This is a genomic window from Frankia sp. CeD (genome assembly GCF_000732115.1).
Taxonomy (GTDB): domain Bacteria; phylum Actinomycetota; class Actinomycetes; order Frankiales; family Frankiaceae; genus Frankia; species Frankia casuarinae.
Map to the genome: position 1 here is coordinate 12,725 of NZ_JPGU01000011.1, position 41,765 is coordinate 54,489.

General features: G+C 71.3%; 34 protein-coding genes and 3 pseudogenes (1 of these 37 cut by a window edge). 17 read left to right on the forward strand and 20 right to left on the reverse strand.

The window, feature by feature from the left end; all coding sequences use genetic code 11:
• A pseudogene (locus CED_RS09045) lies at positions 1 to 710 on the reverse strand (saccharopine dehydrogenase NADP-binding domain-containing protein) (it extends 457 nt beyond the left edge of the window).
• Between the two features lie 108 nt (positions 711 to 818).
• Between CED_RS09045 and CED_RS09050 the strand changes: the two are divergent.
• Positions 819 to 4,229 (forward strand): pyruvate carboxylase, encoded by a 3,411-nt coding sequence (locus CED_RS09050; protein WP_035909830.1) that lies wholly within the window; start codon positions 819 to 821, stop codon positions 4,227 to 4,229.
• Here the strand turns inward: CED_RS09050 and CED_RS09055 are convergent.
• The 4 genes from CED_RS09055 to CED_RS09070 form a co-directional block, all read right to left on the reverse strand.
• Entirely contained in the window at positions 4,213 to 5,595 is a 1,383-nt protein-coding gene (locus tag CED_RS09055; protein WP_011434783.1) for a bifunctional glycosyltransferase family 2/GtrA family protein, read from the reverse strand. The two genes, CED_RS09050 and CED_RS09055, sit on opposite strands and share 17 nt — an antisense overlap.
• Before the next feature lie 365 nt (positions 5,596 to 5,960).
• On the reverse strand, positions 5,961 to 8,351 hold the full coding sequence (locus tag CED_RS09060) for a glycosyltransferase family 39 protein (RefSeq protein ID WP_035909832.1): 2,391 nt from the start codon (positions 8,349 to 8,351) through the stop codon (positions 5,961 to 5,963).
• 41 nt (positions 8,352 to 8,392) lie between these two features.
• Positions 8,393 to 10,111, reverse strand: a complete 1,719-nt coding sequence (locus CED_RS09065) for a cell wall metabolism sensor histidine kinase WalK (protein ID WP_051868735.1) — start codon at positions 10,109 to 10,111, stop codon at positions 8,393 to 8,395.
• The gene (locus CED_RS09070; protein ID WP_023840873.1) at positions 10,108 to 10,863 is read right to left on the reverse strand and encodes a response regulator transcription factor; all 756 of its coding nucleotides are present in this window, start codon (positions 10,861 to 10,863) and stop codon (positions 10,108 to 10,110) included. The genes CED_RS09065 and CED_RS09070 overlap by 4 nt, the downstream gene beginning before the upstream one ends.
• A 120-nt stretch (positions 10,864 to 10,983) precedes the next feature.
• Here CED_RS09070 and CED_RS24675 point away from each other — a divergent pair, with 120 nt between their 5' ends.
• Positions 10,984 to 11,178 carry a hypothetical protein gene (locus tag CED_RS24675; protein WP_139140053.1) on the forward strand — a complete coding sequence of 65 codons (195 nt, stop codon included), beginning with the start codon at positions 10,984 to 10,986 and terminating at the stop codon, positions 11,176 to 11,178.
• 73 nt (positions 11,179 to 11,251) lie between these two features.
• Positions 11,252 to 11,779 (forward strand): hypothetical protein, encoded by a 528-nt coding sequence (locus tag CED_RS09080; protein WP_235186976.1) that lies wholly within the window; start codon positions 11,252 to 11,254, stop codon positions 11,777 to 11,779.
• 76 nt (positions 11,780 to 11,855) lie between these two features.
• Here CED_RS09080 and CED_RS09085 read toward each other — a convergent pair whose 3' ends face one another.
• The 4 genes from CED_RS09085 to CED_RS09100 all read right to left on the reverse strand — a co-directional run bounded on the left by CED_RS09085 (position 11,856) and on the right by CED_RS09100 (position 17,229).
• Positions 11,856 to 14,186 (reverse strand): Hsp70 family protein, encoded by a 2,331-nt coding sequence (locus tag CED_RS09085; protein WP_035909836.1) that lies wholly within the window; start codon positions 14,184 to 14,186, stop codon positions 11,856 to 11,858.
• Positions 14,187 to 14,562: 376 nt separating this feature from the next.
• Positions 14,563 to 15,168, reverse strand: coding sequence for a hypothetical protein (locus CED_RS09090; RefSeq protein ID WP_011434788.1), 606 nt, complete (start codon positions 15,166 to 15,168; stop codon positions 14,563 to 14,565).
• A 70-nt stretch (positions 15,169 to 15,238) separates the two neighbouring features.
• Complete coding sequence (locus CED_RS09095; RefSeq protein ID WP_035909838.1) at positions 15,239 to 16,045, reverse strand: response regulator transcription factor; 807 nt, start codon at positions 16,043 to 16,045, stop codon at positions 15,239 to 15,241.
• Entirely contained in the window at positions 16,042 to 17,229 is a 1,188-nt protein-coding gene (locus CED_RS09100; RefSeq protein ID WP_235186977.1) for a sensor histidine kinase, read from the reverse strand. The genes CED_RS09095 and CED_RS09100 overlap by 4 nt, the downstream gene beginning before the upstream one ends.
• 427 nt (positions 17,230 to 17,656) lie before the next feature.
• Here CED_RS09100 and CED_RS09105 point away from each other — a divergent pair, with 427 nt between their 5' ends.
• The gene (locus CED_RS09105; protein ID WP_011434791.1) at positions 17,657 to 17,905 is read left to right on the forward strand and encodes a DUF6158 family protein; all 249 of its coding nucleotides are present in this window, start codon (positions 17,657 to 17,659) and stop codon (positions 17,903 to 17,905) included.
• A 36-nt stretch (positions 17,906 to 17,941) separates the two neighbouring features.
• On the opposite strand, the gene CED_RS09110 is transcribed toward CED_RS09105, so the two are convergent.
• Positions 17,942 to 19,909: a substrate-binding domain-containing protein gene (locus CED_RS09110; protein WP_035909840.1), complete on the reverse strand. Its 1,968-nt coding sequence runs from the start codon at positions 19,907 to 19,909 to the stop codon at positions 17,942 to 17,944.
• A gap of 290 nt (positions 19,910 to 20,199) precedes the next feature.
• Positions 20,200 to 20,928 carry an NTP transferase domain-containing protein gene (locus CED_RS09115; protein ID WP_084680750.1) on the reverse strand — a complete coding sequence of 243 codons (729 nt, stop codon included), beginning with the start codon at positions 20,926 to 20,928 and terminating at the stop codon, positions 20,200 to 20,202.
• Positions 20,929 to 21,053: 125 nt separating this feature from the next.
• On the opposite strand from CED_RS09115, the pseudogene CED_RS22420 reads away from it, so the two are divergent.
• Positions 21,054 to 21,257: pseudogene (locus CED_RS22420) on the forward strand (zinc ribbon domain-containing protein); the annotation flags it as partial.
• Positions 21,258 to 21,366: 109 nt separating this feature from the next.
• Here the strand turns inward: CED_RS22420 and CED_RS09120 are convergent.
• A complete protein-coding gene (locus CED_RS09120; RefSeq protein ID WP_049761037.1) occupies positions 21,367 to 21,828 on the reverse strand; it encodes a MarR family winged helix-turn-helix transcriptional regulator in 462 nt (153 codons plus the stop codon).
• A gap of 427 nt (positions 21,829 to 22,255) precedes the next feature.
• Between CED_RS09120 and CED_RS09125 the strand changes: the two genes are divergently transcribed.
• Positions 22,256 to 23,311, forward strand: a complete 1,056-nt coding sequence (locus CED_RS09125) for a nucleotidyltransferase (RefSeq protein WP_035909843.1) — start codon at positions 22,256 to 22,258, stop codon at positions 23,309 to 23,311.
• Positions 23,308 to 24,183 carry a metallophosphoesterase gene (locus tag CED_RS09130; protein ID WP_011434797.1) on the forward strand — a complete coding sequence of 292 codons (876 nt, stop codon included), beginning with the start codon at positions 23,308 to 23,310 and terminating at the stop codon, positions 24,181 to 24,183. The genes CED_RS09125 and CED_RS09130 overlap by 4 nt, the downstream gene beginning before the upstream one ends.
• A gap of 14 nt (positions 24,184 to 24,197) precedes the next feature.
• Here the strand turns inward: CED_RS09130 and CED_RS09135 are convergent, their stop codons facing one another.
• The gene (locus CED_RS09135; protein WP_235186978.1) at positions 24,198 to 25,073 is read right to left on the reverse strand and encodes a Rieske (2Fe-2S) protein; all 876 of its coding nucleotides are present in this window, start codon (positions 25,071 to 25,073) and stop codon (positions 24,198 to 24,200) included.
• A 147-nt stretch (positions 25,074 to 25,220) separates the two neighbouring features.
• Here CED_RS09135 and CED_RS09140 point away from each other — a divergent pair, with 147 nt between their 5' ends.
• From CED_RS09140 to CED_RS22425, 3 genes are all read left to right on the forward strand, one after another.
• Positions 25,221 to 25,649 (forward strand): DUF2795 domain-containing protein, encoded by a 429-nt coding sequence (locus CED_RS09140; RefSeq protein ID WP_011434799.1) that lies wholly within the window; start codon positions 25,221 to 25,223, stop codon positions 25,647 to 25,649.
• Positions 25,650 to 25,730: 81 nt separating this feature from the next.
• On the forward strand, positions 25,731 to 25,997 hold the full coding sequence (locus CED_RS09145) for a hypothetical protein (protein ID WP_011434800.1): 267 nt from the start codon (positions 25,731 to 25,733) through the stop codon (positions 25,995 to 25,997).
• Between the two features lie 9 nt (positions 25,998 to 26,006).
• Positions 26,007 to 26,258 (forward strand): hypothetical protein, encoded by a 252-nt coding sequence (locus tag CED_RS22425; protein WP_011434801.1) that lies wholly within the window; start codon positions 26,007 to 26,009, stop codon positions 26,256 to 26,258.
• Between the two features lie 27 nt (positions 26,259 to 26,285).
• On the opposite strand, the gene CED_RS22430 is transcribed toward CED_RS22425, so the two are convergent.
• Positions 26,286 to 26,516 carry a zinc ribbon domain-containing protein gene (locus tag CED_RS22430; RefSeq protein WP_011434802.1) on the reverse strand — a complete coding sequence of 77 codons (231 nt, stop codon included), beginning with the start codon at positions 26,514 to 26,516 and terminating at the stop codon, positions 26,286 to 26,288.
• 94 nt (positions 26,517 to 26,610) lie between these two features.
• Here CED_RS22430 and CED_RS09155 point away from each other — a divergent pair, with 94 nt between their 5' ends.
• Positions 26,611 to 27,642 carry an asparaginase gene (locus tag CED_RS09155; RefSeq protein WP_035909847.1) on the forward strand — a complete coding sequence of 344 codons (1,032 nt, stop codon included), beginning with the start codon at positions 26,611 to 26,613 and terminating at the stop codon, positions 27,640 to 27,642.
• On the opposite strand, the gene CED_RS09160 is transcribed toward CED_RS09155, so the two are convergent.
• Entirely contained in the window at positions 27,631 to 28,203 is a 573-nt protein-coding gene (locus tag CED_RS09160; RefSeq protein ID WP_108913710.1) for a J domain-containing protein, read from the reverse strand. The genes CED_RS09155 and CED_RS09160 overlap by 12 nt on opposite strands.
• Before the next feature lie 270 nt (positions 28,204 to 28,473).
• Here CED_RS09160 and CED_RS09165 point away from each other — a divergent pair, with 270 nt between their 5' ends.
• The 6 genes from CED_RS09165 to CED_RS09190 all read left to right on the forward strand — a co-directional run bounded on the left by CED_RS09165 (position 28,474) and on the right by CED_RS09190 (position 35,390).
• Positions 28,474 to 29,865, forward strand: a complete 1,392-nt coding sequence (locus CED_RS09165) for a CoA transferase (protein ID WP_035909850.1) — start codon at positions 28,474 to 28,476, stop codon at positions 29,863 to 29,865.
• 206 nt (positions 29,866 to 30,071) lie between these two features.
• Complete coding sequence (locus tag CED_RS09170; protein ID WP_051868736.1) at positions 30,072 to 31,241, forward strand: branched-chain amino acid ABC transporter substrate-binding protein; 1,170 nt, start codon at positions 30,072 to 30,074, stop codon at positions 31,239 to 31,241.
• Positions 31,242 to 31,313: 72 nt separating this feature from the next.
• On the forward strand, positions 31,314 to 32,246 hold the full coding sequence (locus CED_RS09175) for a branched-chain amino acid ABC transporter permease (protein WP_011434807.1): 933 nt from the start codon (positions 31,314 to 31,316) through the stop codon (positions 32,244 to 32,246).
• Positions 32,243 to 33,655, forward strand: coding sequence for a branched-chain amino acid ABC transporter permease (locus CED_RS09180; protein ID WP_035909851.1), 1,413 nt, complete (start codon positions 32,243 to 32,245; stop codon positions 33,653 to 33,655). The genes CED_RS09175 and CED_RS09180 overlap by 4 nt, the downstream gene beginning before the upstream one ends.
• A complete protein-coding gene (locus tag CED_RS09185; protein WP_011434809.1) occupies positions 33,652 to 34,662 on the forward strand; it encodes an ABC transporter ATP-binding protein in 1,011 nt (336 codons plus the stop codon). Before CED_RS09180 ends, CED_RS09185 begins: the two co-directional genes overlap by 4 nt.
• Positions 34,662 to 35,390, forward strand: a complete 729-nt coding sequence (locus CED_RS09190; RefSeq protein ID WP_011434810.1) for an ABC transporter ATP-binding protein — start codon at positions 34,662 to 34,664, stop codon at positions 35,388 to 35,390. Before CED_RS09185 ends, CED_RS09190 begins: the two co-directional genes overlap by 1 nt.
• A 69-nt stretch (positions 35,391 to 35,459) precedes the next feature.
• Here CED_RS09190 and CED_RS09195 read toward each other — a convergent pair whose 3' ends face one another.
• The 5 genes and pseudogenes from CED_RS09195 to CED_RS25195 all read right to left on the reverse strand — a co-directional run.
• Positions 35,460 to 36,812, reverse strand: coding sequence for a D-arabinono-1,4-lactone oxidase (locus CED_RS09195; RefSeq protein WP_035909915.1), 1,353 nt, complete (start codon positions 36,810 to 36,812; stop codon positions 35,460 to 35,462).
• Positions 36,813 to 36,983: 171 nt separating this feature from the next.
• Entirely contained in the window at positions 36,984 to 38,132 is a 1,149-nt protein-coding gene (locus CED_RS09200; RefSeq protein ID WP_235186979.1) for an acyltransferase, read from the reverse strand.
• A 287-nt stretch (positions 38,133 to 38,419) separates the two neighbouring features.
• Positions 38,420 to 39,262, reverse strand: a complete 843-nt coding sequence (locus tag CED_RS09205) for an SDR family oxidoreductase (RefSeq protein WP_235186980.1) — start codon at positions 39,260 to 39,262, stop codon at positions 38,420 to 38,422.
• A 265-nt stretch (positions 39,263 to 39,527) separates the two neighbouring features.
• Positions 39,528 to 39,614: pseudogene (locus CED_RS26125) on the reverse strand (VapC toxin family PIN domain ribonuclease); the annotation flags it as partial.
• 188 nt (positions 39,615 to 39,802) lie between these two features.
• On the reverse strand, positions 39,803 to 41,765 hold a 1,963-nt coding region (locus tag CED_RS25195; RefSeq protein ID WP_235186981.1), incomplete at its 5' end, for an HAD-IC family P-type ATPase.

Sequence of the window (41,765 nt, forward strand, 5' to 3'; positions counted from 1 at the left end):
CACANCNCCGCNGGGTGNCCCCGCCTGCCGCCCGACCCGCCGGTGACCTTGCCGGACGACCGGAAGGACCGCACCTCGCGGGCGAGCGGGCGCTCGACCAGGACGCCGCCGCGCAGCACGATGACGGGCTCGGTCAGCGCGGCCAGCAGGGTCGCCCGCGTTCCGCTGCTCATCCCGAGAGCGCCCATGACGAGGTAGCCGACGTCGAGGCGGCGGGCTTCGCCGCCGGCCGCCTGCAGGGCCAGTGCTCCGGCGAGGTTGCCGGGGACGAAGTCGAAGCCGGCGCCGGGGATCAACGCCGCCCCGGACGCCGCCGCTCGCGGGCCGACCTCGGTGAAGACGTGCCGCAGGAANGCGCCCTCCCCGGAACAGTCCAGGTAGTGCGCGCCGACCGCGGCCGCCGCCGCCACGACCGGTCGCCCGAACCGGCGGAACGGGCCCACCGTGGAGACGAGCACGTCCCCGGTGCCGAGCCCGAGCAGGCGGGCCAGCGACGCGCCGTCGGCCGCGTCAACCACGTCGGCCGCGTCAACCACGTCGGCCGCGTCAGCCACGGTGGTCTCCAGGCCGTCGTAGGCGGCGGCGAGGGCACGGACCCTGGTCTCCGTGCGGCCGGCGAGGACAGGTCGGTGCCCGGCAGCCACGAGTTCCGCGGTCACCAGCCGGCCGGTGTAACCGGTCGCGCCGAACACTACGATACGGGCCGTCATGGGTCCCGACGTTATGCCCATCTGTCGAAGGTGGCCCTTGAGACGTTACTTTGGCACGTAGGGGCCTGCACACCCCACAATGATGCGCACCCGTCCGAGGAGGCGCGTGTGCGTAAGGTACTGGTTGCAAATCGTAGCGAGATCGCCGTCCGTGTTTTCCGAGCCGCTCAGGAACTGGGCCTGCGCANGGTGGCGGTCTACACGCCCGAAGACGTTTCCGCGCTGCACCGGACAAAGGCGTCCGAGGCCTACGAGATCGGTGGCCCCGGGCACCCGGTGCGCGGATACCTGGACATCGATGCCCTGCTCACCGTGGCCAAGCAGGCGGAGGCCGACGCGCTGCACCCCGGCTACGGCTTCCTGTCGGAGTCGGCGGTGCTCGCCGATGCGTGCGCCACCGCCGGCGTCACCTTCGTCGGACCGCCCCCGGCGGTCCTGCGGCTGACCGGAGACAAGGTCGCCGCCCGGGACGCCGCGCTGGCCGCCGGGCTGCCGGTGCTGCGCGCCTCGGTGCCGCTGCCGGAGGGCGCCGGGGCGCTCGCCGCCGCCGAGGAGGTCGGCTTCCCGCTGTTCGTCAAGGCCTCCGCCGGTGGTGGGGGGCGCGGCCTGCGGCGGGTGGAACGCCCCGCCGACCTCGCCGACGCGGTGGCGAGCGCGTCCCGGGAGGCCGCCGCCGCCTTCGGGGACGGCACGATCTTCCTGGAGCAGGCGGTGGACCGGCCGCGCCACATCGAGGTCCAGATCCTGGCCGACGCCTACGGCAACATCATCCATCTGTACGAGCGGGACTGCTCGGTGCAGCGCCGGCACCAGAAGGTCGTGGAGATCGCCCCGGCGCCGCAGCTCGACGAGGCGGTCCGGGCGAGCATCTGCGCCGACGCGGTGCGGTTCGCCCGGCATGTCGGCTATGTCAATGCGGGCACGGTCGAGTTTCTTCTCGGCGCCGACGACCGGTACACGTTCATGGAGATGAATCCCCGGATCCAGGTCGAGCACACGGTCACCGAGGAGGTCACCGGGGTTGATCTGGTCGCGGCGCAGCTGCGGATCGCTGATGGGGAGAGCCTGGCCGGCCTCAACCTCACCCAGGAGCAGATCGTCCTGCGCAGCACCGCCATCCAGTGCCGGGTCACCACCGAGGATCCCTCGGATGGCTTCCGGCCCGACATCGGGACGATCAGCTTCTACCAGTCACCCGGCGGTCCGGGGGTGCGCCTCGACGGCGCCACGTACCCGGGGGCCGAAGTCAGCCCGTACTTCGACTCGTTGCTGGTGAAGCTGACGACCCGGGGTAACACGCTGGAGAAGGCGGCGCGGCGCGCCCGGCGGGCGCTGAACGAGTTCCGGGTCCGCGGGGTGCGCACGAACATCGACTTCCTGGTGCGGCTCCTCGCTGACCCCGGCTTCCTCGCCGGCGGGGTGAGCACGTCGTTCATCGATGAACGGCCGGAGCTGCTCGCTCCCGGCAAGGGGGCGGACCCGACCAGCCGGCTGCTGGCTCGCCTCGCCGAGAGCACGGTGAACGGATTCCCGCGCCCGGCGGTCGCCCTGACCGACCCCCGGGAGTTGCTGCCGCCCGCGCCCGCGCAGGTGGCGGCGTCCGGCGGCACGGCGTCCGGCGGCACGCAGCCGCCGGCGGGATCCCGGCAGCTGCTGACGGAGCTCGGGCCGGCGGGCTGGGCGGCGTGGCTGCGCGCCCAGGAGGCGCTGGCCGTCACCGACACCACCCTGCGTGACGCCCACCAGTCGCTGCTGGCCACGAGGCTGCGCAGCTTCGACATCCTGGCGGCCGCCCCGTCGTACGCCGCGCTGACGCCGAACCTGCTGAGCCTGGAGGCCTGGGGCGGGGCGACCTACGATGTCGCGCTGCGCTTTCTCGCGGAGGATCCGTGGGAGCGGCTCGCCNCGCNGCGCCNGGCCGCGCCGAACATCTGCCTGCAGATGCTGCTGCGGGGGCGCAACGCGGTCGGGTACACCCCCTACCCGGACGACGTCGTCCGGGCGTTCGTCGCCGAGGCCGCGGCGACCGGCGTCGACATCTTCCGGATCTTCGATGCGCTGAACGACATCGAGCAGATGCGCCCGGCGATCGAGGCGGTGCTCGGTACCGGGGCGATCGCCGAAGGGACGCTCTGCTACACCGGTGACCTCTCCGACCCGGCGGAGCGGATCTACACCCTCGACTACTACCTGCGCCTCGCCGAAGAGCTCGTCGAGACGGGTGTGCATGTGCTTGCCGTGAAGGACATGGCGGGACTGCTGCGCCCGGCGGCGGCGGCCACGCTGGTGACGGCCCTGCGGGAGCGTTTCGACCGGCCCGTCCACCTGCATACCCACGACACCGCGGGCGGCCAGCTCGCCACCCNGCTCGCGGCGTCCGCGGCCGGGGTGGACGCGGTGGACGCCGCCGCCGCGCCGATGTCCGGCGGCACCAGCCAGGTCAACATGTCCGCGCTGGTGGCGGCGACCGACCACACTCCCCGGGCGACCGGCATCGCGCTGTCCGCGCTGTCCGCGATGGAGCCGTACTGGGAGGCTGTGCGCGACCTCTACGCCCCGTTCGAGGCGGGGCTGCGGGCCCCGACCGGGGCCGTGTACCGGCACGAGATTCCCGGCNGCCAGCTGACGAACCTGCGTCAGCAGGCGATCGCGCTGGGNCTGGGGGNCCGGTGGGCCGAGGTCACCGAGTGCTACGCGATCGCCAACGAGCTGCTCGGCAAGCCCATCAAGGTGACGCCGACCAGCAAGGTCGTCGGTGACCTGGCTCTGTTCATCGCCGGCGGATCCGTCGACGTGGACCGGTTGCGTGCGCATCCCGAGGAGTTCGACCTGCCGGCCAGCGTGCTCGGCTATCTCGCGGGTGAACTCGGCACGCCGCCGGCAGGCTTCGCCGAACCGTTCCGGGAACGGGCGCTGGCCGGGCGCCGTCCGTCGCCGCCGTCCGTCGACCTCGACGCGGCGGACGCCGACGAGCTCTCCTTCCCGGGGGCCCGGCGGGTGGCCCTGTCCAGGCTGCTCTTCCCCGGCCCGTGGAAGGACTATCTGCGGGCGGTGGACGCCTACGGGGACTCCTCCGTGGTCCCGACCGACGGCTTTTTGTACGGGCTGCGGCCTGGCGTTCCGCTCACCGTCACCCTGGAGCCCGGGGTAGAGATCATCGTGGAGCTGGAGACGCTCTCCGAACCGGACGACTCCGCGATGCGCACCCTGTACCTGCGGGTCAACGGCCAGCCCCGGCCGGTGCGGGTCCGGGACGCGTCCATCACGGCCACCACCACGGCGGCCCGTCGGGCGGACGCCGCCGATCCGAACCAGGTGGGCGCCGGGCTGCCGGGCATCGTCACGTTCAGCGTCGCGGTGGGCGACACGGTGACGAAGGGCCAGCGGCTGGCGGTGGTGGAGGCGATGAAGATGGAGGCCGCGGTGACCAGCCCGGTGGGCGGGACCGTCGTGGAGCTCGTCCGCTCCAGCGGCGACTCCGTCGAGGTCGGCGACCTGCTGCTTACTCTGCGTTCCTGATCTCGCCGGTCGGGGCCCGCCTCCGCGGGGGTGTCGTGGCCGGGGGCATCCCGGCCACGTTCCTCGCCTCCCGGTCCGGGCGGAAAACCCAGGCGCGTAGCAGAAGGAACCGGATGACCGTGGAGGCCAGGTTCGCCAGCACCAGCACGGAGAGTTCGAGGCCGCGGCCGGGGTTCGTGCTCGCCGCGTGCAGGAGCGCGAGCGAACCGCTGGTCAGGCCGAGGCCGACGGCGAACACCACCAGGCCCTGCAGATGGTGGCGACCGGCGCGCCGCGGACCGGTGAGACCGAAGGTCAGCCGCCGGTTCGCCGCGGTGTTCGCGACCGCCGTGAGAAGCAGCGACAGCAGGTTCGCGATCTGCGCCCCGGTGACTGTCCGCAGCAGGACGAAGAGCACCAGATAGGACAGCGTGCTGGCGACCCCGATCGCGGCGAATCGCAGGAGCTGACCGGCGAGTCCCTTCGGTACCCCCGGGACCTCGACGACCTTGCCCTCCTCGGCGTGGCCGGCGGTGAGCGGACCTCGGCCGAACTCCTGGTGCAGCTTGGCGAGCGGCAGCTTTCCGCTGCCGAACGCCCGCAAGAGGCGGACCACACCCTTCAGGTCGGCGATGGCCGTGGCGAGGACGTCGACGCGGCTGTCCGGATCATCGATCCAGTCGACCGGGACCTCGTGGATGCGCATCCCGGCCCGTTCGGCCAGGACGAGCAGTTCGGTGTCGAAGAACCAGCCGCTATCCTCCACCAGGGGTAGCAGGCCCGCCGCGGCGTCGGCGCGGATCGCCTTGAAGCCGCACTGCGCGTCGGAGAACCGGGCCGCCAGGGTCCTGCGGAGGATCAGGTTGTAGCAGCGGGAGATCACCTCCCGGCGCGGTCCCCGCACGACCCGGGAGGCGGGGGAGAGCCGGGTGCCGATAGCGAGATCCGAGTGGCCGCTGATGAGCGGAGCCACCAGGGGCAGCAGCGCGGCGAGGTCGGTCGACAGGTCGACGTCCATGTAGGCGAGGACCGGTGCGGGCGAGAGGCCCCAGGCCGCCCGCAGTGCCCGGCCGCGGCCCTTGGCCTCGAGGTGGATCGCGGCGACCTCGGGGAGCTCCTTCTCCAACGCCTGGGCGATGGCCAGGGTGCCGTCGGTGCTGGCGTTGTCGGCGATCGTGATCTGAAAGGGGTACGGGAACGTCCCGGTCAGGTGGGCGTACAGCCGTCGGACGCAGGGGGCGAGGTCGTTCTCCTCGTTGTACACGGGGATGACGACGTCCAGCACCGGGCGCGGACGGCCGCCGTCCGGCCCGAGCCACCCGGGCTGATGATGTTGAACGGGAATGCTCTCTCCGGTGCTCCCGGTCGTCTCGAAGGTCCCGGTCATCACGGTCATCCCGGAGATCACGGTCGTCCCGGAGGTCTCGGTCGTCCCGGAGATCACGGTCGTCGAGGAAGGCATCCGTGTCATCGTCATGCTCTCCACCCTCGGTTCGGGAGCTGTGCCGCTCGTGTGCCGATGCTGTGCGCCTGCTGTGAGCGCCGGCCGGGCTGAGGACCGTCTCGGTGGTTGTGGTTGTGGTGCGGAGCGGATTGGAACCATAACTGTGAGGCATCGCGTCGGTGAGGCATCGCGCCAACGCGGTGACGCCCACCAGGAGGATCGCGACGGCGATCGCGGCATCCTGGTGGGCGTCGCGTTCACCCGTGGCCCACGGGCTGGACGCCCGTCCGCGTCAGGCCACCGCAGCGTCAGGCAGTGACGCCGGTGCCCGTCGTGGAGCCGGTGGTGGCGCCGGTCNTCGGTGCGGTCAGGTCGTAGAGGGTCACGCCGTCNACCGTCTTCGAGGTGAAGTTCTCCGTCACCCAGCTGGAGATCTCCCGTGAGGACGAGCTACCGCCGTTGGCCTGACCGAAGCCGCCGCCGCCGCCGATGAAGTAGTGGATCTTTCCTTCGGCGACGTACTGCTTGAACTGCGCCAGGGTGGGCGAGGGGTCGCTCCCGTTGAACCCGCCGACCGGCATGACCGGGTCCTGGGTCGCGAGCTGGTATCCGGCCGCGCTGTTCGAACCGACCGCGGCGGCGACCCAGGTGTAGGAGTCCGCGTTCTGCCTGAGCAGCTTCACGATCGTGTTGCTGGGAGTGACGGCGCTGAGTAGACCGCCTGGGCCACCGCCCCGGCTCTCCCGCCCGCCGAGGATCCCGTTCCCCGGCGTGGTGGTTCCGGTCCCGGCACCACCACCGGCCTGGCCGGGCATGCCGCCCTGGCCGCCGGGCATCTGCTGCCCACCGCCGGGGAAGGCCCTGCCGGGGAAGATTCCACCACCCTGTGGGCCGCCCTGTGCCCCGCGGCCCATCCCCCGCGGCGGGAAGCCCCGCTGACGGCCGGCCTGCAGGCCGCCCTGGCCCATGCGGAAGAAGCGGCCNCCNCCCGGCCCGCCGAAGCCGGCGCCGGCGGGACCCGCCGCCGGGATCGAGCCGGTGTGCGGGGTCGCCGCGGTGGCGATGGCATACGAGCCGGGTCCGAGGAGCCCGGCGACCAGCGCCACGGTGGCGACACCGAGCGCGGCCCGCCGCGGCAGTCGGATGGCCGCGAGGAACCCGAGCGCCGCGATGATCCCGGCGACGAGCACGGCGTACCGGATCCATGGATGCCACTGGGGGGTGCGGTTCAACAGGGTGTAGCACCAGGCGGCGGTGGCGGCCATCGTGGCAGCCGAGACCACGGCGGCGGCGGGATGCCGGCGATGACGCCAGAGCAGCGCGCAGCCCATCCCCACCAGGGCACCGACCGCCGGGGCGAGCGCCACCGTGTAGTAGGCGTGGAAGATGCCCTTCATCTGGCTGAAGACGATGCCGGTGACGAGCAGCCAGCCGCCCCAGAGAAGGAAGGCGGCGCGGGCGCGGTTCGTCCGCGGGGCGCGCCGGGTGATCCACAGGCCGGCGACGAGCAGGATCAGTGCCGTCGGGAGCAGCCAGGAGATCTGACCGCCGACTTCCGAGCCGAACATGCGGGTCCAACCGGCCTGGCCCCACATGCCGCCCCCGCGGCCGCCCGGACCCCCGGGGCCGAAGATGACCGTGCCGCCGCCGGGAGCGGCGCCTGCCGCGCCGTTCCCGATGGATTCCGGCAGGCCGCCCATCCGGCCGCCCCGGCCACCGCCAACGCTGCCGGTCTCGTTGCCGGTAAGTCGGCCGAGTCCGTTGTAGCCGAGGGTGAGCTCCAGCAGGCTGTTGTGCTGTGAACCCCCGATGTAGGGGCGGGAGGACGCCGGAACGAGCTCCACGATCGCGATGAAGAGGCCGGCGGGGATCAGCAGTCCGAGCCCCGCGGCCAGGGNCTGCCGGACGCGCCGCCAGAACGAGGTCGGCGCGGTCACCAGGTACACCAGCGCGAAGACGGGGACGACGAGCAGTGCCTGCAGCAGCTTCGTCAGGAAGGCGAAGCTGACCAGGACCCCGGCGAACACCAGCCAGCGGGTGCTCGCCTGCTCGATCGCCCGCAACGTCGCGTAGGCCGCGGCGACCAGGAGCAGCACGAGCAGGGCGTCCGGGTTGTTGAACCGGAACATCAGGGCCGCGACCGGGGTCAGGGCCAGCACCGCGCCGGCGAGCAGGCCCGCACCGGCGGAGAACTGCCGCCGCACGGTCTGGTAAAGCAGGCCGACGGTGGCGACACCCATCAGCGCCTGGGGCACGAGGATGCTCCAGGCGCTGAGGCCGAAGATCCGGACGGACAGCGCCATGACCCACAGGGAGGCCGGCGGCTTGTCGACCGTGATTGAGTTGGCGGCGTCCGAGGAACCGTAGAAGAACGCCTTCCAGCTCACCGAGCCGGCCTGGACCGCGGCCGAGTAGAACGCGTTCGCCCACCCCGACGCGCCGAGGCCCCACAGGTAGAGCACACCCGTGCCCACCAGCAGGGTGACCAGTGCAGGTCGGACCCAGCGGGCGTCCTCGGCGGATACGTCTTCGGCGGATACGAGGCCACCGGAGCCGCCGACCGGGAGCCCGGTCTCGGTGGGGGCGTCGGGGGAGGGCACGTGGTGGGGCTGGTCCCTGGTCCACGGCATGCGCCGCCGATGTCCAGGGGCCCGACCGCCTCCGGAGAGGGGCACCGGGTCGGTGAGTATGGGCGACATGGGGATCACTGTCGACCGCGGACCTTTCGGCTTCTTGTGATCTACCTGTGCGCAGGCTGTGAAGCTCGGTCGGGGTGCGTCGGGCCGGTCAGGCGGNCAGGCTCGGACGGGACCGTCTCCGAGGGGGGGAGGCATCGGGGCAGCTCGACCATGAAGGCGGTGCGTCCCGGCTCGCTCGTGGCCCGCACGTGCCCGTGATGTGCCTCGACGACGGCGGCGACGATGGCGAGCCCCAGCCCGGTGCTACCGGCGGCGCGGGACCGCGAGCTGTCGCCGCGCGCGAAGCGTTGGAAGACCTCGGGGAGCAGATCCGGAGGGATGCCCGGGCCGTCGTCCACGACCGCGAGGATCGCCGTGGGGCCGCTCACGGTCAGGCTCGCCGTGACCTGGGTGCCAGGCGGCGTGTGGGTGCGGGCGTTGGCCAGCAGGTTCGCGAGAACCTGGTGCAGGCGGGCCGGGNCCCCGGNGACCGTGACCGGCTCCTCGGGCAGGTCGAGAGCGAAGCGGTGGCCCGGGGCAGCCACGTGCGCGTCGTTGACCGCGTTGACGATCAGCCGGGAGACGTCCACCGGTTCCCGGACCAGGTCCCGACCGGAGTCGAGCCGGGCGAGCAGCAGCAGGTCGGAGACCAGCGCCGTCATCCGCGCGCTTTCGGACTCGACCCGGCTCATCGCGTAGGTGACGTCCGCGGGGACGTGCTCGCGGGTCCGGCGGGTCAGCTCGGCGTACCCGCTGATCGCCGCGAGCGGAGTGCGCAGTTCGTGGCTGACGTCGGCGAGGAACTGGCGCATCCGCATCTCGCTCGCGTGGCGGGCGGCCAGCGCGGCACCGATGTGGCCGAGCATCCGGTTGAGCGCCGCCCCGACCTGGCCGACCTCTGTGCGCGGGTCGGTGTCTACCTGCGGCACCCGCACCGACAGGGCCACCTCNCCCCGGTCGAGGGGTAGCTCGGCGACCCGGGAGGCCGTCGCTGCGACCCGCCGCAGCGGTCGCAGCGTGACGCGGACGATCGCCGTGCCGGCGATCGCGGCGGCCGCGACCCCCACCAGCGCCACCACCCCAGCGATCATTGTCATCCTGGTGAGGGTCGCGTTCACCTGTTTCATCGGCAGCCCGGTGACGACGATCATATCGTCATGGGTGGTCCTCGCGAGGAGCCGATAGTCACCCTGATCGCCGAACGCCCGGGTATACGGCCGCAGGTAGGCGGGAATGCCCGCGACGACGGCGGTCTCGGCGGTGGTCAGCTCCTTCCCCTCGCCGGCGGTATCGATGAAGGCCCCGTAGGTTCCATCCTCGCCCACGACGGCTCCCAGCGTTCCCGGATCGACCGGTCCACGGAAGAACCGGCGGACCCGCAGCTGCTGCGGGCTGAGGCTGGACGGCTGGTCGGCGGCAGCGGAGTCGGCGGCAGCGGTGGCAGCGGAGTCGGTGGCAGCGGAGTCGGTGGCAGCGGAGTCGGCGGCAGCGGTGGCAGCGGAGTCGGCGGCGGCCGGGGCCGGGAGGGCCGGCAGGGCCGGGAAGGACGGGAGGTTCTGGAGAAAGGTGGGTTCCGGCCGGTCCCATCGCCCGCTGGCCTCCCGCAGCCGCCTGTCGAGCTGGTCGACGAGGACTCCTCGCAGCGCGACGGCGGTGACGAACACGATCACCAGCGAGACGGTCGCCAGCAGGAGCATCAGTAGGGCGAGCAGCCGGGTGCGCAGTGACCAGCGCGAGGGCGCGACCGGCACGATCCGGACCCGGTGAGCCGGGGAGCTCATGCCGGGCCCGGCGAGGTGCCCCTCGATGACGGGGTGGCGGAGGTCCTCGGTGCCAGCGCCGGATCGGCCGGCCGCAGGACGTACCCGGCCCCGCGCATCGTGTGGATCATCGGGGGGCGGCCGGCGTCGATCTTCTTGCGCAGGTACGAGACGTAGAGCTCGACGACGTTCGCCTGGCCGCCGAAGTCGTAGTTCCAGACCCGGTCGAGGATCTGGGCCTTGCTGAGCACCCGGCGTGGGTTGCGCATGAAGAAGCGCAGCAGCTCGAACTCGGTGGCGGTGAGGTGCACCGGCTGGCCGGCGCGCTGCACCTCCCGGCTCTCCTCGTCCATCGTGAGATCGCCGACGACGAGCCGGGCGCCCTGCAACGCCTCGGTGGTGCGCGCGGCGCGGCGCATCAGTCCGCGCAGCCGCGCGACGAGCTCCTCGAGACTGAACGGCTTCGTGACGTAGTCGTCGCCGCCGGCGGTGAGCCCCGCCACCCGGTCCTCGACGGCGTCCCGGGCGGTCAGAAACAGCACCGGTACGTCCGGGCTCTCCGCCCGCAGGCGCCGAAGCACCTCCAAGCCGTCCATGTCGGGCAGCATGATATCGAGAACCACCGCGTCCGGCCGGAAGTCGCGGGCGAGCCGCAGCGCTCCGCGACCATCCGCGGCGCTGCGCACTTCCCACCCCTCGTAGCGCAGCGCCATCGACAGCAGCTCCGCCAGTGTTGTCTCGTCGTCCACCACGAGGACCCGCACCGGTTGCATGGTGTCAGCTTCGCCTCCTTGGCTGGCTGTTACCTGAGGTCTTGCTGTGAGCCTGCTGTGAATGCCGGGTCTGTGAATGCCCGGCGGGGCCGCGGAATCGTAGGCGTGCCACTCGCCGCGATGTCCATCGACGAGACGACCGGGACCCCCTCGAATGGCAGCCTCTCCCGGGGTGGCGGGCCCGACGGCTTGGATGGGATGGACACCACGCTCGATCAAGTATTGCACCACATTTTGCCAAGATTTTATCTTGGTGAGACCAATGAGGGCGAGAGTAGTGAGGGATGGGTGAATCTCAACGAGATCACGATGTGATCTGTCGTCGGGTTGACCGTCGGAGTATCCCCCTTCAGGGGGTTCACCTGCGCAAACTGGGTAGGTGCACAGCATGGCTCGCCACAGTCGTCCTCGGTCCGCCGTCCGCGGTAACCGTCCCCGTATCGTGCGCCGGGTGGTACTGCCCACCGCAACTCTGGTCACCGCGGGAGTCGTGACCGTGGGTACGGCGTTTGCCTGTTCCAGGTCGTCCTCAGTGGCGTCGGTTCCCGGGGAAACCAGCCGCGTCGTCGCTGCCGTGGCTCGCGGCGCCGGCACCTTCCCGCCGTNGGCCGGGGATGCGGACGCGATTGCCGAGGCGGTCCGGACGAGCTCGTTCACCNCGAATGTTCCGCCGCAGAACTACGAGGTCACCGGAACCACCCTGGCCGCCAGCGACCCGAGCTGGGCACTGACCGAGCTGCGCCCGACCGTGGCCGATCTCGACCGGGCCGAGGGTGTACTGCATCACACGGGCTCCGGGTGGGAACTGGTCCAGCTCGGTACCTACGAGGTCGGGTGTGGCGTCGCGCCCGAGGCGGTGCTGGACGACCTCGGCCTGCAGTGCCCGCCACGGGACGGCGCGGTCTTTCCGACCTGATCTCCGGGAGTTCCGGGATCTCCGGGAGTTCCGGGATCTCCGGGCGGCGGCTGTGCCTGCCGGGACGGCCGGAGCGTCAGGGGGTGTAGATGATGTCCCAGAGCCGAGCGGTCATGTCGGTACTGGTGGTGGCGAGCAGGAGGCCGTAGGGGGCGAACGCGCAGCTCATCACCGTGCTGCTGTGCCCGGTGAGGGTGGCGATCGCGGACCCGGTCGCGACGTCCCACAGTTGCGCGGTGTCGTCGGTGCTCGCCGTCGCCAGCAGGTGGCCGTCCGGGGAGAAGGCGNAGCTCTGCGCCGAACCCGGCAGAGTGAGCACGGTGGTGCCGCTGGAGGCGTCGGTGAGCCGGGTGCCCTCGTTGCCGCTCGTCGCGAGCAGCCGGCCGTCGGGGGAGAAGGCGCATCCGCCGGCGAAGTTCGTGTGCCCCGGCAGGCTCATGATGATCTCGCCAACCGTGACGTCCCACAGCAGGGTGGACTCCGCGCCGGCGGTGACCAGCAGCCGGCCGTCGGGGGAGAAGGCGCAGCCGTAGACCGAGCCGCGATGGCCGTTGAGGGTGGCAAGGTTTTTCCCGGTCGACGAACCCCACAGCCGGACGGTGCGGTCGGTACTGGTCGTGGCGAGCAGGCTGCCGTCCGGGGAGAAGGCGCAGCCGTACACGGGTCCCCGGTGCCCGGTCAGGGTCACCGTCTGGCGGGCGGCGTCAACGTCCCAGATGCGGGCCGTCTTGTCGCTGCCGGTGGTGGCGAGCAGCTTGCCGTCCGAGGAAAAGGCGCAGCCGTGCACGACCAGGCTCTTGCGTCCGCTGAGTGTGACCGACGTTCGGCCGGTGGCGACGTCCCACAGCCGGGTGCCGTCCTTGCTGGTGGTGGCGAGCAGCTTGCCGTCCGGGGAGAAGGCCGCCGAGGTGACGTCGCGTTCGTGTCCCTTGAGGGTGGCCCGCGCGGTGACCTCGACGTGGTGGGACGGGCGGCTGCTGCGCTCGAAGCCGCGCAGGTCCGCCGGCACCGCCGACCCCATCGGCACCGGCCCGGACGGAAGTGTGGTCGCCAACCAGTCGGCGTCGCGGACCGGAGTGCCGGGTGCCGCGTGGGTGTGGATGAGGCTACCCGGCGCCTCGGCGGCCAGGTCGAACAGGGAACCGTCGGTGAGGCGGACCCGCGCCAGCACGGCGCTCGCGTCGAAGCGCTCCCCGGGCTCGACGAGCCAGCGCACCATCGTCGCCCGCCCGCCGGGGATGTCCCAGCGAGCCGGTTGCAGGACCGGATTCGGGCGCGCCGCGGTGGTCCGGCGGGTGGAGACCGAGCTTGCCCAGGCGGCGGCGCCGAGCACCACGGCGAGCTCGGGATCGGCGGGGAGGTAGATCTGCTGCCCCGGCCAGTCGGTGCCGACCCCGAGCCGACCTTCGAGGATGTCGGTGACGACCGGGATCCGGGAGCTGCCACCGACGAGGAGCACCCCACTCAGCTTGTCCGGTCCGTAACCGGAGGACTTCAGCAAGTGCTGGCAGCAGGCCATCGTGCGGGCCAGGATGGGGGAGGCGAGCTGGGCGAACCGGTCACGCTGCATGCTGACCAGCAGGCCGGCCGGGCTGAAAACATCCTCCACCACGGCGATGTCGGAGAGTTGATGTTTCACTGCCCGGGCGAAGTCGAGCAGCTCGTGGCGGGTCCGGTTGGCCGTGGTCTGGAACGTCTCGCCGATCCCGGGCGGATTCAGTAGCGGTTCCAGCCCCGGCCCGTACAACCCCAGGATCTCGTCGAACAGAATCTGGTCGAGTTCGCGGCCGCCGCAGTCGTGCAGAGCCGAGTGGGAGAGCATCTCGTGCCGGCCGTCCTCACCGACCGCGACCAGCGCCCCCTCGAACGTCCCGCCGCCCAGGTCGTACACGAGCATGAGCGAGCCGGGCTCGGGCGCGACGCCGACCACCGGCGACCAGGCCGCCGCGACCGGCTCGGCGAGCAGGTCCACGTCGACGAACCCGGCGGCCTCCGCTGCGGCGATCATCGTCCGGCGCAGCGGGCCGGCGGGATCGTAGCTCGCCGGTATCGTGACGACGGCCCGCGACAGCGCCGCACCACCGAGCTGCTGTTCGGCCTCGGCCTTCAGCGCGGACAGCACCGCGGTCACCAGCACGTGCGCCGGATAGCTGCGGCCGTCGAGTGACACGGCGCTGTCCCGGGCCAGATCGCGCTTGACCTCGCCGCGGTACGCCGCGGGCCAGATCCGCTTGCGCCGCTCGGCGAGCGTGCCGACGATCAGGCTGCCGCCATCCACGAAGACCGACGCGGGCCAGCTCGCCGAGCCGCTCGCGGGCTCCTTCACCGGTTCGATGCGACCGTCGACGGCCAAGGCGGCCGAGGCACTGCAGGTGCCGTAGTCGATGGCGAGGATCGGCTCGCCCACAGCACCCCCTGTCCACGTTTCCAGTGGGCAGATCGTAGCGATGTCGACAAAGCCACCAGCGACACCCTCATCAGTGGGGCGAACGCCGGGACCGAATGTTTGTGACCGGTTGCCCCCCGTGGCGGCTTTCACCGGTGCGGACAGCGGCGGCCGGCGCTTGCCGGTATGAACAGGCGGACTGCCGACCTTCCCCGACGACCGACAGTCCGCGGAATCACGCCGGTGCGCCCCCGATTCGGCACCAAGCCATCTCGCTCCCCCCGACGATCCGGCCCGAACCCGTCGCACCGGCGCGGTCCCTACCCTCGATCCTGGTAGTTCCGATGGGCCGACACCATCCCTCAATCATCGGGGGAAAGCGGATGATCCCCGGCCGTTACCGATCCGTCCGGGTAATCCATCGGCTGGGGCGCCAGGGCGCGCGACGCAGGTCGCCCATGGCTGCCGCCAGCCCGGCTACCTGCTCGGCGGCCTGCTTGCCGAGATCAACGGCCACGGTGCGCGGTAGCGAGGACCCCTCGCCCGGGATCGTGCGCAGCCGGGCGACCACCGGTCCGAGCCGGATGATCTGAAGGTAGCCCGCGAGCGAATCGCCGGTGACGAGATGCAGGTGGGCGGACCCGGCCGTGCCGTCCGTGACGGGCCTGGCCCGGGCGACCAGGCGTCGGGTGAGTGCGGCGGCCCGCCGGTTGTTGCGCAGCAGCCACCGCGAGTCGTCCAGCCGGTACAGATCCGCGTCCGGGGTACCCAGCCAGATCGCGTGCCCACGGTGCACCGCCTGGATCTCACGGCCGTCCGCCTCGGGATTCGTGCCGTCACCGGGGATCGGTTGGTCAGCCGGATGGGCCGTCGCGACGTCGGGAGATCTGATCCGCCACATGCCGACGGGGAGCGCCTCCGGTCCCAGGAACGACCCGCGGAAGGCCGCCCAGAGACGACAGGACCGCGGATGACCCTCATCCTCGCCGCCTCCCCCGCCCATCCTGACGAGGGTGTGACCGAAGCCGGCGCAGGGCAATCCCTCGAAATCAAGGGGCCTCAATCGAGGGGGCTCAGCCGAATCCGAGCTCGCGGGCCCAGAGGGCGGCCGCGGTGCTGGGCGGGATCGTCGCCGGGGCGTCGGGATGGCTCGCCACGTACTTCGCCTTCGCCGTGCGCAGATAGTCGGCGACGACACTGGCCTTGACGTTCATCGCCCGCGCCGCTTCCCGGTGGGACATACCCCGGCAACCGACGAGGACCATCACCTCGGCCTCCCGCGGGGAGGGCCGGTGCAGGCGGCGCCGTCGGCGGGCGGCGTCGAAGATTCGATCGAGCAGGTCGTGCACGGCGGCGGCGGTCATTCCCCACTCGCCGCGCAGCTCGTCAATGAGGTCGCCCTGGGCGAGTCCGCGCAGCAGGTTCCGTTCCCCGGGGCCGATCTCGCCCCGGGACAGCGGTCGCCGGTGCGCATCCTCCAGCAGAAACCCGGCGAGGCGGGCGGNGACGTGGAAGCTACCCCCNGCGACGGCGGTCACCGCCGCCACGAACTGCTGGGCCGGGGCGGTCTTCTCGACGAAGCCGCGAGCCTGCGCGGCGACCGCGTCGAGGACCTCGTCCGGTGTCGCAACCCCGGAGGTCGCCAGCACCCGAAGACCGCGTCGATGCAGGTCGGCCACGGCGGCGGCCCCGGACACCCCGGGCAGGTGCAGGTCGCACACCACGATCCCGGGCGTGGTGTCCCGGTCGAAGGTCTCCAGGCTCGGGGCCGGCGCCAGCACGGAGAACCCCGCGCCGGCGAACCTGGCGGCCAGCGATTCGGTGGCGATCGGATGATCGTCGATGATCGCCACCGAGACCGGCCGGCGATCGACGCTCATCGGCCGGTCCCGGGCGCGCCGGCTCCGGTCGGCTCGGCGGCGGGCCAGCGGAAGGTCACCTTCGTCCCATCGCCCGGCCAGGCGGTCACCAGGGTCTCCCCGCCATACCGGCGCAGGGCGGAATAGCTTCCGGTCATGCCCCCGCCCGCTCGGACGGAGCCGGGATCGAACCCCACGCCCCTGTCCCGGACGACCACCAGCACCGAATCCGCGTCGCCCTCGACGAAGAGGTGGACCTCGTCGGTGCTGGCGGAGTGTCGGACCACGTTGCGCAGGGCCTCCCTCGTCGCGGCCACCAGTGCCTCGCGGACCTCCGCGGGCGGTTCGCCCTTGATCGACACGAAGGGCACCAGGGCGAGCCCCTCGTCGGCCAAGGCGTCCACGACCGCGGACATCATCTCCTCGAGGCCGTTCTGGGNGGAGTCCGGTGAAGCCGTGCCGTCGACGGCCAGGGCCCGCGGGTCCATCCCGCGTGGATCCATGATGATCCGACGCGCCCGCTGTGCCCCGCGCCGGGCCTCCCGGACGAGTGCCGGTGAGGGCACTCCACCGGCGGCAACATGATCGACGACGGGGAGCAGGTAGTCGTGGATCTCCCGATGGGTGATCTCACGCTGGCGCAGGCTTTCGGCCTCCTTCTCCTGCTCGATCGCGAGCCGCCCGGCCGCCGCGGCCTCGTCCTGGGCGGCCGCGGTCGCCGCGCAGAGCGCGCGCAGCTCGCGGGCGATGAGCATGGCGACGACGTACCACAGGGCGAAGCCCAGCAGGTCCGAACCGAGCTTGAGGGAGACATCCGGCAGCACGGCCAGGCTCCATGCCGCCATCAGGACGGCCACCGCACCGACCGCGAGCAGCGTCAGCCCGAGGCCGAAGCCGATGCCCGCGGGTGCGACGAGGCTGAACGGCACGAGCTCAGTCATGATCTTGTTGCGTTCGTCGGGTTGCGCGGCTCTGGACCCGACGAGCATCAGCGCCACGCAGAAGGCGACGTCCGCCAGGACCAACCGGGGGGACAGCCGGCCCGGCCGCCGCCAGACCCGCCAGGTGAACCAGGATGCCTCGACGGCCGCGGCAGCCACGATCAGCACGGCGATCCACGGGTGGCGCAGGCGAGCCCAGCCGAAGAGCGGGATGATCACGAACGTCGCACAGGCTGCTCGGGTGTAGCCGACCATCCGGGACATGCGTTGCTCGGTACGTTGGATGACGTCGCAGGAAGAAGCCGCCGATCCAACCAGCCCGGTCATAGTGCGCAACGGTAGCGAGCCAGCCACAGATCGACCAGCGTCTGCCAGCGCCTGACCAGAAGGAGCGGGCATCTGGTCGTCCCGGTGTGTGAAGAGGGCCATCCGGGCACCGCAATCAGATGCAGACCACGTATCCCGTCATCGTCACGGTCGCGCCGCCGGGTCCCGGCCCGACGCCACCCGAGCCCTCGCCGCCCTCGCCGATCCCCGATCCTGTTCTGCCCGGTCCCGAGCCGACGCCACCCGAGCCCGCGCCGGATCCGGTACCACCGCCCGGCCCGGGGCCGGATGTTCCGATCCCGCCGAACCTGCTGGTCCTCCCGCCAGCCGGGAATCGCGCCGCCGGAATGGGTAGACCGAGGGCATGATGCACCGACCAGCTGGAATTCCCGCGCAGGAGCTGACCGACGTCGATCTCGTCCGAGAGCTGCGGCACCTGCATCGTACCCGGCACGATGCCTTCATCGCGGGGAGCGAGGACGCCTTCGAGACCCACACCGCACGGATGCTGGAGCTCGAACGCGAATACCTGCGGAGGTTCCCGGACGCCGCGAGTCCCGATCCGCGCCGGACCCGAGCCGGCAGACGGCGTGCCGCCGGAGTTCCCGTCTGAGCGGTTTCAGGGGCGCGGTTTCAGGGGCGCGTGGCTTCAGGGGCGGACGCGGGTGAGCGCGTCGAGGTAGATGTCGACCACCTGGCTCGGGTCCGGCCGGAGGTAGGAGCGTCCTGCGGTCGCCGCGGCGATGCGCGACAGCGCGGTGAGGTCGGCGTCGTTGCTGTAGGCGATCATGATTATGGCGACCGGCCGCTTCGGGTCGTACTCGGCGTGCAGCTGTTCGATCAGGCTGTCCAGGCTCGGCGCGGCCGCACCCCGGTTCGTGTCGCGACCGTCGGTGAGGATGACGACCTGGTTGAGCCGGCCGGGGACGTAGTGCTGGGTCAGGAAGCGGAAGGCCGCGAGCGTGGTGGCATACAGATCGGTGGCTCCGCCGGGGACGATCCCGGCCTGCGCGGCGATCAGCTCGTCCCGATGGGTGCCGCCTCGTCCGGGTGCGTTGAGCGCAGCCATCGGCACGAGATCCCGGTAGCCCTGGACTCCCTGGGCGCCCTGCTCGCCGGAGAACCGCCAGAGACCGACCTGGCTGTCGGGTGCGAACAGGCGCAGGCCGGCCAGGGAGGTCTCGACGGCCGCCTGCAGCCGAGTTCTTGACGGGTCGGTGCCCGGGACCGGTTCGGCCATCGATCCGGAGCTGTCGAGCGCCACGAGGGTGGCACCACGCTGACGGGCATGGCGGAAGAACCGCCGAGCCGTGCCGAGCGTGCTGTCGGAGGCGTCCGTGCTCGCCAGCTTCGGCGGGACGGAGCGCACCCCGTCGGTCGCGTTGAGCGTCCCGGCCAGCCCGCCTGGGTCATCGTGGCCCGCCAGCTCGGTGGGTGTGCGGAAACCGGCTCCGCTGAGAGCCGCGCGGCCCGCGTCCCCGCGCAGGAACGCGGCGAAGGCGTCCGCCGCGGCCCGCCGGGACGACGAGCTCGCCGTCTTCTTCAGGACGATGTACGGCACCGTCGCCGTGANCATCCCGTCCGAGGGGTAGGACGCCACCAGCGTCGTGGTCGGGGGGTTACCGTTCTGGCTTGTCAGGGACCGGTTGTAGGCGATGACATCGGCCTCCAGAGCCGGGAAGGCCGAGGGAGCGGATCCGGCCGCGCCGTTCTCCGTGCCGCCGGTGCGCACCGAGTCGAAGAGTTGCTGGTCATACTCTGGCAGCCAGTCGATGGAGCGTTCCTGCCGGAGCACGGTGAGCTGGGCCGCGCGATCCTGGTCGAACGTGCCGGTGGTCATCTCGGCCGCGGTGAGTCCGCGGGCGGCGCCCACCGTTGCGATGACGGCCCGCAGCGCGGCGGCCGAGTGCTCCGGATTGGCCATGGCGAACCGGAAGTCCCCCCACTGGGGCTCGCCCCGGTGGGTCCAGAAATCGGCCTCGCCCGCGGCCGCGGCCAGTTCGGCCCAGGTCACATGATGTTCGGGCCAACCGAGGCGCTGTGCCATGAGTCTCGGCATGGCGATGACGACGGGCGATCCCGCGATCGTCGTGGCCTTCGCCGGCAGTTTCGCCGTGACCGGGTCCGATTCCTGGCCCAGCTCCAGCCAGTCGGCCGACTCCGGGATCCAGACGTCGGGCGGCCCGGGGGAGTCCGGCGACTCCGGCCGGGACAGCGTGTCGAGCACCCGGTCGGAGGCGACCACCGACACGGCGAGGGTCACGCACGGGCCCGCCGAGCCCTCGGCACCGGCGCGCTGACGATCGAAGTCGGCGGCGAGCCGGCTGATCGGCGCCGCGAGTGCCGGCGCGGTGGTGATGGTCAGGGTGGCCCGTTCGCCGCCGTCCGCGCATTCCCCGGCCGATCCGGCATCCCAGGCGGCGCGGGCCGCGAACCCGATCCCGGTGGCGGTCAACGCGCCCAGTACAAGCAGCGCCGCGCCGCTGACGATGCCCAGGCCGACGGTGACGGCACGGCCGCGGCCACCGGCCCGGGACCCGCCATACCGGGACGCGCCGTGATGGGACGCGCCACCACGAAATCTGTTGCGGCGGGATCGATGGCGGGCGTCGGACACGGAGACGTCCTTTCCGCGAGCGAGCGTCGTGTCCGTCCCTGNCCCGCCACCAGCACGATGGTCTGCGTAACGTTTCCCGCCGAGCCCATCGCGCAGCGCCCGACACCATCCCCGGGTGTCCGGCCAGCCTCAGATGGTGATGGTATGGTGCCCCGCGCCGGTTCCCGTGCCGCCGATACTGCCGGTGGCCCGGTTGGGCGTCATCCTTTCTTGGAATACCGNGGTTCGCTGTTGTTCTTCCGTTTCTCACGTCGTTGCGGCGGTGTTCCTACTCATGGGTCCTTAGCGTTCTACCCGGGCTGGGTGTGCGTGTCGCCGCTGGCGAGGTCGGCGGGGGTTTCGAGGTCGGCGGGGGTTTCGAGGTCGGCGGGGGTGTTGACGTCGGCGGGTGAGCCGGTGCCGTCGCAGGGCACGCCGGTGACCTCTCCCGGGTGGGCCCGCAGCCACGCCCGGGCGCCGGCCTCGCCGCGCGCGAGAGCCGCCACCTCGGGCCAGACCGAGCGGCGTAGCAGGACGGGATGGGCCGGCCGGCCTCCGTAGGTGGCGGTCATCGCCGGATGGGCCGACCCCGGGTCGGCCGCGGCGGAGATCAGACGTTGCACCGCCGCCGCGCCNAGGGAAGGTTGGTCCACCAGGGTGACAACCACGGCGTCGGTGTCGGTGCCGACCAGGGCGGCGAGACCGGCCCGCAGCGACGCGCCGACACCCTCGGTCCACCGCGCGGCCGATACCAGGCGAACCTCCGGTATCAGGCCGGCCGTGGGTTCCAGGCCGATCTCGGGCGCATCCCAGCCCGCGGGCGCCGGCCCGGCGACCCGGCGGGTGGCGAGGCGTCGCACGACGATGCCCACCTCGTCCGCGGCGGCGCCGGTGACGACCACGNCCGGCCGGCANCCCCCCGCCGTGAGCAGGCGGACACCCCGCTCGACCAGCGTCACACCGCCCAACTCGACCAGAGCCTTGGGGCGTCCCATCCGCCGTCCTGCCCCGGCAGCGAGCAGCAGACCGGCGACGTTCACCGGATTCGCGGCGTGGATGCCCCACGAGAGATTCGTGAAGTCACATTTTCACCTTCGTGATCTGGACAGGCATCGGGCTGCTTCTGGTCGGTGATGCCTGGCCATGCTAGGCGGAGCCGTCCCACGCTGGCTGGTCGCGGTTCGTCGGGATGCTGGAGTACAAGGCCGCCCGGTACGGCCGGACCGTGGTGAAGGTCGACCGGTGGTTTGCGTTGTCGCAGGTCTGTTCGGCGTGCGGGGTGAAGGACGGGCCGAAACCACTGACCGTCCGGTCGTGGACGTGCCCGGCCTGCGGGGTCGTCCACGACCGGGATGCGAACAGCGGCGTAGCAGGCGGGAATCTCCACCCTTCAGGGCGGAGAGGACGTCAAGAGGCGGCGATACCGAAGATGCCGACCGTCATCGACCTCGGGCGATACGTAGCGACCCCGCATCGTGTTAATGGGGCCTATCCTGGTCGACGATGCGGGCCAACATCGACAACAGGGCGGTCTGTTCCTCCTCGGACAGCGGCGCCAGCAGCTTGTCGTTCATCTGGTCGATGCGGTCCGCCACCTGACCGTGGGTCGACTCTCCCCGCTTGGTCAGCCGCAGGACGTTGCGCCGGCCATCACGCGGGTCACGGACCCGGCGGATGAGCCCACGCTGCACGAGCCTCGCCACCACATCGGCCACCGTCGACCGATCCAGGGAGGCTCGTTCTCCGAGCGTGCGCTGATCAATATCGGGATCAGCGAGCAGGCTGTTGAGGACCACGAACTGCGGAGGTGTCGTCTCGGTCGAGACGGTGGTGGTCCAGAGCTGATAGGTCACCTGCTGGAGCCGGCGGGCCAGCTGGCCGGGATGGCTGGACAGGTCGACCACGCCGTGGCCGCCCGGGGCGGCCGGCCGCGAGGTCAGGGTGGCCGGCCCAGTGGCGCGTTGTTCAGGGAGGCGTTCGCCGGAGTTCTCCGGTGCGGCTGTTTCCCCTCCGAGGGCCCTGGCCAACTGGTCGGATCGTGTGCGCGTGTTCAGGGTTCGCTTCCAATCCGGTGTCGAAGTAGGCGGGCGACAGGTTTGCCGCGAAGGTCATCATCGCTCATGTCGACGCTCGGTGTCGTCAAGCCGTGAGATTCAGGTGTCTATCAGGCGTCGAAGTGGTAACTCTTGTGGCATGTAGTGAAATTATAACTACGGATAGCCGGACGGCGCCATGCTTCTGTAGTAGTCCTGTCACCGCTTCGAGGTAGTCATTTAGAGGTGTCGCAATCGCGACAGCCACCTGCCGCCCGACTCCGGTGGGGTACGCGAGGTGCATCACATGGTTCCCGCGGGTACGGGCAGCGGTATGGAGGATGCGCCCAGAGGCCTGCGGGAGAGTCTGAAACGCGTGGCTGTGACCCTGAAGGAGGCGGGCATCCCGTTCGCTCTCGGGGGCAGCTACGCCTGCTGGGCCCGGGGCGGCCCCGAGCCGGTCCACGACGTCGATTTCATGCTGCGCGAGGACGACGTGCCGCGGGCGGTCGAGGTGCTTGCGAACGCCGGCCTGCGCCCGGTCGACTCACCCGAGGACTGGCTCACCAAGGTGTTCGACGGCGAGGTGCTGGTCGATCTCATCCACCATCCGGTGGGTCGGGCGGTGACCCAGCAAACGCTGGAGCGGTCCAGTGAGATGTCGGTGGACTCGGTGCGCATGCCCGTGCTGGATGCCACCGACTGGTTCGAGATGACCCTGTTGGCCCTGGAGGAACGGTACTGTGACCTCGCTCGCGTGATACCGATGATCAGAGCGATGCGGGAGCAGGTCGACTGGGATCAGGTACGTCGCGCGACGGCCACCTCCCCCTTCGCCGAGGCGGCCCTGCTCGTGGCCACCCGGCTCAACCTGATCCCGGCCGCCGGTCGTGCAGTGTCGGCCGAAGGTGCTCCGTCTACCGAAGGTGCTCCGTCGGCCGGGGGCACCCCCACGGGTTCACGTCCGCACGGCCCGTTGGTGCCAGCGGGTGGGGCGGTGCCAGCGGGTGGGGCGGTGCCAGCGGGTGGGGCGGTGCCAGCGGGTGGGGCGGTGCCAGCGGGTGCGGCGGAGCAGGCCGGGACCGCGAAGCGGATCGCCGACACCGCCGGGTACGGGGCACTGAACCTCACCGAGGCCGATGAGTATCTTGCCGGTGACCTGCACGAACGCCTCGCCGAGGATCCAAGGGTGGCCGAGCTCGGGCTGGAGGTGGTGGTGGATGGCCAGCAGATCCTGGTCGAGGGCGAGGTCGCCACGGACGCCCGCCGCCGGGCCGTCGCGGATGTGCTCGCCGAGGCGCTTCCCGGACGCCTGGTGAGTAACGAGGTCACCATCGCGGATCGGGGGATGCCGACCGAGGCGCCGCCGAACGTGGAGACCATCTCATGATCAGAATTGCCGCCGTCGGCGACATCCACCTGGGCGTGGACAGCCGCGGAACCTTCGCACCGCTGCTGCGTGGACTCGCCGGTCGGGCGGACGTGCTGCTGCTGGCCGGTGATCTCACCCAGCGGGGGCTGCCGGCCGAGGCCGAGATCGTCGCGGCCGAGGTGGCGGACGCCGAGGTGCCCGTCGTCGCCGTCCTGGGTAATCACGACTACCACGGCGGTGCCGAGAACGAGATCATCGAAATGCTGGCCGATGCTGGCGTGACCGTCCTCGAAGGCGGCGGCACGGTCCTCGACATCGACGGCCGCCGTCTCGGAATCGCCGGCGTCAAGGGATTTGGCGGGGGGTTCGCCGGGGCCAGCGGAAGCGACTTCGGCGAACCACTGATGAAGGCGTTCATCCGGCACACGAAGGACGCCGGATCCCGGCTGCGCGGTGCGCTGGAAAGTCTGGATTGCGAAATCCGTGTGGCTTTGATGCACTATGCTCCGGTACCGGACACGCTCATCGGCGAGCGAACCGAGATCTTCCCGTTTCTCGGCAGCTACCACCTTGCCGAGGCGGTGGACGCGGGGGCCGCCTGCCTTGCGCTGCACGGTCACGCCCATGCCGGTTCGGAGCACGGGATGACGGCCGGTGGGGTGCCGGTCCGTAACGTGGCCCGGCCGGTGATCAGGAAAGCCTATGCGCTTTACGGGGTGGGCGAGATGGCCACCACCGGGCGCCCGGGCTCGGACCGCGCGGGCCTACAGCGCTCGGCTGGCGCCGCCAGCCCGGCCGTCGTCCCGCCAGCCGTCCCGCCAACCGGTCCGGCAGCCGGGACGCCCCGCTCCGCGGCGGACAGCCCCTCGACGCTGTCCCGCCCCAGTTAGCTATTCCGCGGTAGCTATCCCGCCCCAGGCAGCCGTACCCGGACCTCACCATCGGAGATCCACACATCGAACCGCGGCTGGGGCGCGGTCGCGGGACCATGCACCACCGCGCCGTCCGTCACCCGGAAGGTGCTGCCGTGCCAGGGGCAGCGCAGGCAGGTGAAGCCGTCCCTTCGGATGATCTCTCCCTTGTGCAGTGGTCCGGACAGGTGGCTGCACCGGCCGGCCAGTACGTCGACGTGGTCTCCCTTCCGGAGGAGGACGACCGGCACATCCCGCAACAGCCGCGCCTCGGGTCGGCCGTCCGCCAGTTCGTCCAGAAGGGCGAGCGGATGCCAACCGGGCGGCAGCAGGTGGGGTACCTCCTCGGTGTGGTTGGCTCCCGACGCCTGCCGGTAGGCCAGATGACCGCCGAGGTAGGCCGACGTGCTGGCCGTGGCGAGGCCGAGCAGCGCGAGACGACGGCCGAGGCGGCCGTTGCCACGCCATCGGATGCCGAGCGAGGCGGCGTAGCAGCAGGCCGCCAGACTGTTCGTCGCGGCGTGCGCCNCCCCGNCCCGCAGTTGGCGCTCATGCAGCTCGGAGTAGTCGGCGAGGCCGCTGGCGGCGGCCGAGACCGCCGCGAGCAACCCCGTGGCGATCAGTACCCGGGCCGCCCGTTCGGACCCCTCGTGACGTCCCGCGAGCAGGTCCACGATTCCCGCGGAGATCCAGGTTCCGATGGGGAGCGCAGCGAGCGCCGGATGCAGAGGGTGACCGAGCGGCACGCCGTGCAGGGTGTCCCGGATGGTCCCGTCGTGCAGGGAGCGGCGGACCATGTCACGGATCTTCACTGCCACCGGGTCGAGAGCTTCGGCCCGCTCCAGGCGTTCGGCGGGTCTGACCAACACGTTGTGGGGTATCCGCACCATGGATGCCGGTGTTCCCGCCCATCGCTGGCCGTGAACATCTGCTGACCGGAGAAGCCGGGTGGCCCGATCGCGGGTTTGCTTCGTCCGTCAGCGCGCACCACTGAAACAGCGGAAAGGAACGAGAACATGGCAGTGGATCGCGGAAGCACCAAGCACGGCCCTGTGCGCGACGACATCTTGGCGCACGAGGTCGAGGGGCTTGTGCGGGCCGGGCGGGACACGCGGGCGGAGGAATGGCGCTCCGCTGAACCGTTCCCCGAGGAAGCGACCGGTGGCCCGCAGAACCTGGATGCCGCTGGGTCGCGGGTCGGTGTGCCGGCCGGGATGACGCCGGTGGACGTCGAGGAACGCTCCGAGCTCGCCCGCTGGCTCGGCCGGGCGGTCTTCCCCGCCAACCGTGACGAGATCATGGATCATCTGCGTCATCAGCACGCCCCGGACCGGGTGGTTGACGAGGTCGCCGGTGCGCCGCCCGACATCCAGTTCACCTCGTTGGGCGCGCTGTGGCGGGTACTGCGACCCGGCCCTCCTCACGTGGAGTCACGGCGTCACTGAATCCGTCCGATGATCCATAATATGACCAACATCATGAAGTAGTCGGTATGACGCCGTAGCCGGCGGGGTACGGAAACACCCGTGGGTGGCGGGCTCGCCGCGAGCGTTCTGCTGCTCGTCGGCTTCGCGATGATCGGAGCGTTCAACGTTTTTGCCTTCGGTGCCCTCGCCGGCCTGTGGGCGTTGGGTATCGCATGGATCATGGTGCTCGGCCCGCGGGCCATCGATCGCCGGGTCGTCCGCGCTCGGCTGCGGGAGGCGCTGCGGGGGGTGCGGCGGAGACGCCGGTGGCCCGGTGCCTTGTTCCCGTGGGCCCGGGACTGCGTGACACGCCGGTGGCCTGGGTAGGACACGCCCATGGGTACGAGTGGGTTCGGCTATGGCGACCAACGACCCGGATCAGGTGATCTGCTGCAGACCCTCGTAGCCGGTCTGGATCAGACGGAGCGGGAAGATACCCTGCGGCTGTTGCGACGGCGGCTGGTGGAGGACCGGGCCGCCGCGTGCGGCGGCCAGCGGGACCGTCAGGTGGATGTCGGCCCGCGGACCCGGGCGGCGCGTGGGCCGACGAAATCGCAGGCCGCGGGCATCCATCGTCACCGCGGATGAACGGTGGCGTCAGGATGAACGGTGGCGTCAGCCGCAGCAGCCGCCGCCGCAGCACGCGCCCCCGCCGGCGGACGGCGAGGCCATAGCCGGAGCCGGCGTGGCCGAGCCGCGGCTGACGGCGATCGCAGAGAAGATCCGCGAGGTCTCGGTGTGTCCGGAGGGGCAGCTCACCGCGCTGTCCGGCACGGACTCGTGCATGCTGCGGCGAACCTCGAACGATGCGTCACATACCCGGCAGCGGTAGTCGTAGGCAGGCACGGCACCAGGATATGCGGCCGCCGTGAGGCGAGCGTCGGATTCGGCGGATGGCGAGAACGGGTGAGCGGGAGAAGGCCCGACGTACGCTGGCTGTATGCAGCCGCCGGAGGGCCCGCAGGTGGTCGCCGAGGTTGTCCGGGGGCTGCGCGGCGGTGCGCCGTTCGTGGAGAGTTGCCATCACGGCACCGTCATCGGCCTCGGTCGGGATGGGGACAGCGCGCTCACCGTCGGCGTGCCCGACCACCCGATCTTCCCCCGATCGGCGGTCAAGCCCCTTCAGGCCGCCGCGATGCTTCGTGCCGGGCTGGACGGCATCTTCCTGAGCCGGGAGATCCCCGGTGACCTGCTTGCCATCGTGTCCAGTTCCCACAGCGGCGAGCCGGTGCATCTCGCGCGGGTGCTGGAGATCCTCTCGGTAGCGGGCGTCTCCGTCGACNCCCTGCGCTGTCCCGCCGATCTTCCGTTGGGCCCGGCCGCGGCCCAGGCGCACCTTCGCGCCGGGGGCCGCGCGGAGCCGGTGCTGATGAACTGCTCCGGCAAGCATGCGGGGATGATCGCCTGCTGCGTGGCGGCCGGCTGGCCGATCGAGAACTACACCGACCCCGATCATCCGTTGCAGCAGGTGATCCGGCGCACGATCGAGGAGCTGATCGGCGAGGAGATCGTCGCGACCAGCGTGGACGGGTGCGGGGCCCCGTTGTTCGCGTTCTCGCTCACGGGCCTGGCTCGCGGGCTGCGGGCGATGGTCCGGGCCGCGCCGGGCGGCCCCGAGCGGCGGGTCATCAACGCCATGCGGGCGCATCCCGAGCTGATCGGGGGNGTTGGCCGGTCCGACACCGACCTGATGCGGGCGGTACCCGGCGTCGTCGCGAAGAACGGCGCCGAGGGTGTCACGGTGGTGGCGACGTCCGAGGGTCACGCGGTCGCGGTCAAGATCGCGGATGGGAGCGGGCGGCCCGGCGTCCCGGTCGCGCTGGCCGTGCTGACCCGCCTGGGTGCTCTTCCCGGTCCGGACGCCCCCGGGCACCAGGAGCTCGACTTCGCCCAGCTCGCCGTGCTCGGGGCGCCCACGGTGCTCGGCGGCGGGCGCCCGGCCGGTTCCCTACGCGTGCGGCTACCGGTCTGATCCGGGCGGGGGAGTGCGGTCGGCGCGGACGCCCCGGTCCTCGCCTGCTCGGGGACGGGGGTCGGAAGGCGCCCGACGGGGACGGCTCGCCACGGTGACCGCGACGGGCGGGATCATCGCCGCGACCACCATCATGATCATGGCGGCGGTCACGGAGTACAGCCGCACCACGGTGCCTGCCGAGATGAACAGGGTCAGCGCCACCAGCATCAGGGCGAGGTAGCGGCGACGGACCATCGGATCGGCACCCGGGCCCGGTGCACCCGGGCCCGGTGCGGATGGGCCCGGTGATGATCGGCCCGGCGCGGATGGGCCCGGTGATGATCGGCGCGGCGCGGACGGGTGAGGCGTGCCGGCGGCGAGGCGCAGGTCGTAGCGGCGCCGCCGGTCGGGGTCGCCGAGAACGCGGTAGGCGAGGGTGACCCGATCGAAGGCCGGTGACGAACCACCGGCGTCGGGATGGGTGCGGCGGGCGGCCACGCGGTAGGCATGCCGGATCTGCTCGGCGGTGGCGCTGGGCGGTACGTCCAGCACCTCGTACAGCGAGCGTTGCACGCGCATCGGGGTGTCTCCTGCCATTGCCGACCACCCGACCGGGCGGCCGCGAGCCCGGTGTCATGGCGAAAGTACCTACACATGACCAGAATGGGCCTTGGACGGCCCGGGGCGAGCGCGAGTCGGGAGGCCGGGACAGCGGCAAAATAGGATTTTCTGTGCGTTGTGGCTCTTGGCTCTCAGGATCGTCTTATCGGGCGTGCCGGCCTCATTCCGGTTCGGCCGACGGCGCGCTCGGGGCGCCGCGTGCACACCAGGGTGGGACAGGATGGGTGGATGGGGCAACGGCAGAACTCGGAGATTGTCACCGAGGTCGCGTCGCTGGTACAGGATCCGGACATCGCCGAGCGGCTGACCGTGACCGGACCCGCCGACGTCCTGCCCAGCCTCTACCGGGTGACGACGGTGGCGACCGCGTCGGTGGCGGCCGCGGCCGTCGGGGCTAGCCGCCTGCTCGCGGCCCGCGGCGGCGGGGCCCCGCCGGAGGTCACCGTGGACACTCGTCACGCGAGTGCGGTCTTCCGCAGCGAACGGTACCTGCGAGTGGCCGGCAAGCCACCGCCGAGCCCGTGGGACCCGATCTCCGGGTACTACCGCACCGGGGACGACCGGTGGATCCAGCTGCACTGCAACTTCCCGCACCACCGCAACGGGATCCTGGATCTTCTTGGGACGCCGGGCGAGCGCGCCGCCGTCGAACGGGTCATCCGCCGTTTCGAGGCCGAGCCGCNGGAACTCGAGCTGCACGCCATGGGTCTGTGCGCCAGCATGGCCCGTAGCGAGCGGGAGTGGCGCGAGCACCGGCAGGCCCGGGCGGTTGACGAGCTTCCCCTCGTCGAGGTGCGCCGGCTCGGCGACGGCCCGGCGCTCGCCGCGCCCCCGGCCGAGACGCCGGCCGCGGGTCTGCGGGTGCTCGACCTGACCCGGGTCATTGCCGGTCCCGTCGCCGGTCGCACGCTGGCCGCCTACGGAGCCGACGTCCTGCGGGTCGGCGCCGCCCACCTGCCGGAGGTGCACACGGTGCTCGTCGACACCGGGTTCGGCAAGCGCAACGCCTTCCTCAACCTGCGGGTGACCGCGGACGCCCGCCGGCTGCGCGAGCTGATCGCCTCGGCGGACGTGGTGCTCCAGGCTTACCGGCCGATGGCCCTCGACCGGCTCGGCTTCGGCCCGGAGGCGGTCGCCAGGATCCGGCCGGGCATCGTCTGCGCGACCATCACCGCGTATGGACGGCAGGGCCCCTGGAGCGGTCTGCGCGGGTTCGACAGTCTGGTCCAGACCGCGTCCGGCATCGCNACCGCCGCCGCGGCGGTGACCCGGTCCGACCGCCCCGTGCCGCTGCCGGCACAGGCCCTTGATCATTCGACTGGCTACCTCACCGTCTACGGGGTGCTGGACGCGCTGGCGCGCCGGGCGACCGAGGGGGGCAGCTGGCACGTCGGTGTGTCCCTGACCCGGACCGGTCGTTGGCTGCAGGGGCTGGGACACCACGACACGCTCGCGCTCCCCGACCCGACCCGGGAGGAGGCCGAGGAGTTCTGCGCCACGATGAACAGCGAGTTCGGACCCCTGTCGTACATCCGCCCGGCCGCCACCGTGGCCGGCGTCGCGCCGAGCTGGAGCTCCCCGCCGGCACAGCTGGGCACCAGCCCGGCGGTCTGGGCATAGCCATGCTGAGGTGCCGGGTTCCGCGGGATCGTGCCGGTGTGTAACCGTGCGCCGCCCCGTCCATCCGGGGGGTGGTGCGAATTGATGCTGGTTAGCACGTCATTCTCTATGCGGTGGCGCACCGGCTCGCGGGCCGGGCGCGTCGGGGTGACTGGGCCGGGCCATGGCATCGGAGTCGGGTCTGGCGGGACCGGAGGAGGAATTGCATGGGTAGGCGCCCGCTCCTGGGAGCGATAGCCCTTGCCGCGACCGTGGCGTTGACCGCGGCGGCCTGTGGAAGTGACAGTGGTTCGTCCTCGAACGGGAAGCAGACCATCACGATCGGCTTCCAGGGAGTTCTCTCGGGCGACAGCCAGCAGCTCGGTCTGAACGCCCTCTACGGCGTCCGGACGGCGATCGCCGAGGTCAACGCGGATGCGAGCGCGCCGTTCCAGCTCAAGCTCGTCGAATCCGACGATGGCGGCTCGCCGGATCAGGGCCCGACGGCAGCCCAGAAGCTGATCGATGACTCCAAGGTCGTCGCGGTGGTCGGCCCGATGTTCTCCGGCGCCACCAAGGCGAGCGAGCCGGCCTACACCCAGGCCGGGCTGCTGTCGGTGAGCCCGTCGGCGNCGAACCCCGCGCTCACCACCCTGGGCTTCAAGACCTTCTACCGGGTCATCGCCCCGGACACCGTGCAGGGCAAGGCCGCGGCCGACTACATCGCCACGGTGCTCAAGGCGACGAAGGTGTACTCGCTGGACGACAAGAGCGAGTACGGCACGGGCCTGTCGGGTGCGCTGGAGGCCGAGCTCAAAGCCAAGGGTGTCAACGCGACCCACGACGGCATCAACCCGACCAAGGACTACACCTCCGAGGCAACGAAGATCATCGCTGCCGCGCCCGAGGTCCTCTACTACTCCGGCTACTACCCCGAGTTCGCGCTGCTGTCGAAGGCGCTGAAGGGCAAGGGCTTCACCGGAAAGATCATCAGCGGTGACGGCTCGCTCGACCCGCAGTACGTCGCGCAGGCCGGGGCCGCCGCGGCCGAGGGTGCCTACCTCACCTGCCCCTGCGGCGACGCCAACACCGACCCGAAGGCCGCGTCCTTCGTCGCGTCCTACAAGAAGGTCAACAACGGGACGAAGCCCGGCACCTACTCCGGTGAGGCCTACGACGCCACGCTCGCCCTCGCGGACGTCTTCAAGAAGCTCGGCAAGGACGTCACCCGGGAGTCCGTGACCGGCGCGTTCGGTTCCGTGAACTTCCCCGGCATCACCAAGACCGTGGTGTTCGAGCCCAACGGCGAGGTCAAGGGCTCCAACGTGTTCGTCTACCAGGTGAAGGGTGGACAGATCACCGTTCTCGGCAACATCGCGAACCTGGTCAAGTCCTGATGTCGGTGCGGGCGGTGGCCGGGGGTGGGACGTCCGGCCACCGCTTCGCCTGGTGGTGAACGAGGCACACGGATGGGTTTCCTCGACCAGTTCTGGCAGCTGACCGTCGACGGTCTGACGGTCGGCTCCCTGTACGCGGTCATCGCGCTCGGGTACACCCTCGTCTACGGGGTCCTCCAGCTCATCAACTTCGCGCACAGCGAGGTCTTCATGCTGGGATCCTTCGGCGGGCTGTTCGCCGCCCGCGCCCTGCTGCCCGGGGACGGCTCGGTCCCGGGCGGCCTCGAATCGGTGGGCCTGGTGACCATGGGCCTCGGCGCCGGCGCGATCTGCGGCGGGCTCGCCGCCTTCACGCTCGAACGGGTGGCGTACCGGCCGCTGCGGCGCCGTTCCGCCCCCCGGCTGGCCTATCTCATCAGCGCCATCGGGGCCTCGCTGTTCGCGGTGAACCTTGCCGGCAAGGAGTTCGGCCGGCAGAATGTGGCCCTGCCCGACCTGTTCACCGACGGAACGGTGTTCACGCTGTTCGGAGCGGACGTCTCCACCCAGTCGCTGGTCATCTTCGCGGTCGCGATCGCGATATTGGTCGGACTGGACCGGCTGGTCGCGGGGACCCGGCTCGGGCAGGGCATCCGCGCGGTGGCCCAGGACGCCGACACCGCGGTTCTCATGGGCGTGAACGTCGAACGCATCATCATCGTCACGTTCGTGCTCGGCGGCCTGTTGGCCGGGGCCGGTGGCTTCCTGTACGCGATGACGTTCAACGCCTCTTACAGCATGGGGTTCGTCCCCGGGGTGAAGGCGTTCACCGCCGCGGTCCTCGGCGGCATCGGCAACGTGCGCGGGGCGATGCTCGGCGGCCTGCTCCTCGGATTGGTGGAAAGCTATGGCGGATATATCTTCCAGGCGTCCTACAAGGACGTGATCGCTTTCCTGGTCCTGGTCGGCATCCTGATGATCCGACCGTCCGGCCTGCTCGGGGAACGTCTAGGGAGGGCAGCGTGAGCGCTGCGACGTCGTCCGCCCGCCCGCCGAGGGCCGGGGCGCCGCTCCCACCCGCCGGGCCGGGTGGCGGGTCTGGTGGCGACCCGGCGGGCGCATCGCTGCGTCCGGCCGTGCTGTTCTCCCCGGCCCGGCTGCGCCAGCTCGGGGTGCTGCTGCTGGTGGGTGTGCTCGCCGCGGTGGTGACCGGTCCGGCCGGGGGCTCCGACAAACCGCTGAAGGCATTTCAGGATTCGGTGCTGGACGCGCGGATCCTGCCCTACCTGGGGCTCGCCGCCGCGTTGTGGATCGTCCTGGCGCTCGGCGTCGAACTGCGGGGCGCGGCGGGCCGGCTGACGGCCGGCATCCGGGGGCCGGTGAGCGCGGCCTACGCCACCCGGGGCGGCCCGATCGCGCTGAACCTGGCGCTTCTGGCGGTCGCGATCATCGCCCCGCTGGTCGTCTCGACCGCCGCGCAGCAGTCGATGGTCAACGACATCGGCATCTACGCGCTGCTCGCACTGGGCCTGAACGTCGTGGTCGGCTACGCCGGCCTGCTCGACCTCGGCTACATCGCCTTCTTCGCCATCGGTGCCTACGCGACGGCCTACTTCACCTCACAGACCGCGATGCCGTGGCACGCGCCCTTCGTGCTCAACCCGTTCTTCGTCTTCCCGATCGCGCTGGTCCTTGCCGCGCTCGCCGGCGTCGTCCTGGGCGCGCCGACGCTGCGGCTGCGGGGTGACTACCTGGCGATCGTCACGCTCGGTTTCGGTGAGATCATCCATTTGATCGCGAACAACGCCGACAACATCACGAACGGTGCCCGGGGGGCCTTCGGCGTTCCGCACCTGTCGATCAACCTGCTCGGCCTCGGCTACGAGTGGGGCATCGATCCGCTGCCGTATTACTACCTGCTCCTGGCCATCATCGTCGGAGTCATGATCGCCTTCGGTCGGCTGGAACGGTCCAGGATCGGCCGGGCCTGGGCGGCGATCCGCGAGGACGAGATCGCAGCCGAGGCGACCGGGGNCGCGACCCTGCGGATGAAGCTGCTCGCCTTCGCTATCGGCGCCTCGGTGTCGGGCTTCGCCGGCGTGCTCTTCGCCTCCAAACAGTTCTTCAACCCGCAGAGCTTCAGCCTGCAGGCGTCGTTCTTCGTCGTCGCCGTCGTCATCTTCGGCGGGATGGGTTCCCGGCTCGGGGTGGTGGTCGGTGCCGTCGTCCTCCAGGGCATCGCCTTCTACCTGCGCGACAAGGTCCCGCCCGCGGACCGGTACATCTACTTCGGCGCTGTCATCGTGATCATGATGATCTTCCGTCCGCAGGGACTCGTGCCGTCGCGCCGGCGGCGTCGGGAGATCCAGCTCGCGGAGGCCGGCATCGGCGCGGCGGACTCCCTGGGCGCCGCGCCCACGGGGGGCAAGCCGTGACCAGGGGCGGAGCGCACCGCGTCTCCCCGCCGGGACACCGGCGCTCCCGGGACCGGCAGCGCGGGAGCAGCCAGGGCCGCGGGAGCAGCCAGGGCCGCGGGGACAGCCAGGGCCCGGGGGAAGCCGGGCGCGGCGGAGGCCCGGAGGACCTAGTGGTGGAGGCCCGCGACCTGGCGCTGCGGTTCGGGGGTGTGACCAGCCTCGACGGCGTCTCACTGCGCCAGCGCCGGGGCGAGATCCTGGCGGTGATCGGACCGAACGGGGCCGGCAAGACCTCGCTGTTCAACTGCCTCACCGGGGCATACCGCCCGCAGCAGGGATCNGTCACCTTCTGGCCCCGGCCCGGCCGGCAGGCCGAGCTGGTGGGGCGCAGCCCGCACGCCATCACCCGGCTCGGCGTCGCCCGGACCTTCCAGAACATCCGGCTCTTCCCCGCCCTGTCGGCGCTGGAGAACGTCCAGATCGGGACCGAGGTGCGGCAGCGGTACGGGCCGCTGGCCGCGGTGCTGGGGCTGCCGGGCGCCCGGCGGGCCGAGCGTGACGGCGTGCGGCACGCGCTGGAGCTGCTTGAGCTCGTGGGCCTGCCGCACCGGGCGCACGAGCTCGCCTCGTCGCTGCCCTACGGCGAGCAACGCCGGTTGGAGATCGCCCGGGCGCTCGGTACCGAGCCGCGCCTGCTGCTGCTCGACGAGCCCGCGGCCGGCACGAACCCGGCGGAGAAGCGTGACCTGGCAGAGTTGATCATCCGGATCGCGGGCACCGGGGTGTCGGTCCTGCTCATCGAGCATGACATGCGGCTGGTCATGTCGGTGGCGACCTCGGTGGTGGTGCTCAACTTCGGCCGGATCATCGCGTCCGGCACGCCGGTGGAGGTCCAGCGGGACCCGGCGGTCATCGAGGCGTACCTGGGCCTGGCCGACGCCGGCGCGGCGGATCCCGATGTGGTGGATCCCGATGTGGTGGATCCCGGCGCGGCCGGCCCCGCCGGGTGGAAGGAACTGCGCTGATGCTGCTGACCCTGGCCAATGTCGAGGTCGCCTACGGCGCCGTCACCGCCCTGCGCGGCGTCAGCCTGGAGGTGGCCGAGGGCGAGATCGTCACCCTGCTCGGGGCCAACGGCGCCGGCAAGACAACCACGCTGCGGACGGTCTCCGGACTGCTGCGGCCCCGGGCGGGACAGACGTGGCTGGACGGTCGCCCATTGTCGTCAATTCCGGCGCACGAACTCGTCGGCCGGGGGGTGAGCCACGTGCCCGAGGGCCGGCGAATCTTCCCGAGCATGAGTGTCCGAGAGAACCTCCTGATGGGCGCCTACCACGATCGCCGGCATGTGCGGACCGACCTCGGCCGGGTGCTCGCGCTCTTCCCCCGGCTGGCCGAGCGGATCGCGCAGCCGGGAGGCACGTTGTCCGGCGGCGAGCAGCAGATGCTCGCGATCGGACGCGCGCTGATGAGCCGTCCCCGGCTGATGCTCCTCGACGAGCCGTCGATGGGGCTGGCCCCAATGATCGTTCAGACCATCTTCGAGGTGATCGCGGAGATCAACCGGGAGGGGGTCGCGGTACTGCTGGTCGAGCAGAACGCGGCCTCGGCGCTGCGGATCGCGGGCCGCGGCTACGTGCTGGAGACCGGCGAGGTCGTGCTGGCGGGNACCGCCGCGAGTCTGCTGGCCGACGACCGGGTCCGGCAGGCCTACCTCGGGGAGGACGTCGGCGGCCGGACCACCGCAGGCTGAACCGCCCGCGACCGCTGCTCCGCCCGTCGCCACATCGGCGAGAAACCGCCGTGGCGTGCCGCGGTCGGGTCACCGAGCGTTGGTGGCGCAGGCCGGTGAGCCGAGGACGCGGTCGAGATACGCGTTCGCGAACACCCCGGTCGGGTCGGCGGCGTCGCGCACGGCCAGGAAGTCGTCGAAACGGGGATAGAGCCCACGCAGCGTCGCCGCGTCCAGTGAATGCAGTTTGCCCCAGTGCGGCCGGCCGCCGACCGACAACATGATTTTCTCGGCGAGGCCGAAGTAGTCGCCGTGCGCACCGCGATGATCCACGTGCACGGCGATGTAGGCGGTGTCGCGGCCGTACGCCGTCGATATCGGGATCTCGTCCGCGGCGGCACATCGGACCTCCACCGGGAAGACGGCACGCACGTCCGCGCTCCCCATGGCGTAGACCAGCTCACGCAGCGTCGCGGCGAGATCGGCACGGGGGAGGGCGTACTCCATCTCCTTGAACCGGACCCGGCGGTGGGAGGTGAACACCCGGTAGGACAGGTCGCGGAACGTGCGGCTGCCCGAGGCCCGCGCGCTGACGTGCGCGATGGGCCGCACCGCCGCGGGCATCCGCCGGCCCGTCGTCATCAGCGCGCCGAAGAGGGTGTTCGACACCAGTTCGTCGTCAACCCAGCAGCGCAGCCGGGGCAGCGGCGCCAGGCCGTCGTCGAGCGGACGCCGCTGCCCGCGTCTGACCAGGGCCGTCGTGGTGTGCGGAAACCACGAGAAGCGGAGGTGGTCGGTCTGGTCGACGAGATCGTCGTAGGTGTCGAGGACCTCGTCCAGGCGCATCGGACCCTCCTGGACCTGCAGGGCGAACAGCGGCACCGCCTGCAGGGTGACCGACGTGACGACGCCGACGGCACCCAGGCCCAGCCGGGCGGCGGCGAACAACTCGGGACGTTCGCCGCGTGAACAGGTGACCACACTGCCGTCGCCGAGTACCACCTCGAGTGCCCGGACCTGGGTGCACAGGCCGCCGAAGCGGCTCCCGGTGCCGTGGGTGCCGGTCGAGATGGCACCCGCGATGGTCACCTCGTCGACGTCGCCCTGGTTGGTCAGGGCGAGCCCGGCCTCCGCGAGCAGCCGGTTCAGCNGGCGCATGGTCATCCCACCGCGCACCGTCACCAGGCCGCTGCCGCCGTCCAGAGCGACGAGGTCGGCGCACCTGTCCAGGCGGACCTGGACGGAGCCCGGGTCCGGGCGGCCGATGGCGCTCATGGAATGGNACGATCCGATCGCCCGGATCTGATGGCCGTCCCGGATGGCGGTACCGACCAGGGCGGAGATCTCCTCCGCGTCGCGGGGGCGGGCGAGGCGCACCGACCGGACGGTCTCGTTGCCCGCCCAGTTGCGCCAGGCCGAGGACTTACCAACGGGCGAGCCCATGGGCACCTCCGTCTGCCGGGACCGATGGCCGCGGTCCGGGGCCGGTCCGAAGTCGGGACCGGCCACCATCGTGAACCGGGCCTTCCCGGCTCCGTCACGCGGGGGGCGGGTGATGGCCGTTCACAGGGCGATGCGTCGTCCGACCTCCGTCCGGGCGGGATGGGCCGGTGGTCACGGACGAGCGACAGGTACGACATGATCCGCGCTTGCGGACTCCGGTGGGATCCGCGGTCGCACATCGGGCAGCAGACTCCGGTAGGCATGACGGGGGGACGATCGTGACCGGAGTACCCCCATCAGCCATCGGCGGGCCGGGCCTTCCACCGTGTGATGCAGGGCCGCGGCGAAGGCGAAGGACAGGGCGAAGTCGGCGAGGATGGCGAGCGCCGTCCCGGCCGCGGTGGTGGCGTCGACCCAGCCGAGTTCCCCGCTGATCGTGAGTGTGGCGGGGTGAATGAGATAGAAGGCGTAGGAGATCTCGCCGAAATAGACGAGTGGGCGGGAGCTGAACACCGGAATCCGGCGGCCGTCCGCCTCACGGGTGCCGGCCAGGAAGATGATGATGGCAAACGCCGGCAGTGTGAGCGTGTCCATGAATCCCTGTAGATGGCCGTAGCGGTAGCCCAGGAGTATCGGGACGACCAGCCAGGCGCAGGAGAAGGCGGTGAGCATCCGACGCTGCCACGGCGTTGCGCGGGCNCCCTCACGAGCCAGCAACCCAAGGACCACGCCAAGGACGAACTCGCCGAGCCGCACCGCCGGGTTCGCGTACGCGGCAAGATCGAACCGAGAGCCCGCGGTGCTCGCCGCACATGCCACGGCCGCGGCAGGGAGAACGAACAGGAGCGCGGCGCGGATGCGTTCGGGGTTGGTGCGGGTCGCGAACCTGCGGTACACGTGGGGGAAGACCAGGTAGAAGAACGCCTCGCAGGACAACGACCACAGCANGGCACCACCCCAGCCGAAATAGATCGACTGGGTTGGAACCCATGCCTGGACGAGGAGCAGACTCGGCAGGATGGAGAGGGGCTTCGAGCCGAAGTCCCCCAATGTCCCCAGCGGCCACGCGATCGCGAGCCAGATCCAGATGGCGGCGAAGTACAGGGGATAGACCCGGGCGAACCGGCGCCAGTAGAACTGCCCCGCGGTGATCGGCCTGGTCGCCCAGGTGAGGACGAACCCCGACAGCACGAAGAAGAACGTGACGCCCACGTAACCGATGTTGCCCAGCACCGCGACCACCGGCAGGGTCCCCTGGACGTCCGCGTGGATGTGGCGGAGGAACACCAGAGTGGCGGCGACTCCCCGCAAGCCGGTCAACGTGGGCAGCTCCAGCCCNGNCTGAGGTGCTGGGAGCTGCCGCGAGGGACGGAAGCTCTCCTGCTGGGCGGATTCTGGCGAGGTCCTCCGGGTCAACGCGCCCCCTTGATCGTCAGCCGTGCGTGCCGTCCCAGGCGAGGCCACGGCGATACCTCGGAGGAACAAACACTAACGTAGGTGTTGAATTGCCCATCGCGCCCCCGATCGGGTGAACATCGTGGCGCCGGCAGCCGGCTAGCGGGCGAACCTGGGACCTGGGCGGCAGTCGCCGCACAGCGTTGTGAGGTCTAGCCCGTCTGCGGACGAGCTACGAACGAGTCCACTGGTCCGGGTCCATAGGTGGGGCGTATCACGATCTCGGTGATACTCGCGCGGTCGGGAAGTGCCACTGCCCCGGTCACGACGTCGGCGATGTCGTCGGGCGCGATGAGCAGGTCGGCATTCCACGCCCGCCCCTCGGCCTGGAAGATTTTTTGCTGCATGGGGGTCGCCGTGCGGCCCGGGAAGACCGTGCACACCCGCACCCCGGCAGCCGAGACCTCCGCCCGCAGGCTGTCGGCGATCGCCCGCAGGGCGTGCTTGGCCGCGGCGTACTGGCCGACGCCGGCGCCGGCGGACAAGCCCTGGGTGGAGTTGATGAACACCACGTCGCCACCGGTCCGGACGAGGTCCGGAATCAGCATCTGGGTGAGCACATAGGGCGCGCGTACATTGATGTCCAGCTGTTCGTCAAGGTCGGTCAGTGGGGCGTCGGCGATCGCGCCGCGGTGGTAGGCCCCTGCCGAGTGCACCAGGATCTTCAGGTCCGTGGGCTGATCACGGACCATGTCGACCAGACAGCCGCGGTCCGCGGGATCGGTGATGTCCGCAGCCTGGTGATGGATGGTCAGACNGACCTCGTCGGCCTCCTTGACCATCCTCGCCAGCACCTCCTCATCGCGACCGGTCGCGATGACAAATGCGCCGGCCCGCGCCAACCGAAGGGCGACGGCGCGCCCGATCCCGCTGGAGGCACCGGTGACCAGTGCGCCGCGGCCGGCGAGCTGGGGCAGGTGGGGCAGGTGGGTACGCGGACTTCCGCCTAGCAGATGGTCGGCACAGGCGATGGCCAGGTTCTGCTTTGCCGTCACTGCTTGGACGCTCCTCGGCAGAGTGGCGCAGGTCGCTAACCTGGACGAACACGAGCAGGCTGCCGCTGGGATCCGCGGACGGGTCCCGTTCGCCAGCGCGAACACGCGTCGATGCGGGTCGATCGCGGCTATCTGCGGCGAAGTAGCCACATCCCGCACGGTTGCGACTGTACCATCACGTAACGGTCGAGTATGCGTTGGCGCCCAGGGCCGCCCCAGCTCTCCAATCCCCGCCAGGAACGCGGTCAGGTCGAGTGGAGCGACCGAGGCCGGCGGCTTCCGCTGTCGCTGCGATCAGCGGATCGGGGACGCTCGGGGCCCGGTGATGGCCGGCTGCGGCGGCAAGCGTGCGGCGCGGATACTCGACACGCGAGATTCCGGCTCGGGCGGAGGCAGCGTCGAGCTTGGGGAGAACCGCGTCGGCACGTCACGTACGAGGATGTCGGCCACCGGCGTCACCTCACAGGTTCAATATCAGATTCCTCAATCGCGATATCATGGCCGCTTCTGTGCGGGCACCTACCCCACTCACCTCGCAACTCACCTCGCACGTACCCAAAGGTGTCCTGCGGCGGACTGCAGCCCGGCGGAGGCTTGGAGGAGGAAGGAGAGCAACGNCCCCGCCAGCGACGCGCCGATCGCGATCGACCAGCCCGCCGGACCGAGCGGGGTGCAACCGAAGAACTGGCTGACGCCTGGCATCTGCACGATGGCGGCCAGGACGACCGCCGAGGCGGCGATGCTCAGCAGGACCGTCCGGCTGCGGCCGCCGACGAGCAGCGTCTGGCCCAGTTGCGAGCCGACGAGCGCGGCGAGGCCGACCGTGTTCGCGTGCCGTCGGCGCCCGGTGAGGCGGGCGATGATCCAGGCACCCGTGGCGGCGAGGGTCGTGGCGACCGCCCGCACCGCGATCTCCCGGTTCAGGGCGGTACCGAGGGAGCGCTCCGGGCCCTCGCTGAGGAGCTGNCCGGTCGCCTCCGGATCCGGCTCGCGCAGCGCGACGGCCAGGGCCGGGGCGAGATCGGTGAGCAGGTTGACGAGCAGCAGTTGCCGCGCGGACAGTGGCGACCGCCCGGTGGCCATGGAGCCGAGGAGAGTGAACGCGATCTCGCCGAGGTTCCCGCCCACGAAGATGCCCAGGGCCTGGCGGACCGAGGCCCACATCGAACGGCCCTCGACGAGCACGTCGATGATCGTGTTCAGCTGGTCGTCCGTCACGATCACGTCGGCGGCGGCCCGGGCCGCCGGCGTGCCACGCCGGCCCAGCGCGAGGCCGACGTCGGCGAGCCGGATGGCGGGCGCGTCGTTGGCGCCGTCGCCGGTCATCGCCACCGTCTTGCCCAGCCGCTGGTAGGCCTCCACGACCCGCACCTTATGCAGCGGAGTGCTCCGGGCGATCACGGCCACCCTGGGCAGGACCGCGTCCAGGGCCTCGTCGTCCATGGCTTCGAGCTCGACACCCGTCAGCATGATCTGGTCGTCGGTGAGCACTCCCAGTTCGGTGGCGATCGTCCTGGCGGTGGCCGGATGGTCTCCGGTCATCATCAGCACCTGCACGCCCGCGGCGCGCAGCGCCTCCAGCGACGCCCCGGCCGTGGTCCGGACCGGGTCGGACAGGACGAGGAAGCCGAGGAAGGCCAACTCGGCCACGCTGTCATCGGTGAGTTCCTCGTCCGCCGGTCGGGGCGCGGACCCCAGGTCGCGATCGGCCACCGCGAGGACGCGGTAGCCCGCGCCCGCGAGCCGGCTGTGCTCCTGGATGAGCCTCGCCCGCCGGCGGTCGTTCAGCGGTGCCGTTCCGTCGGCGGTCCGGATGCGGGCGCACCGTGGCAGCAGCACCTCGGGCGCCCCTTTGACGCTCAGCACCGTGGTCGTGCCGGCATCCCCCACTGCCGCGTGGTAGCCGCGGCCCGGCTCGAAGGGAAGCGAGGCCGTCGGCGACCACACGGCGAGACCGTACTCGCGGGTCACCGCCGCCGCGGCCGCTCCCTTCTGCACCGCGCGATCGGTCGGATGCGGCAACTTCTTCTTTCCTTTGCCGCGCGGCGTGGCGCGTAGCCCGGCGGCCAGCACCCGCCGATGCGTCGCTCCGAACTCGGTCACCGCGGCGGTGTGCGTGCCGTCCGAGACGGCGTGCAGGTGGATCCTGCCCTCGGTGAGCGTTCCGGTCTTGTCGAAACCCAGCACGTCCACCCGGCCGAGGGTCTCGATGGTGCGGGGGTTGCGTACCAGCGCGCCCCGTGCCGAGAGCCGTCGGGCGGCGGAAAGCTGGGCGGCGGTCGCGAGGAAGGGCAGCCCTTCGGGCACCGCCGCGACGGCGAGCGCCACCCCGGCGCTGAGCGTGTCCCGGATCGGCAGGCCACGGATCAACCCGGAGGCCAACAGTGCCCCGGCGGCGGCGAGCGCCACCGGAATGGTGAGATCGGTGATTGTGGACAGTCGCGCCTCGACGCCGCTGAGCCGGGCGGGACCGGCGGTCGCGGCCATGCTGCGCCCCNCCNNG

Bases quoted from the DNA above. Each gene is read 5' to 3' on its own strand.
- CED_RS09055 (WP_011434783.1), bottom strand. From the start codon at position 5,595: ATGACCGGGACCTTCGAGACGACCGGGAGCACCGGAGAGAGCATTCCC.
- CED_RS09070 (WP_023840873.1), bottom strand. From the start codon at position 10,863: ATGCAACCGGTGCGGGTCCTCGTGGTGGACGACGAGACAACACTGGCG.
- CED_RS24675 (WP_139140053.1), top strand. From the start codon at position 10,984: ATGTCCATCGACGAGACGACCGGGACCCCCTCGAATGGCAGCCTCTCC.
- CED_RS09090 (WP_011434788.1), bottom strand. From the start codon at position 15,168: ATGGGCGGGGGAGGCGGCGAGGATGAGGGTCATCCGCGGTCCTGTCGT.
- CED_RS09105 (WP_011434791.1), top strand. From the start codon at position 17,657: ATGATGCACCGACCAGCTGGAATTCCCGCGCAGGAGCTGACCGACGTC.
- CED_RS09125 (WP_035909843.1), top strand. From the start codon at position 22,256: ATGGAGGATGCGCCCAGAGGCCTGCGGGAGAGTCTGAAACGCGTGGCT.
- CED_RS09130 (WP_011434797.1), top strand. From the start codon at position 23,308: ATGATCAGAATTGCCGCCGTCGGCGACATCCACCTGGGCGTGGACAGC.
- CED_RS09140 (WP_011434799.1), top strand. From the start codon at position 25,221: ATGGCAGTGGATCGCGGAAGCACCAAGCACGGCCCTGTGCGCGACGAC.
- CED_RS22425 (WP_011434801.1), top strand. From the start codon at position 26,007: ATGGGTACGAGTGGGTTCGGCTATGGCGACCAACGACCCGGATCAGGT.
- CED_RS09160 (WP_108913710.1), bottom strand. From the start codon at position 28,203: ATGCGCGTGCAACGCTCGCTGTACGAGGTGCTGGACGTACCGCCCAGC.
- CED_RS09175 (WP_011434807.1), top strand. From the start codon at position 31,314: ATGGGTTTCCTCGACCAGTTCTGGCAGCTGACCGTCGACGGTCTGACG.